This window comes from Ideonella sp. (assembly GCF_036277275.1).
Taxonomy (GTDB): domain Bacteria; phylum Pseudomonadota; class Gammaproteobacteria; order Burkholderiales; family Burkholderiaceae_C; genus Ideonella.
Genome location: NZ_DASUNH010000061.1, coordinates 1 through 42,772, shown reverse-complemented (window position 1 = coordinate 42,772; position 42,772 = coordinate 1). Strand labels below are relative to the sequence as shown.

Sequence of the window (42,772 nt, the reverse complement as noted above, 5' to 3'; positions counted from 1 at the left end):
GAGCAGATCCTGACGGCGCTGCCGCGCGCGATCCAGGTGATGACCGACCCGGCGCTGTGCGGGCCGGTGTGCCTGGCGCTGCCGCAAGACGTGCAGACGATGGCGTTCGATTGCCCGGAGAGCTTCCTCGCGCCGACGACTATCCACATCCGCCGGCCCGGCGCGGACACGCACGAACTGGCGCGCGCCGCCGCACTGCTGCGTGACGCGAAGCGCCCGCTGATCGTCGCCGGTGGCGGTGTGCTGTACGCGCAGGCCGGCTCGGCCTTGCAGCGTTTTGCCGAAGCGCACGGTGTGCCGGTGGTCGAGACGCAGGCCGGCAAGGGCAGCCTGGCCTGGGACCACCCGTTGAATGCCGGCGCGCTGGGTGTCAGCGGTTCGCCGGCCGCCAACGCGCTGGCGCGTGAGGCCGATCTGGTGCTGGCCATCGGCACCCGGCTGCAAGACTTCAGCACGGGCTCGCACGCGCTGTTCAGCCAGGCGCGCCTGCTGGGGCTGAACGTGCAGCCGCTGGACGCCGCGAAGTGGCATGGCACGCCGCTGGTGGCCGACGCGCGCACCGGGCTGGACCGACTGTATTCGTTGGTCAAGGGCTGGCAGGCCGACCCGGCCTGGAGCCAGCGCGCCGTGGCGCTGGCCGACGGTTGGCGCGAGCGCGTCACTGTGCTCACGACTGCCGAGCCGCAGAACACGCTGCCCTATGACGCCGAGGTGATCGGTGCGGTGCGTGACTCCGGCGCCGACTCACCGCGCGGCGACATCGTCGTCTGCGCCGCCGGCACCTTGCCGGCCGAGCTGCACAAGCTGTGGCGCACGGCCGAGCCCGGCAACTACCACGTCGAATACGGCTATTCGTGCATGGGCTATGAGATCGCCGGCGGCCTGGGCGTGAAGATGGCGCGGCCCGACAAGGAGGTCATCGTGATGGTGGGCGACGGTTCCTACCTGATGATGAACTCGGAAATCGCGGCCTCGGTGATGCTGGGCCACAAGCTGATCGTCGTGCTGCTGGACAACCGCGGCTACGGCTGCATCCACCGGCTGCAGCGTGCGACCGGCGGCGAGCGTTTCAACAACCTGCTCGACGACTGCGTGCCCGAAGGCGGCGAGGTGCCGCACATCGACTTCGCCGCTCATGCGCGCTCGCTGGGCGCCGATGCGGTGCACGTGGCGAGCGTCAGCGAACTCAAGACGGCGATGGTCGTCGCCCGTGCCGCAAAGCGCACCCAACTGATCGTCATCGACACCAGCCCCGAGCGCAGCACCGAAGACGGCGGCTGCTGGTGGGAGGTGGCGGTGCCAGAAGTCTCGTCACGCGACGAAGTGAACAACGCCCACGCGGCCTACCTCGCCGCGAAGCAACAACAACGCCCCTGAAGCAACCGACATGGCTAAACCCTGGAACGTCCGCATCGGCATCAACCCGATCTCGTGGAGCAACGACGACCTGCCCGCGCTGGGCGGCGAAACACCGCTGGAGACCGCGTTGCGCGAAGGCGCCGAGATCGGCTACGAAGGCTTCGAGCTCGGCAACAAGTTTCCGAAGGAAGCGCAAGCACTGAAGGCCAAGCTCGCCGAGTTCGGCGTGGCCTGTGTGTCGGGCTGGTACTCCGGCCAGCTCGCTGAAGGCACGTTGAAAGACGAGATCGAACGCTGCGTGCCGCACATGGCCAAGCTGCAGGCGCAGGGCTGCCGCGTCGTCGTCTACGGTGAAGTGGCCGGCTCGATCCAGGGCCAGATCGACACGCCGCTTTCCAAGCGACCGCGCTTCGCGACCGGCGATCAATGGCGCGACTACGGCGAGCGGCTGACGGCGTTCGCCGAGCATCTGCAAGCCACCTACGGCTTGACGCTCGCCTACCACCACCACATGGGCGCCTACGTCGAATCGCCCGAAGACGTGGACCGGTTGATGGCGGCCACCGGCCCGGCGGTCGGCCTGCTGTTTGACACCGGTCACGCCTACTACGGTGGCGCGACCGACCTGGTGCAGCCGCTGAAGAAGCACCTGCATCGCGTGGCGCACGTGCACTGCAAAGACGTGAGGCCTGCCGTCGTCGCTCAAGCCCGCAACGACGGCTGGTCGTTTCTGCGTGGGGTGATCAACGGCACCTTCACCGTGCCCGGCGATGGCGTGATCGACTTCGGCGCGGTGCTGACCACGCTGCATGCAGGCGGCTACGAAGGCTGGCTGGTCGTGGAGGCAGAACAAGACCCGGCGGTGGCCCCGAGCTACGCCTACGCGAAGAAGGGCTACGAGACCCTGAAGCGCATCGTGGACGGGTTGCAGCGATGAGCCCGCTGCTCGTGAAGGCGCGGCGAGAGGGCCGCCGGATCGTCGATGTGACTCCTGAGAGCGCCGGCTGGCAGCATGTGGGTTTTCGTGCCTTGCGCCTGCGCGCCGGCGAGCAGGAGACGCTGTCCACCGCACAGCGCGAGCTGTGTCTGGTGGTGTTGGCCGGTCGCGCCAGCGTGGTGGCCGGTGGCCAGCGCTTCGCCGCGCTGGGCACGCGCGACAGCGTCTTCGACGATGCGGCGCCCGCGGCGCTGTACGTGCCGACGGGCACGCAGGTGCAGATCAGCGCCGACAGCGACACCGAGCTGGCACTGTGCACCGCGCCGGCCGATGATCGCGCGCGCCAGGTGACGCTGCTGGCACCCGAGGGCATGAAGCGCTCGGTGCGCGGGCAGGGCAGCAACACGCGCTACGTCTGCGACATCCTGCCCCACACCGACCCGGTGGCCGCACACCTGCTGGTGGTGGAAGTGCGCACACCGGCCGGCCATTCTTCGAGCTACCCGCCGCACAAGCACGACACCGAAGCACTGCCTGGCGAGACGCAGCTGGAAGAGACTTACTACCACCGCGTGAATCCGCCGCAGGGCTTTGCCTTCCAGCGTGTCTACACCGATGACCGCAGCCTGGACGAAGCGATGGCGGTCGAAGACCACGACGTGGTGCTGGTGCCGCGCGGCTATCACCCTGTCGTCGCGCCCCATGGCTACGACCTGTACTACCTGAACGTGATGGCCGGCCCGCAGCGGCACTGGGTCTTCCGCAACGACCCGGCGCACGAGTGGATGTTGCCGCCGGCTCTGCCCTGATCGGCTTCGCCTTGACCGGCACGCGCCGCTAGCGGCGACGCGATTCACCTTCCCCCATTTCTTCAGTCGTGAGTTCCCTGGAGGGAACGCGCGTGGCCGCGTGCGCCCACGACTTGCTCAACCTCGGCCAACTTGAGGAGACGACGATGACAATCTTGCGCACCACCGCTGCTGCCGCACTGCTGCTGGCCACCGCCCAGGCCCAGGCTTTCGACTGGGGCGGTTACTTCCGCGCCGGCCCCGGTGCCACCTCGGAGAAGGGCGTCTCGCGCGCCTGCTACGGCCTGTCGGGCCCGGGCCTCAAGTACCGCCTGGGCAACGAGTGCGACATCTACGGCGAGTTCACCCTCGGCCATGACGCGAAGGTCGAGGGCATCGACGTGCGCGGCGTGCTGATGACCAACTTCTACAACAACGCCACCGACTCGGGCGATGAAGACCTCGGCATCGAGCAGATGTACGCCGAGATCAAGGGCGTCGACATCTCGCCGACGACAGTCTTCTGGATCGGCAAGGAGCGCGGCCGCCGTGGCGACGTGCACATCGTCGACACCTTTTTCACCGAGATGAAGGGGGTCGGCGCCGGCGCGAAAGAGATTGGTCTCGGTCCCGGCAAGCTGGGCGTGGCGTACTACAAGACCGACGGCGACGAGGTCAACGCCGGCCACCGGCTGAATGCCGAGTTCTACGACTGGGGTGTCAACCCCGACGGCAAGCTCAGCCTCATTGGCACCCTGACCAAGGCCACCGAAGGCGCGAAGGGTGGTGCGCTGTCGGTGCGCCACGTGCAAGACGGTGTCCTCGGCGGCGCGAACAGCCTCTGGCTGCAGTACGCGCAAGGCACGGCGGCGCTGAACAGCAACTTCGGCGACCTGCTGGCCGATCGCCGCACCAAGGCCTGGCGCGTGGTCGAAAGCATCCACTGGCAGCAGGGCAACTTCGGTGGCCAGGCGATCGCGCTGTGGTCGCAGCAGCAGGCGCCCGATGCCGTGACCGGCGACAGCGTCAAGACGACCTCGATGTCGCTCGGCGGGCGGGTGTCCTATGCGGTGACGAAGAACTTCAAGCTGCTCGGCGAGCTGGGCCTGTCGCAGGTGAAGCCTGAAGGCCAGGACACGCAGCGGTTGACCAAGTTCACCTTCGCGCCGACGCTGGCGACCGGCCCGGGCTTCTGGAACCGGCCGGAGCTGCGGCTGTACGTGACACACGCGAAGTGGAGCGGCGTCAACGGCGCGGTCGTCACCGGCGAGAGCGCGTTCGACGGCAAGGAGTCGGGCACCAGCTACGGTGCGCAGGTCGAGATCTGGTTCTGATCGATTCACGGCCGACCGAGCCCCTCGGTCGGCACTGTCCTACGTCAACTTGCGCTGCCGGCTGCCTGTCATCGGCGGCCGCAACTCTTACGCTCGTGTCACTTCAAAACTTTCCGACACGGAGCGCAATCATGGGCAAGTATTTCCTCGCATGGCTGCTGGGCGTACCGGGTATCGTTCTGCTGGTCATCTACCTGTTCTTCAACTGAGGCCCGACCCGGCGCGTGCGAACGACACTCGATCCCCACCTCATCGACCCCTGCGCCAACGAACCTGGCTTGGTGGTGGACCTTCGCGACGCTCGCCGCGCCTTGTTGTTCGACCTGGGCGAGATCGACCGCCTCGCCCCGCGCGTGTTGCTGCGGGCCACGCATGCCTTCGTCACGCACACGCACATGGACCACTTCGCAGGCTTCGACCACTGGTTGAAGTTGGGGCTGGGCCGCACGCCGCGGCTGGTGCTGTGGGGCGGGCCGGGTTTCGTCGACCAGCTCGAACACAAGCTGCGCGCCTACACCTGGAACGTGGTGCATCGCTACGAGGTGCCGATGCGCATTGAGGTGCATTCGCTGGAAGCCGACGGTGCGCGATACCACGCCCACTTCGATAGCCGCGAACTGTTCGTGCGGCGCAACGCCCCGTCCGACCCACCGGGCGACAGTGATCTGCTGCTCGACGAAGCGTTGTTCAGCGTGCGTGGCCGCATCGTCGACCACGAGATGCCGGTGCTCGCCTATGCGATCGACGAGAAGGCCGAGTTGCGCGTGGCGGCCGACCGCGTTCGCGCGATGGGCCTGACGACCGGGCCGTGGCTGCGAGACTTGAAGGACGCATTGCTGGCCGGCGCGCCGGATGACACGGTGATCGACATGGCCTGGCGCGACCGCGATGGCGAGCACCGCCAGCAGCGCAGCGTGGGCGAGCTGCGTTCGCTGGTGCTCGATGCCGTGCCTGGCCGCCGCATCGGCTACGTGACCGACCTGCGCTTCACCGAGGCCAACATCGAGCAGCTCTCGCGCCACCTGATGGACGTGGACCTGCTCTACATCGAATCGAGGTTCCTCGACGAAGAGCACGAGCAGGCGGCGCGCAAGAACCACCTGACCGCGCGGCAGGCCGGCGAGATCGCTCGCCGGCTGCGCGCGCGCCGCCTCGTGCCCTTCCACTTCTCGCCGCGTTACCGCGGGCGAGAGGACGACCTGCGTGCCGAGGCGATGGCCGCGTGGGGCGGTTCACCCCACGCGATGGCGATCACTTCACCGAGATCTTGCCGGTTCCGGCATTGGCCTCGACGGTCGTGCGCACGACATTGGCCGCCAGCAGCGAGTAGCTGTAGGGCACGGTCCAGCCGACGCTGCTGCTGAAGCTGCACTTGCTGGACAGCGACAGCGCTGCGCCATTGAGCAACGAGCCCACGTCGGTGATCGCGCCGCTCTTGCTCGACGAGCCCGGGTTGGTCACCACGTGCGGGCAACTGCTGGCCCCGCTGATGTCGAAGGCGTTGGACTGCGAGACGATGCGCGCCTTGTAGCCGACGCCGATGCTGTAGCCGTGGTCGTAGACGTTGGCCGACTTGGCTCCGACATAGGCGTTGTTGTAGACGTGCACCTTGCCGAAGCGCACGCGCGGCGAGCGTTCGGCCACCGAACGGAACAGGTTCTGCGAGAAGGTCACCGAGAGGCGACCGTCATCGCCGCTCGCGCTGTCCGACGAGCCGATCAGGTTGTTCTTCGAATGCTGGTCGAAGATGTTGCTGGACACGCTGACGTAGTCGGCCGCGTTCTTGATGTCGAGCGCGCCGTCGTGGCATTGCTTGATCTTGCCGTTGACGATCGGCAGCGTGTCGTCGGTCACCGGCGCATCGGTGAACAGGTTGTGGTCGATCCACACGCGCTTGGCGCCGTCGACCGTGATGGCGTCGAAGCGGGAGTTCCAGTTGCCGTCGTCGCCGTCGTCCGGTTCCCACTCCGGGGCGATGTCGCACGGGTTGACGATGCGCAGGTTGCGCACGATCACGTTCTCGACCTTGTAGATCAGCACCGTCGCGTTGACCAACTGTGCATTCGAGCCGACACCGATCAGCGTGGTGTTCGAAGGCAGGCGGATCGCGTTGCGTGCAGCCTGGTCCGAGCCGCTCTTGAACGGGCCGCCGTTGTCCGCCGCGGTCATGTCGATGGTGCCCGAGACCTTGACGATCTTGGGGTTGCTGCCGGTGTCCTTCAACACCTTCAGCAGCTGGTACGGCGAGCTGACGGTGTAGACGGCCGAGTCCGGCGCGGTGCTGCCGCCGGTGGTGCCGATGTGACCAGCCCAGCCCGACTTCGGCGCCACGTCACGACTCGCATCGCCCGGCGGGGGCGGCGGCGGCGGTGGGGGAGGAGGCGGAGGCGGAGGAGGCGGAGGCGGAGGCGGTGGCGGTGGCGGTGGCGGTGGCGGTGTGCCGATCGGTCCGACCGCGCACTTCTTCAGCATGCCCGGATACGGGTCGCTGCCGAACGTGGCGATGTTGCAGGTCGGGCTGCCGGTCAGGGTCTTGATGACCCAGCGGTCCTTGATGCCGAAGGAGACCGGACGGGGCGTACTGCCCACCTTGCAGGTCTCGTGTTCGTCGGCGCACTTCGAGTAGCCCTCGGGCCAGTCTCGAGCCTGCGCGCTGCTGGCCGCGACCAGACTGAAGGCGGCCAGGAGCCATTCACGGCGATGGTCCATTCGATGTCTTCTCCGGGTGGTGGGGCGGGGCGCGGTGGCCACCGCTTCGTTGTTGGACGCCTGGGGAAACCAGCGTCTTCCCGAGGCGGCGCGAGTATCGCGACGATTGACAGCGCTGCCAATCTGATTGGTCATACTTTTTCAAACGCTTACGGCGCGTCATATCTGCCTACGCCTAAAGTCCTTGTCACCGAGCTGGACGAGGAAACACGGCAATGAGAAGACTTTTTCAGGCGCTGGTGATGGCCGTTGCCGCCACCGTGCTGACCGCGCCGGCGGCGCATGCCTTCGACCCCGCGAAAAGCAAGATCACGGTGCAAGGCAGCGGCCAGATCGAGATCTACATCAACGGCCAATACATGGGCCGCTCGGCCGATGCAACACGGCTCTCGGCCTATGCGCGAGCGCTGGTGATCGGCGACAACGCGATCGCGCTGCGGGCCACGAAGGGCGCCAGCAAGAAGCCGTTTGCGGTGGCCGATTTGAATGGCGCGTTCGGTCGCGCCGGCAGTGGCGTGTTGTGGCGCGCCAGGCTGGCCAGCGGCAGCGAGATCAGCGGACCGCCGGGTGCATGGGCGGGACTGGGCTACGACGACAGCAGCTGGCCGGTGGCGGTGGAGCTGGACAGTGCCTTGCCCAAGGGCTTTCCCAAGGGCGGCCCGGCGAACAAGGTGTGGGTGGCCGATGGCGCCCAGGGCACGATGCTGCTGCGCGCGAACCTGTACGTGCCCGCGACCCCGTCGTCGACGCCGCTAGGCTTCGGTGCCGCGGTCACCGGTGGTGCCGGCGGCAGCACCGTCGTCGTCACCACGCCCGACGCCTTGCGCAACGCGCTGTGTGGCTCGTTCAGCGGCAGCACCTGCACCGACACCACGCCGCGAATCGTCAAGGTCAAGGGCACGATCGACTTCACCGGCACCGAAGGTACGCAAACCAAGCTCGGCTGCGATTACAGCGAATGCGGGGCGCCGTGGAAGCGCGAACGCCTGGTGCTGCTCAACGATGCCGACACGCATTGCGACGGCAAGACCAAGTTCAACATCACCTTCGACAAGTCGGGCGCGAGCGCCCTGGCGATCGGCTCGAACAAGACGCTGGTCGGCATCGGCAATGGCGCGACGATCCGCGGCAAAGGCGTCAGCGTCACGCAGGGCGCGTCGAACGTGATCATCCGAAACCTCACGTTCCGCGACCTGAACCCGGGCGTGATCTTCGCCGGCGACGCGATCTCGCTGAACAACGCCGACCGCGTGTGGATCGACCACAACCGCTTCCACCGCATCGGCCGCCAGATGATCGTCACCGGCTACGGCAAGGCCTCGAACGTGACCATCTCGTGGAACGATTTCGACGGCTCGAACGAGTACGGCCACTACTGCGATGGCCGCCACTACTGGAACATGCTGCTGCTGGGCGACGGCGACAAGATCACGCTGAACAACAACTGGTTCCGCCACTTCACCGGTCGCGCGCCCGACGTTGGCAGCGGCACCGGCAGCAGCATGCTGCACATGGCCAACAACGCCTTCACCGACGGCGGCTGGCATGCGCTCGATGCGGGCCAGCCGGCGCGGGTGCTGGTCGAAGGCAACCACTACGACAACGTGGCCGTGCCGGTGCTCGACGGTTCCAACCCGGGCTACATCTGGGCGCCCCTGACGACGGTCAGCGCCTCGGCGCAACAGAACTGCCAGACCTTCCTCGGCCGTGACTGCACCGCCAACATCAGCGTGCCGCTGCCGCAGGACGACAACTTCCGCCACGACCTGACGGTGCTCGACTACTTCAAGAAGTTCGCGCCACCCGGCGGCGGCTTGACGCCCTTTGGTGGCGACCAGGCGAAGCGCAGCGCGCCGCATTTCGCGGGGCCGGGGCACTACTGACCGCAGCGCGTGCCGTGGCCACGCCGACACGCCTGACCCGGCTCACCAGACTCGGTAGGCCCACCGGTTCTTGCCGAGTTCGAACAGCTCGACCGAGCCGGTGATTTCGCCCAGGGCGTTCACGATCGCTTCGCTGGCCGCCGCCAGGGTCGGTTGCCAGGCGGCGCCTTCGTCGCTGGCCTGTTCGCTGCGCAGCACATACACCTGCCGCGAGCGGGCCAGCGTGTCCTGCAGCGCGGCTGGAAAGGTGGCGAAGGTCTTGGTGGCGACGTCGTTGGCGTGCGTGGTGGCCACAGGGACGTCGTCATCGTCCTCGTCGTCGTCATCATCCTCACCGTCGTCGATGTCGCCGAACTCATGGTCGAACCACTGCGCGGCCGACCAGCCCTTGAAGTGCTCCAGCTCGAAGCTCGCGCCTTGGCCTGACTGGGTGAAATCCTGCAGCCAGTCGTCCAACTCGTCTGACCCGTCCGACACCGGCAGTTCCGCCACGGCCTGGGCGACGGCGGCTTCGAGCGCGGCCTGCGAGAGCCGGGCGCTGACGAGCCAGGTTGCCTCCAGTGTTTGCGGTTTCCGAGCCGGCCGCTTCGGGTCCCCGGCGAGCGCCAGCGCCGACCACCCGCGCTCGGCCAGCGCGGCCTGCAGCACCACGCCATCGATGGGCTTCTTGGCAGCACTCGCGAAGGCTGATTCGAAGTAGACGCCGTCGCGGTGCCCGTGGGGCGACTGGCCGGCCAGCACCTCGGGCGGGTGGGGGCCGTCCGCCGCCGCCGAAGCTTGTCGTCTTGCCCGCTGCCGGGCGCGTGAGTCGTTCGATGAGGTCGTCATCTGTGCCTGCTCAGCGGTAGAACGCCTCGACCTTGCCCTTCAGCTTGATCAGCACCGGCTTGCCCTTGCGGTCCACCGTCTTGCCGGCCGCTACCTTGACCCAGCCTTCGCTGATGCAGTATTCCTCGACGTCGTGCCGCTCCTTGTCGTTGAAGCGGATGCCGACGTCGTGCTCGAACACCGCGGTTACGTGGTGCGGGCTCTTGGGATCGACCGACAGGTGGTCGGGCAGCGGCGGGGGCGTCTTGTCGTCTTGGCTCATGGGGTCCTCGAAATGCACTGGTCGCGGTGCAGCCGCGAAGGCGCGCATTGTCGAGGATTCGCGGGCGCGCGGCTGCCCATGCCGGCCCGAATGTAAGCACAGATCGGCAAGGGCCGACACCGCGTGGGGTTCATGCCTTCGCCCTACATTGGGCCATGCTGCCTCTTTCCATTCTCGACCTCGTCCCCGTGACGGTCGGCGCCACGCCGGCCGATGCGCTGCGCCACAGCCTGGTATTGGCGCAGACCGCCGAACGGCTGGGCTACACCCGCTACTGGGTCGCCGAGCACCACAACATGACCGGCATCGCCAGCGCGGCGACCTCGGTCGTCATCGGCTACCTGGCCGGTGGCACCACGACGATGCGCGTCGGTGCCGGCGGCGTGATGCTGCCCAACCATTCGCCGCTGGTGATCGCCGAGCAGTTCGGCACGCTGGAGTCGCTCTACCCCGGCCGCATCGACCTGGGCCTGGGCCGCGCGCCGGGCACCGACCAGCACACCGCGCTGGCACTGCGGCGCGATCCGCACGCCGCGGACACCTTCGTGCAGGACGTGCAGGAGCTGCAGGCGCTGTTCGAGCCGGTTCAAGAGGGGCAGACGATTCGCGCGGTGCCGGGTGCTGGCTTGCGGGTACCGCTGTGGATCCTCGGCTCCAGCCTGTTCGGCGCCCAGTTGGCGGCGGCGCTGGGGCTGCCCTATGCCTTCGCATCGCACTTCGCGCCGGCGGCTCTGCACCAGGCGCTGCAGGTCTACCGCAGTACGTTCAAGCCGTCGGCACGGCAGCCGAAACCGCATGCGATGGTCGGCCTGAACGTGATCGCCGCCGAGACCGATGAGGAGGCCCGGCGGCTGTTCACGTCGCAGCAGCAAGCCTTCACGAACATGGTGCGCAACCGCCGCGGGCTGTTCCCGCCGCCGATCGACGACATCGACAGCTATTGGACCCCGGCCGAGAAGCACCACGCCGCCGGCATGCTGGCGTGTTCGGTCATCGGCTCTGTCGACACCGTACGAAGCGGTTTGCAGCGCTTTGCCGACGAGACCCAGGCCGACGAGCTGATGATCGTCTCGGCGGTGTTCGACCCGGCCTTGCGTCGGCGCTCGATCGCGCTGATCGCCGAAGCCGCTGGCATGCAGGCGGTTGCCGATCGCGCGTTGTCCCCGGGCTGAGGTTCAGGGCGCCAGCAGCCGGCTCGCGCGGATCCGCGCGGCCATCTCAGGTTTCGTCGATCTCGAACGGCGGCACCCGCCGTCCGTCGATGTCGGTGAAGCCGTACTCGCCCGCCAGGTCACCCACACGCAGCACCTGGCCGGTCTTGACCAGCACCTGCGGGTCGGCTGCGAGTGCAGCGACCGCGCGCCCCAGGTAGCGGGGCGATTCGGTGCGCGCCAGCGCGGTTCGCTCATGCCAGTGCGCTTCGTCGGTCTGGTGGCCGGCAAGCACGAACTCGGTCCGCATCCAACCGGGCGATACGGCCACGGATGCGACGCCGTGCGGCCGCAGCTCCTGCGCCATGTCGAAAGCCAGCCGGCACATCGTCGATTTGGCCAGGTCGTAGAACAGGTTGCCGCGCAGGTAGTGGCCTCGGTCCCAGTAGGTCGTGGTGACGATCAGGCCGCGCTTTTGCTCGACGAGCAGCGGCGCCGCATGGCGGCTGGCCAGCAAGTGGTTGCGCACGCCGCGGTCGAACATCGTGTCCCAGTGTGCCAGCGGGTGCTTCCAGAACGGCGCCTCGAACACGCCGTCGAAGCTCTCGTGGCCGCCCCAGGCGTTGTTGACCAGCAGGTCGAGCCGGCCATGGTCACGCTGCACGCGGGCGAAGAGGGCGGCCACGTCGGCGTCGTGCGTGTGGTCGCAGCGTACCGCGATGCCGCGTCCGCCGGCCTGCGTGACCGCGTCGGCCGTGTCGTCGATGTTGCCGGGCAGCGTGTCCAGCTTCGACAGCTCGAGCAGTTGCTGGTAGGCGCGTGTAGCCGGCTCGCGGCGCGTGCTGCGGCCGGTCACGTAGACACAGGCCCCGGCGGCGCCCAGCTCCAGCGCGATGCCGCGGCCGGCACCGCGGCTGGCCCCGGTGACGATGGCGACGCAGTCTTGCAGGGGGCGGTGGTTCGAAGCTGTCGTCATGATTTCTCCTGGTCGTGGGGCGTGCGGTCACGATAGGGCGGTGTCAGCCGCCGGTATTGGAAAAACCCGAAACCTCGCGCGCCGGCGCAGCGGCCTGCGCGCGGGCGAGGAACAGCCGGGGTGACAAGCCGCACAGCGACTGGAACTCGTTGACCAGGTGTGCCTGGTCGTAGAACCCGGCGTCCAGCGCCAACTCGGCCCAGCGTGGCGAGGCCTGTTGCCGCAACGCCCGCAGGCACCCGTGCAGGCGGGCGAGTCGGCCCCAGCTGCGCGGCGACAGGCCGACCTCGGCGTGAAACAGCTGTTGCAGGCGACGCTCCCCCACGCCCACTGCCGCGGCCACGTCGCGCAATGCGCGTTGTCCGCCCGACGTGGCGATCAGCTGCGCCGCATGGGCCGCCGGTGATGCCGCCGGCTTGCGGCCGGCCTGCAGCCTCTGGCGCAACGTGGCCTGCACGATCGCGACGCGGGCCTCGTCGGTGCGGGCATCTTGCAGCCGCGCGATCAACGGCGTGGCCGCAGGGCCCCACAGGTCATCGAGCGCGACCACGGTGTTGGTGATGTCGCCGGCCGGCATGCCCAGCAACGCCGCGATCGCACCGGGCCGCAGCGACACCGACAGGCCCGCCACCTGGCCGCGAAACCGCAGCACCGTCGGCGACGCACTCGCACCGGCGACCCCGGCCAGCCCCGCACGACCCGCTTCGGCCATCGGTGGTTCGTCACCGAGGTGAAAGATCAGGTGCACCGCCCCGTCGGGCAGCACCCGCTCGATGCGTTCCTGCCCGGCGGGAATGTCCTCGCGGTAGCTCGCGATGTGGGCCACGTGCGCGGCCAGCGGTGCGTCGATGGCGAACTCGCGCAAGGTGCCCGCAGGCACGCTGGTTTCGGGCGCGTACAAGGGGTCGCCGTCCAGGCGAAGAAACAGTCGCTCGGCCATGATGGACGGGCCATGGTACGTCGGGTGCGGTGACGGTGGCGTGGCCCGCGATTCAACCCTTGCGCTGGGCGGCGTGGAACCAGGCCGCCACCTGTCCGCGCGAGTTCAGCTGCAGCTTGGCGAGGATGTTCTCCACATGCCGCTTCACCGTGTGCGGGCTGAGCGCGAAGACCTTCGCGATCACCTTGTTGCTGTCGCCCGCCACCAGCCGCTGCAGGATCTCGGTCTCGCGCTCGGTCAGCATCAGTTCGCTGGGCCCCGCGTCCACCGTTGTCGCATGGGCGTTGCGCCTGGCCACCGAGTCGTCAGGCGGTCTGGCGCCAACGCCGTGCAGTGATTGCAGTTGCTGCCGCTCGTCGTGGCTCAGCAGGTCTTGCCAGTCGTGCTGCGCCAGGTCGTTCAGCACGCCGGTGCCCAGCAGCAGCAACGGCATCGGCGCCTGCTCGGCGGTTGCACGCGCCAGCGCCGGGCGCAGCCACTGCGCTGCGGGCTCGGTGTGGCCGTCGCGCACGGCGGCGTGCGCCAGCCGCAGGCGCAGCTCCATGTCCAGGCCCAGCATGCGCAGGTCGCCTTCGTGGGCCAGCAGGGCGTCGCGCCAATGTTGCCGTGCGGCCTGTGCGTGGCCCTGCGCCAGCGCCGCGTGCCCGGCCAACGCGGCGCGGTGCCTGGCAAACGGGCGATTTCCCATCGGCAGCGGCACCTGGACGAGGCGTTGGTGCGCGTCGCGAACGTCGGCCTCCAGGCCGAACGCGCTGGCGATGCGAATCTGGATCGCGAGCCCCAGCGACTCCAGCGTGTGACGTCGCGAACTGGCCAGCCCGGGGCGGGGCCGCGGCAGCGGGTGGCGTGCGGCGGCCAGTGCGGCCGATGCGTCCCCATGCAGTGCGTGCACGAACGCCTGGCCCATCGCGACCTGCCAGCCGATCACCTCGGCCTGGTCGAGCCAGCGTGAATCGTCGGCCGCCGTCTGCAGCAGTACCTGGGCCGTGTCAGGCTGGCCGGCCCAGGCCTCCAACCAGCCCTGGATGACAGTCGCCAGCACACGCAAGGCAGAAAGAGCCTCGCCCGCCGCGACGCTGGCACCTTCGACGTAGCGAGTGAGCGCCACGCGTGACCCGGGCAGGCCGACGAAGCCCATCGTCGGCGAGGCCTTGTACCAGAGCACCGGCTGCGGGTGGCGCTCGATCTCTTGCAGCTCGCGCGCCATCAGCGCACACACATCGTCGAGCGGCCCCAGCTCCAGCGCTTGCCAGGTCAACGCATGCAGCGTGGTGATCAGCACCTCGCCGTCCTGCGGTGCGGCGGCCAGTTCAGCCAGCAACGGCGCGGCGTCCCGCGGCTGGCGCGAGGCCAGCAGGCCGATCGCCTCGTGCGCCAGGGCCCAACGCCGATGGCGCTCGTGGCCGGCGCGCGCAAAGCCGTCGACCGCGCGGCGCATCGCCACGCGCATCGTGTCGAAGTCCCATTGCGACCAGGCGCTCAGGCCGCGGATCATCTGGAACTCGGGCGCGTCACGTTCAGCGACGGGGAACTGCTCGATCAAGCGGTGCACCGGGCCCACGACGCCTGCCGTGATCAATGCCGGCGCGGCCTCGAACAGATCGGCCCTGGCCGCATCCCATGCTCCGGCGCGAACCAGGAAGCCCACGCGTCGCGGCGTGTCCGGCTCGTGCAGCGCCGCGCGTTGCAGCAGGTGCGGCCATTCGTGCGGCAGCTCGCGCTGCAACTGCAGTTCGAGGCAGGCGCGGAACAGGTCGTGCAACACCAGCACCGCGTCGCTGCCCTCACCGCGCACCGAGACGAACAGACCCTGGCGCTCGATCTCGCCGAGCCAGCGCGCGGCTTCGGGGTCGCCCGACACGGCGGTGCATCGCGCGACAGTCAGCTCCGGCAGCACCGAGCAGCGCACGAGAAACAGGCGCTTGGCCTCGGGCATCTCGGCCAGCACTTCGGACGCGACGAAGTCGAACACATGCTGCTCGCTCAGCGAGGCGCCGCTGCGCCGCGCCTGCAGCGCCATGCGCAAGCCCGCGGCCCAGCCCTGGGTGCGCTCCAGCAAGGCTTCGGGCTGCAACGACGGCTCTGCATCGGTGGTGTCACCGACCAGTGCACGCACCTCGCCCAGCTCGAAGCGCAGCTCAGCCTGGCGGAACTCGGCCAGTTCGCCGCGTCCGCGCCAGCGCCCGATGGCCATGGGTGGCTCGAGACGCGACGACAGCACGACGCCCCAGTGCGACGGCAGGCGCTCGATCATGTGGTCGAGGAACGCGAAGATCGCCATGTCGCCCAGCCGGTGCGCGTCGTCGATGACGATCAGCCCGCGCGGCACCGTGGTGGCGGTCAACGCGTTGACGAAGTCGTTGGCGATCGCGCGACGCCGTGCCGCGTCGGCGCCGGTCAGCGCGGCTGCCGTGGCAGCGGGGGACACCCAGCGTTTCCATGGCACCTTGAACGGCTCGAGCGCGGCCACGGTGCAGGCCGAGATGCGCGGCAGGTCGTCGTCTTCGTCGGCGCTGATCCACACGCAGCCGGCCGTACCGGCCTGGCGTGCGGCCTCGATGCAGGAGCCCAGCGCCACCGTCTTGCCGAAGCCCGCGGGTGCCACCAGCAGCGTCAGTCTCGCGTGCAGCAGCGCAGCGGTCAGCGCGGCTTCCAGGCGCGGGCGCGCAACGACGTCCGGCCGCACACTGGGCGGCCGGATCTTGGTGACCGCGAACGGCCGGACTGAAGGAGGCGAAGGCGTTGCGACGAGCGACGCGGGCTCCACGGGCATGGCCGGGGATTGTCCGTGTCGGTGGGCTGCCGCACGTCCCCTGGGTGGGCGACACGCGGGCGGCTGCCCCGCGGTCAAAGCGGCGCTGTCAGGCGCGCCGTTTGCACGCGCGATGCACGCGTGCGCGCGCCTGCAATGGCGCGCCGCTCACGCCTTCTTGGCGGCCGCCTTCATGCGTTCCTCGATGCGGTCCAGCGGCAGCGCGCCGGGGGCGCGGGTGCCGTCTTCGAACACCACCGCCGGGGTGGAGTGGATCTTGTACTTGCGGCTCAGGTCGAGGTTGCGCGCCAACACCGCTGGGTCGCACTTGTCGCTCTGCCTGGCCGGCGTGACGCCGTCGATCATCCAGGCGCGCCAGGCTTTCGCGCTGTCTTTCGAACACACGATGTCGCGCGACTTGGCGTTCGAATCAGGCCCGAGGATCGGGATCAGATAGGTGTAGATCGTCACGTCCTTCAAGGACACGAGGTCGCGCTCGATGCGCTTGCAATAGCCGCAGTTCGGGTCTGAGAAGACCACCAGCTTGCGCTCGCCCGTGCCTTGCTTGAAGACCATCGCATCCTTCAGCGGCAGGGAGGCGACATCGACCACCGACAGCTTGTCGATGCGGGCCTTGGTCAGATCGGTCTGGCTCTTGGTCTCCAGCAGTGCGCCCTCGAACAGGTAGGCGCCGGTCTCGTCCGAGTACAGGATGTCGCTGCCCAGGCGCAGCTCGTAGATGCCCGGTATCGGCGTCTTGTTGACCTCGTCGATCTTCGGCAGCTTGGGCATGTGATCGGCCAGGTTCTTGCGGATGGCCGCTTCGTCGGCCCGGGCCAGTGAGGTGGCCGCAGCCAGCGTGCCGATCAGTGCCAGGCCTGGCAGCGCGCGTGCGATCTGGGCTGCGCGGGTTTTCACGGGGGTCATCTCGATTCCTTCAGAAGGGAAAAGCGGGGGCCGCAGCACACGGCGCTTTGTTTCCTGTCCGCCGCGGCGCCCATCTGAGTCGACGTGCGGCGCGAAAGTTCAGTGGCGTTGACACCTGTTGATGATTCGGCCTAACGGGCGGGACGGACGGTTGGCACATCGCATGGTGCGACGGCGTCGATGTCACGCCATGGGCCATCGCATGGGCCGTTCAGCCCATGCGCTGCCAGGCCGCGACCCGAACAATCGTCACCGCGTCGGCCTCTTGCGCCGAGGCCGCTTCGCGCCCGATCGGCTGTTGCCAGCGGATGCGACGCGATACCAGGCGATACAGCTTGGGCGCGCTCGGCGGCCCACACGGCCACGGGCGCAGCCCACCTTTTTGGAGCACAAGGAGACCCCGTGAAGAAGATGTGTTGGATCGTGCTGACGGCAGCGCTTGCCGTGGCCATGGGCGGCCCGGCGATGGCGACGCCAGCAGAAGACCGCGCCGCCGCTGCGCAAACGAATGCGCTCGACATCCCGACGCCACGCTGCACGCCGCTGGCGGTGGCATCGGTGATCGCCAGCGGTCACGACGGCAACGTACCCGAGAACACGCTCGATGGCCGGCTCGATACCCGCTGGAGCAACCTCGGCAAAGGCTCGTGGATCGACTACGACATCGGCACGGTCGCCAAGGTCGGCGGCGTGTCGGTCGCCTGGCACGAAGGCAACAAGCGCCGCAACGACTTCGTCGTCTCGACCTCGAACGACGGCATCCACTACAAGGTCGTCTACACCGGCCAGAGCAGCGGCACGACGGTCGACGCGGAGACCTACCGCTTCGATCCGCGCAAGGCACGGCGCGTGCGCATCACCGTCAATGGCAACAACCTGAACGATTGGGCCAGCCTCGCCGAGGCGCGTGTCTGTGCCGCGAAGGTGCCCCCGCGTGAGATCGTGTGGCGCGGCAATTTCGAGACCGGCGACATCAAGCAGTGGAGCGGGGCCCAGATGGTCGACCCCGATCGCCTGCTGGTCGTGACCTCGCCGGTCACGCAAGGCCGCTATGCGATGAAGACCACGGTCTTCCAGGGCGACGACCCGATCGATTCGAGCGGAAATCGTAACGAGTTGGTTCAGGTGACCAACGAACCCTCGGGCTCGGAATACTTCTACAAGTGGAGCACGATGTTCGATGCGAGCTTCCCGAGCGAGCGCCACTGGCAGCTGTTCACCCAGTGGCATCACTCGGGCAACAGCGGTTCGCCGCCGGTCGAGTTCTACGTGTACGGCGAAGAGATGCGGCTGAACATCGGCGGCAGCCCCGGCGTGCAGGTGTGGCAGGCACCGCTGGTGCGTAACCAGTGGCGCGATTTCGTCTTCCACGTGAAGTGGTCATCCGATCCGAAGGTCGGCTTCGTCGAGCTCTATCTCGACGGCCAGTTGGTGATGCCGAAGCGTTACATCGCGACACAGTATCCGGGCCAATTGAACTACCTGAAGGTGGGCCTGTACCGCGACGAGGTCATCGAACCCGTGGGCATCCTCTATCACGACAAGTGGACGATGAGCCGTAGCATCGACGGCCTCTTGCCCGTGACCGACTGACGCTGCACACGGCCATGGGCCAGGGAGGAGGCGGGGCTGGTGCGACCGTGCCGCCCACGCCCATTTGCCACTCACTTACCGAGGAGTTGCACAAGATGAATCGATCCATCGCCGCTCGCTTGTTGCTCGCGGCCTTCTTCACTTCACCCACGCTGCTGCACGCGGCGCCGGATTGCCTGGCCTACACGGCCACCGGTGCTCTCGCCAGCGCTGACGACGGCGACGGCAACGTCGCCGGGCTCACCCAGGATGGCAAGCTGGACACCCGCTGGAGCGGCCCCGGCAAGGGCGCCTGGCTGCAGCTCGATCTTGGCCGGCTGCAGAAGATCGCAGCGGCGCAGGTCGCCTGGTACGACGGCAGCGGCCGCACCTACCACTTCGAGGTGTCGACCTCGAAAGATGGCCAGAACTTCGTCAAGGGTTTCGGCGGCGACAGCGTGCGCAACAACTCGTTGCAGACCTACGAACTGTCGAACACCCGCTCGGCGCGCTACCTGCGCCTGACGGTGAACGGCAACACCTCGAACGACTGGGCCTCGGTCACCGAGGCCAAGATCTGCGGGCCGGCCGTCAAGACACCGGCGCCCGACAGTGGCCCATCGTTGCCGCGCAAGCCTTACCTGCAAAGCGTCAGCGCGAGCAGCGCGATCGTCGCGTTCCGCACGAGTTCGAGCTGCACGCCGAGGGTGAAATACGGTGTTGGTCAGGACACCTCGCTGATCGCCAACGCCACCCGCAGCGACCGCTACCACGCGATCAAGTTGCCGAGCTTGAAGGCGGGCACGACCTACAGCTACATCGTTGAAGCCTGTGGCTCGGTCACCGGCGTGCGCCAGTTCCGTACGGCCGCGGGCCCCAACCGCGCGATCCACTTCACCGCGATGGGCGACTACGGCACCGGCGGCTCCGACCAGGCCAAGGTGCTGGCACTGCTGAACAAGTCGACTCGCCATGGCGACTTCATGCTGACGCTGGGCGACAACGCCTACTCGTCAGGCACCGACTCGGAGTTCCAGAACTACGTGTTCGCGCCGATGGCGCCGCTGCTGCGCGAGACACCGTTCTTCCCGTCGCCCGGCAACCACGAGTACGAGTCGAACGATGCACAGCCGTACATCGACAACTTCTACCTGCCTGCCAACAACCCCGAACGGGCGGAGTACTACTACTCGTTCGACTGGGGGCCGGTGCACTTCGTTGCGCTCGACTCGAGCTGCGCGATCGGCTACTCAGGCCCGTGCGACGACAACCGCCAGCTGGCCTGGGCCGAAGACGACCTGGCCGCGACGAACCAGCCGTGGAAGATCGTGTTCTTCCATCACCCGCCCTGGTCCAGCGGCGACCACGGCTCGGAGATCGAGATGCGACGCGACTACGCGCCTTTGTTCGAAGAATACGGTGTCGACCTGGTGCTGACCGGCCATGACCACAACTACGAGCGCAGCAAGCCGATGAAGGGCGATGCGGTCGCCAAGCCCGGCGAGCGGGGCGTGGTCTACGCGGTGGTCGGTACCGGCGGTGCCGGCCTGCGCTCGTTCGATGGCTCCCAGCCGAGCTGGAGCGCGTTCCGCGGCCTGATGTACGGCTACCTGAGCGTGCGGGCCGACCAGAACCTGCTGCAGGCCCAGATGATCGACACCAACGGCATCGCGCGCGACAGCTTCACCATCGAGCCGGCGCTGAAGAAGGCCGCGTCATCGCTGCCGATGGCGGCACGGCGCTTCACGTCATCAGCGCCGGCAGCACCGGCCGCTACGCAGCCGGAGGCCGAGCCGCCGGGCCCGCGTGAGCAGCCGGGGGTGGAGCCCGCCTTCTTGACGGCGCCGAAGCCCGCGCCGGCTGACACACCGGAGGCGGTGGCCGACAAGCCGACGCCGGCGCGCTAGGCGTAGAAGACGTCGAGCGTCGGAAACGCGGCCCGGGCGCGGATGCAGTCCCACAGGTAGACGGCAAAGCCCGGGTCGCCCGTCCACAGCGAATAGCGCAACTGGCCGTATTCGCGCTCGTCGCTCGCGACCTGCTGGATGCCGTGCATCGCGAACGCGCGGGCACGCTCCAGCCACCGTGCGTCGCCCGTGCGCTCGTACAGCTTCAGGAACGCATAGCCGTTGCCGCCGGTGCCGTGGCAAAGGTTCGAGCCCTTCGCCAACGGGCCGGCCACCCAGGTGGCTTCGCCGGCGGCCAGCAGCAGCTCGTCGAGCTGCGGGTCGGGCAGATCGGCCAGGCAGATCACGAAGCCCGGCGAGCCGTGGCAGAACTGCATCAGCTTCTTCTGCGGGCTCGGGCTGCTGCTGATCAACTGGGCCGGCCAGTTGGCCAGGCCATCCTCGCGCTGCGCGGTGGCCGTCATCGTCTGCACGATGGTGTGCTGCCAGGTGGCCCACTCGTCGGCCGGCAGCAGGTGGCGGCCGCGGATCAGCACCGCGGCCGTGGCAGCGTAGCCGTGCACCGCATCGAGATAGGTCGAGTCGCGGCCGTACAGATCCTGGTCCCAGTAGTGGCAGCGGTGTTCTTCAGACCACTTGAGCTGCGAGCGCAGGTGCGCCGCGGTGCGGCGGAAGGCGTCGGCGAAACGCTCGTCGCCGAAGCGTTGATGCAGGAACAGCGCGGCCAGCAGCGTGCCGGGTGAGCCCCACATCAGCTCACGGGCCGGGTGATTGATGTTGCCGTCGATCAACGCGAGCAGCTGCTGCAGGCCCGATTCGGTGGGCGCCTGCTCCTGCGCCATCATCAGCGCCGGCAGGTCGCCCATCAGGTAGGACGCGGCGGCGTCTTCGATCGACACCGACTTCAACCAGGCCCGGTTGCGCTCGATCAACTCACCCAGGCGCGCGTCGAAGCGGACCCGGCCGGAGCAAGCACCCACCGCCTGCAGGTAGTGCACCGCCCAGGCCGTGCCCATCGCGCCGAAGTACAGCGTCGTTGGGGGCACGCTCGGGTCGTCGCCGTCGATGTCCCTCGGGTGGATCGGCCACCAGCCACTGGCCTCGAAGCGGGCGACGGTGTCAGCGACGATGCGCGCGATCTCGGCGCGGGCCTGCGCCTCGCTCCAAGGGGCGGCGTTCAGCGGTTCGTGACGGGTCGGGTCATGCAGCATGGCGGGCGCTCGGCAAGTGACGCGGGGCGGGCATTGTGCGCCAGACTCCCGCGATTTCAAGCGTTAGCGCTGTAGCATGGCCTTGCAAGAAGCATGGTCGATCGGTGCCGAGGTGTGCTCGTGCGCGATCTTCCAGCCTTCGGCTTGGCGCTTGAGCACGAGCGTCAGCCGGTTGTTCAGCGAGCGCAATTCCGTGCCATCGGCCGCCTCAGCCGAGAAGCGCACGAAGGCATGGCCGAAGGCGAGATCGCCCGAGACGCTGCTGTGCACCTCGCTGAACTCGACGACGACACGCTCATCGCCGACCGAGCCGAACCAGCCACTGGCCATGTCCCGCCATGCCGCGAGGCCCTGGTGCTGCCACCGGCCCCACATGTCGAAGACGTGGATGTCGGGATCGTAGAGCGCGCAAAACGCATCGACGTCTTTCGCGAGGACGGCAGCGCGGTAGCCGGCGAGCGCGGCGGTGACGGGGTCGTTGGGGTGCATTGCGCTGGGGCGGGGGATGGAGGAAGAGCCCTCCGAAGGCACGACGATCGCCGGCAGTCGATTTCGACAAGAACATCTGCCGACCTCGGCTTGATCGGCAAATGCGTGGGGAGCGAAGGCTGCGTCAGATGGGCCTCCGACATTCCGCCTCGTGACTCCAGTGACGGCAGCGACCGCGACCGGTGACGCGACGATGCGCGTCTAGGACAACCATCTACATTGGCTGTGGTTCAGCTTTCAGGGTTAACACCAGGCGGGAACTGTCGAAGGTCTGGCCGGTGCATCGTCGTAGCTTGCAGGCCGATTCCACCGTCGCAAACACAAGGAGTACCGCATGACCAAGTACCTCATCTCGTTTCCCAGTGCCGCTATGGTCATCCCACAGGGGGAGTTTCAGGCGGTGGCCGATGCGGCGCACGCGGTGATCGAGGAGGCCAAGGCTGCCGGTGTCTACGTCTTCGGCGGTGGGATCAACGAGGACCTGGCGCCTGTGAAGGTGTCGGCGGACGGCTCGGTGGTCGAAGGGACCTACCCGGAGACGCGGCGGATCGAGGGCGGGTACACGATCCTCGAATTGCCGTCGCGGGAGGCGGCGGTGGCATGGGCCGCGAAGATCGCGGCGGCGTGTCGGTGTGATCAGGAACTGCGCGAGTTCATGTACGACCCGATGTCGTGAAACGAGGCGTCGCCTGGTCGCTGCCGACCCTCAGGAGACATCCTCTGTTCTGATCTCGGTGTCGCAGAACGGCCGTTCGGCAAGCTCGAACGGCGTCAAGAACGCGAGCGGCGGAAGCCCGGGGGCCGTGCCTCCACCTCTTCGGGCGCGCTGTGCAGCAAATGCCTTCAGCACAGGCGCGTCAACTACACCTTCCGGAATGGATGGATCTCCGTCATCGTCCATGGCGACGACGTTTTCACTGATCTGCCAAGCCCGACGGACGTGGGTTCATCACAGATGCCCCCAAGGTCTGACGTTAGTATCTGAAGAAATATAGATTCCATCCAACAGGCGCAAATCGGTATAATGAAGCGTCACCGTGACATGCTTTCTCTGACTGGCGATTGACGTCATCCGGGGCGTAGTAGGTGACTTTCCACATTTTTGGCCGGCACGGTAGGTAGCTAACCGTCCCCCAAAGTGCTCCCGTCGGGCGATTCAAGCCCTGCAATCTTGACTGAACAACATTTCGAACATCGCCATTCCCATGGGCAAGTACGTCGTTTCGCCCGCGACACACCCCACCGACTGTGGCCGCTTTCGCGCCTCCTTTTCGGTTCGTCAGGCTCAGGGCGACGGCAGTAGCCGCCGGGTGTTCCGCTTCGAAACAACCTTTGCCTCTCGCGAAGGTGCTCGGCTGTTCGCCGTCACTCAGGGCTGGTTGCGAGCGTGCATGTCGCATCCGCCTGCGTGCTGACGATCTGGTATCACCAGATCCTGTCTTCCCCTCGTTGCGGACTCCCCATTCGCAAATTACAAATCCGCATCCTGATGGTGCGCCAGTACCTAGAAAGGCTCGTCGATGAGCAACAAGATCTACGTGGGTAACCTGCCCTATTCTGTGACCGATTCCGCCCTGAAAAGCAACTTTGCCGAGTTTGGTAGCGTTTCCTCTGCCAAGGTCATGATGGACCGGGAAACCGGCACTTCCAAGGGATTTGGCTTTGTGGAAATGGCTTCTGCCGAATTTGCCCAGGCCGCCATCTCGGCCCTGCACGGCATGTCCGTCGATGGGCGCTCGATCGTCGTTAGTCTCGCCCGTCCCCGCGAAGCAAGCAGAGATTCGAACGGCTACAGGGCAGGTGAGTACACCGCAACCAAGCGTACGGATATCGGCTACGGGACGGGCGGCTTCGGCGGTGGTCGCTACTGAACCAGCGGCTCCCCTTGAATGACCGGCTCTCCTGAGTCGGTTTTTTTTCGTCCGACCCAGCCCGCTCAAAGACGCAGCTCAGATGGCAGGGCCTGCATGCGCGAAGCTAGCGGTTGAACGCAGTGGCGTGCGTGGCGTTAGCCTCTTCGGTCGATGGTCCACGCTTGACCCGTCGAACTGTGGCTGCCGCATTGCTACCCATGGGAGTGACAGGAAATGGCCGGCTCCCTGAGTTGACGTCGCCGCCCGGAAGCGCCTGTCGTAGCGCACAACGGTTCCCATTGAAGTCGCATCTGTCGACGCTCGTCAAGGTATGCGGGTAGGGAGAGAATCACTGTTTGGACCGCCCCATGGTCGGCTAGACAGCCTGTCACTATCGACAGCTGGTGCCGTCAGACTCCTCATGACCGACGCTCAATACGCGACCTTGCCGCACTGGCCCCGCGCTTATCCGGCCAGCGGCGCCAGCGCCACCTTGAAACTCCTCAACGAGGATTTCATCGTGACCGAACTGCCGCTGCAGCTGCCCTGCGGTGAGGGCGAACACATCTGGCTGGACGTCGAAAAGAACGGTGCCAACACCGCCTTCGTCGCCCAGCAGCTGGCCGAGGTCGCCTGCGTGCAGGAAAGGGACGTGGGCTATGCCGGCCTCAAGGACCGCTACGCCATCACCCGTCAGTGGTTCAGCATCTATCTACCGAAGGGCGAGACGCCCGACCTGACTCTGCTTCAGCACCCGGAATTCAAGGTCCTGAGTCAGAGCCGCCATGTGAAAAAGCTGCGCCCCGGTGATCTGCAGGGCAACCGATTCCGCATCGTGCTGCGTGACGTGACCGGCGACCGCGACGCCATTGAGGCCAACCTAAAGGCCGTTGCGTCACATGGCGCGCCCAACTACTTCGGCGCTCAGCGTTTCGGCCACGACGGCGGCAACGTGACGCAGGGACTGGCCATGCTGGCGCGCGAGATCCGCGTGCGCAACCCGAAGAGGAAGGGCATCTACCTGTCGGCGGTGCGCTCCTTCGTCTTCAACGAAGTGCTGGCGCTGCGAGTTCAGCAGGGACTCTGGGGCAAGACCCTGCCTGGTGACGTGATGGATGCGGCGGGCCGGCCCACCGGACCGCTCTGGGGACGGGGTCGCGTGATCACCACCGATCAAGCGCAGGCCCTGGAAAACGGAGTGGCTGAACGTCACGCCACCTTGTGCGGTGGCATGGAACACGCCGGTCTGGATCAGGAGCGCCGCGCCCTGGTGGCGAGCCCGGTGGAAATGTCATGGGAATGGCCGCAAGCCAATCAACTGGTACTCACGTTCTCTTTGCCCGCCGGGACTTACGCCACTTCCGTTCTGAACGAAATCCTCCGCACTACGGAGCCTGACCGGCACACAGAGAACGAGTCTGCGTCTGTCGAATGACGGTGCCTCCGGTTGGAGGGTACAGACCCTGTTCCTGGCACACCGTTTCCGCGCGCTACGCCTCAATCGCTCATGGTGCCGCCTACCTGTGTGTGCCCGTTGCTGCGGAGGCCTCCTTCGGGGGTACGGATCCGACCGGCCGCTTCAGGGCGGTCAATCTTGGGTTGCGGATGTCGTGCAGGGTCGGCAGCATGAGTTTGCCGGCACCGGCAGCAGCCGTTCGGTCGCCCGACGGTTCGGCACGGCGCCCGCCAAGCGTTGAGCGTCAGCAGTACCTTCGGGCCCGCTCAGTCGCGCGGCGATCGCCAGAGCTGGTCAATGACTGGCAGAGGTGGCCCTGACCGTGATTGCTGCGTCGAGGATCGACCGACAGCACTCGCTGCACAGGGGCAACCCGCCGGCGCGACCGATGAACGCCAACTTTCAGTCGCCGGCGTCAGCCACCCTCCATTTCCGACAAGACCCCAGCCCGAAGCCGACTCCGCCTGGTGAGCGGCAGCTCTGCCGGCGAAAGGGGACGCAACAGTTCGGCCAGCAGGCCTCGAATACGATGAGCCGGTCCTCCATCGGCAAAGGCCCCAACCCATGCGATGCATCGGCATCACGATCATGCTCACCCTTGCAGCCACTACTCACGCGGGCGCCCAGGAGTGCGAGCGAGTCTGCTGCACGAAGGTCCAGACCTTGTCCGCTCAGGACGGCAAGCCATGACCCCGATTCAGCAATGGCATGCCACCCGCAGCCTGCGCCTGCTGCTACAGACGCTGCGCGACATGATGGTCTCGATGGGCCCTCTGCTGCTGCTCGGCGGAGGCCTGCTGGCAGCGGCCTACTGGTGGCTGGATCCGCAGCCGCCGCGCCAGGTGAGGCTGGCCACCGGCCCGGCCGGAAGTGCCTACGCCGGCTTCGGTGAGGGCTACGCGAAGGCGCTGGCGCGCGAGCGCATTCAGGTGGAGCTGATTTCCACCGAAGGCGCGCAGGACGATCTGGCCCATCTGCGCGCGGGCACGGCCGATGTGGGCTTTGTACGTGGCGGCATGGCCGATCCGGCGGCCGATACCGAGGCCGGCATCGTCTCGCTGGGCAGCCTGTTCTACGAGCCGATCTGGATCTTCTATCGTCGCGATCTCGGCATCGCGCGCCGCCAGCCCGGCGGCGAACTGCAGCGCCTGGCTCAGCTGCGCGGCCTGCGAGTCAACGTGGATCAGGACGGCAGCGGTGTACCGCAGATTGTCGAAAAGCTGCTGGCGCTGAACCAGCTGAAGCCGACCGATCTGCGGCTGTCCAATCTGGCGCCCGACGCCGCCGCCGCGGCCCTGCGCCAGGGCCGGTTGGACGCCACGGTGCTGATCTCGGCGCCGCAGGCCGGCCTGATCCGCGCGCTGCTGCGCGACCCGGCCATTGCGCTGATGGCCTTCGAGCAGAACGAGGCCTATTCGCGCCACCTGCCCTTCCTGTCCACCGTGACGCTACCGCGCGGTGTGGTCGACGTGGCCGCCGATTTGCCGACTCACGACGTGCCGCTGCTGGCCACCACCACCGCACTACTGGCGCGCGAGCAGACGCACCCTGCGCTGCGCCAGCTGTTCGCGCAGGCGGCCCTGGGCCAGCACAGCGAGGCCGGCTGGTTCAATGGCACGCGCGACTTCCCCAACACCCGCACCAGCGAGCTGCCGGTCAGCGCCGAGGGCGACCGCGCGATCAACGGCACGCCGCCGGCCTGGGCGCGCTACCTGCCCTTCTGGGCCGGCAATCTGCTGGAACGCATGTGGCTGGTGGTCGGCGGCCTGCTGGTGCTGATGCTGCCGCTGTCGCGCGTCGTACCGCCGCTCTACACCTTCCGCGTGCGCTCGCGCGTGTTCCGCTGGTATGCGCGACTGCGCGAGGTGGAAGCAAAGCTGGAAACCGGCACAGCCGAGCGCGACGCTTTGCTTGACGAGCTGGACGAGCTGGACCGTGTCACACACCGCATTGCGGTGCCGCTGTCCTATGCCGAAGAGCTTTACGCGCTGCGCAACAACATCCATGCGGTGCGCAAGCGCCTGCTGGCGCCGCGGTCCCGGTCAACCGACGGGCCGACCGACTGATCAACGAGCGGCGCGGCGGCGTGCTGCCTGTCCGTTTCGCCATCCGGTCCTATCCCGGGTATGCGCCCAAGTATTTCAGGTGGGAAACGCGTTTCAAGCAGTCGCTGAGCGCCGGATGATCGCGCAGCACTTGCTTTGCGTCGGCGTCACTCCGAACATCCGTTCCCGTTGATGGCTGATTTCCGCTTTGGGTCGGTACTCCCAGTTCGCGCTACAAGGCAGCGGTCGTTGAGACCTTGACCGGGCGCACGCGGTCGTAGGACCGCTGCACCTCGGAAAGCTGTCTTTCACACGTGCATTGGACGCTCGTCCAATGGGCTTAGCACCAGTCAGCGTGAGCAGAGCCGCCGCCGGCCATCGACTCCAACCGCTGCGAAGCGGCAATTCCGCTCCAGATCCCTGTGTTCTTCTCAAAAAAAGTCACGCATCGCTCCGCTCACGCTCTTGGTCCGTCGGAGCAGCAGGCAGCTCCATCAAGCCCGGCCCCGCGGTCGATGGAGAGATGCGATTCACCAGTCAGTGGGGCGATATCCACATCACGAGCGCGTTGACTCGAGCCGAGCAGCGCGCGACGCCGTATCACGAGCTGGTTCACAGCAAGCTCACGCCCAAGCTGTATGCGCTTCGAAGCCTGCGCGTCACCATCTCTGAGGTATCTGGAAGAGGCCCTGTGCGAAACCTACGCGCTGTTGCGCGCCATGGTTTCTCGAAGCAAATGCTTCTCGAATCCGATGGCGATGCCGAACAGGAACATCGTGGCGATGGGGATGGAGATCTGGACAAGCGCCATGCGTCTCAGCCTTCTGCCGGCGCAGCCAAGCCCGCGAAGCCCCGCAGGATCGCCGTGATGCGCCAGCGGTGATCCTGGTCGTGTCGCGCAAGTTGCTGGATGACGTCGAGCACCGACACTTCAGACCCATCGGCCCGAACGCCGACCCTCGCCAGCTGCTCGGGCGACAAGCCCTTCAGCTCGGACAAGAGCCTGGCCCTGCCGCTCTCGAACTCGGCGATCGCCTGGTCGCCGCTTCTCGACTCGTAGCCGCGATCCCGGGGCCACGCATCGACGTCGACAGGCTTCAGAGACGGTCGCTCCTCGGCCAGGATGCGCCGGATCCGCAAGCCGTAGAGGTCGTCGTCGCAATCCCGCGTGTGCCACAAATGTTCCAGCAGGTGCGACTTGTCGTTCGCAGGCTTGCGCAGCAGCACCTCGGGCGGGAGCCCGCCGAGCGCATGGCGCAGGAACCCGGGCATCTCTTGCAGCGAGCCCAGCAGGGCGGAATAGAGCTGTTCTTGCATGGTTCAATTCTTGCCGGAGAACGGTGGTCGGAAAACGTTTGTCGGAGGGCAGCCCAGAGTAGACCGCATGTCACTTTCGCCCGGTGGAACATGTCTAGGCAAGGGATCACCCTGGTCGCCGCCGACGCGCCTGGCCTGCGGCCATGGCTATGATCCGCGCCACTTTGCGGTGCCCGCCGGTGCCGGATCCGAGGAGGGACGCGATGTCCAACACATTCAAGAGCCGCCTGGCGCAGATCCCCGAAGGTGCGGGCGCGCTGTTCTTCGTCCAGATGTTCTCGACGCTGGGCTTCGCGGTGCTGTATTCGACGCTGGTGCTCTACGCCACCAAGCACCTGCAGTTCAGCACCAAGGACGCGGCCGCGATGATGGGCGTGTTCGGCGCCTTCAACTACGGCCTGCACCTGTTCGGCGGTTACCTGGGCGGCCGCCTGATGAGCAACCGCAACCTGTTCGTCGGCGGCATGGTGCTGCAGGTGATTGGCTGCGGCTGGATGTCGACCGGCACGGTGCAATCGCTGTATGGGGGACTGGCCTTGTTCCTGACCGGCAGCGGGCTCAACGTGACCTGCCTGAACATGATGCTGACGCAGCGCTTCGCGCCCGAAGACATGCGCCGCGAAGGCGCGTTCTTCTGGAACTACGCGGGCATGAACGTCGGCTTCACGGTCGGCTTCTCTGCCGCGGGCTACTTCCAGCTGAGCGGCAGCTACAGCGAGCTGTTCATCTTCGCCGCCGTCGGCAACGTGCTGGCGATCGTGCTGGCGCTGGTCAACTGGAAGTCGCTGGCCGACCTGAGCACGCCGCTGCTGCAGGCGACGCCGCAGCAGTTCCGCCTGCGGTTCGCGGCCTGCACCGCGATCCTCGTCGGCCTCGTGCCGCTCGTCTGGTACATGCTTCAGCGGCCGGATTCGACCGGCAGCCTGGTCAAGTGGATCGGCGCGGGCATCGCGCTGGTCTTGCTGTGGCTGACGCTGCGCCACCCGGAGCCGCAAGAGCGCCGCAACATGTGGGCCTACCTGGTCTTGACGATCGGCTCGCTCGTGTTCTGGACGCTCTACCAGATGGCGCCGAACGGGCTGCAGACTTTCGCCGACGCCAACGTCGACATGGTCGTGTGGGGCTTCACGGTGGCACCGCAGTGGATCCAGAACATCAACACCATGGTGATCGTGATCGGCGGCCCGACGATGTCGGCGCTGTTCGTGCGGCTGCGTGCCCGCGGCTGGCAGATCGACGTGCCGCAGCAGTTCGCGCTGTCGCTCGCGTTGATGGGCACGGGCTTCCTGCTGCTGCCGGCCGGCATCTCGATGGCCGACGGCCGCGGCCTGGTCGGCTTTGGCTGGCTGTTCGGGAGCTTCGCGCTGCAGGCGGTCGGCGAGCTGCTGATCTCGCCGGTGGGCTACGCGATGATCGGCAAGCTGGCGCCGCGCCAGCACCAGGGCGTGATGATGGGCGCGTGGATGCTGGTGACCGGAGTGGCCTCGGTGTATGCGGGCGAGTTCTCCGGCATGCTGCCTGAGGCGGCCGGCAGCACGCCCGCGGCGACCAACCCGGCCTATGCCGAGCAGTTCATGCAACTCGGCCTGGGCACCCTGGCCGTCGGCGCGGCGCTGGCCGTGTCGATCCCGTTCCTGCGCCGGCTGATCCGCGGCAAGGACACGCCGGCCGACGACCAGCCGGTGGCGGTGGTCGTGCCGCGCTGACGCCGACGGTTTCGTTGGGCCGCGAGGGAGGCGATCCGGGGCGTCCAGTGCCAGCACTGCAGCTAACGGCCATCCTGAAGGTAGATGATGGCAAGGTCGGTGGAACCACCGATAAAGCAACCAGGCTGTTGCAACGGGAGTCGCCATGCCCCCACCACGTTCGCTTGGATTGCGATGCCCGTCGCTGGCGGCGGCGGTTCTGCTGCTGCAGTCGGGCTGCACGACATGGCAGCCGATGCCACCCGTGCGCCAGGCCGGCGTGTTCGAGCAGCCGCCCGCAACGGGGGCGCCGCCACGTTGCGAGGAATGGCAGTCGGCGACATCCGCTGCCTGCAGCGAACCGGTGGCGAGCATCGGTGACCACTATCCCCCGGTGGCCCTGGCGCTGTATGCCGCCGATCAGCAGCGGCTGCAGTGGGTCGTGCGAGGCAGCAACGGCATCAATGTCGATGCGCGGTACAACGCCGCGCTGTGGCCAGTCGCCGGCTACGCCCTGTACCGCGGTGCCTTCGGCTCGGGTGAAGCGATGCGCCGCGAGCTGCTCCGGCTCGGGCTGGTGGCCGGCGCCGCCTTCGGCGTCCTGTCCAACCGGACACCGGGCATCGAGGCGATGTACTTCGATGCCGCCGGCCGCCTGGCCTGCGAGTCGGTGGCCGCCACCCGCTACCTTTACCTGACGCGCGAGATTTCTGGGCCGCCTCAACCGGCGCGCTGCGGCTGGGAGACCTGCGGCTGGTCGATCGACAACAAGCCGTCGCTGGACGCCGTGACGGGTGAGCTTCGCGCCGTGCTGGCGAGCTACAAGCTGGCCCAGCGCAGCCTGATGTCCGAACTCGAGGCTCGCAAACCCGCCGCCGTCCCGCGGGAGACCGACACACGCAAGGCGCGGCAGCTCGAGCTGAAGGGCGGTGGGGCGGTTCGCAGCGCAGCGGTCGGCAACCCGGTGCAGGACATCGCGGCGGTGCTGAACAGCCGAGCGGCGCGCGCCCAGCGCGTGCTCGACGCCGTCGTCGCGCTGCGCCAGCAGATCGAGCTCGCAGGCCCGCGGTTGAACAGGCGCGCAGACGGCATCGACCTGAAGCTGCGCACGTCCATTCAACAAAATGCGCCCGAGTTGGCCCAGCTGAAAGACCGGATCGAACAACTGGCCACGGCGATGAAAGACCTGCCGGTGCTTGCGGCGCAACTCGCGTCTGGTGGCAAGGCGCAAAGCGCGCCGGCCCCGAGTGCCGACGACAGCCAGCTCGCCGGCCTGCGCTCGCGGCTGTCAGACGCCTCGTGGCGCCGCTGGCAGGACTTCGAGGCCTGGTTCGGCGTGCGCCTGGAGGAAGCCACCTCGAAGGGCGAGCTGTGGGTCGCCGACGACCAGACACGCAAGGCGGCCATCGACGAAGAGCTCAAGGCCGCCTTGTGCAACCTGCCCGGCCCGACGCCACCAGCCGCTGCGGCGTCGGCGCAGCCTGCGGCCTCGGCCGCCGGCGATGGCGCCCGGCCGCAGACACCTGCGACACCGTCAACGCGGGACCTGCCGACGAGGACGTCGCCATGAGCAGGCGGATCCGATACACGGCCGTCCATGCCGCGTTTCGCCGGTGGGCACAGGCGCTGCAACGGCGCGCTGCCGGGCTCGGTGCCAGCTGCCGCGAAGCGCCGGATTGGCTGGATCCGTCGCTGGTCGAATCGATCAGCCTGAGTCTGCCCGACCGCAACGGTGCACCGCCGCTGCTGCAGCTGGGGGTGCGCAACGGCATCCCGACCACGGCTTGGCCGAAGCGTGTCCGACTGGGGGCGGCCGAACTCGTGCCTCGTGTGGTGAGCGTGGCCCGGGCCCGTGCACAAGCCGTGCCCAGCATCTTGCGGCAACGGCTGCCGCAGGCGCGCGGCACCGCGACCTGCCTCGTGCGCGATCGGCTCAACCCCCAGCGCCAGTACCTGCTCACCTGCGCGCATGTCATGGCACCCACACCCAGCTCGGCCGGCACGGACACTGCCCTGATCGGGACATCCGGCCTGCCGATCACCGGCTTCCTGTGTGAATGGCAGCCCGGCCTGGGGCGGGACGCCTACCGCACGCCGATCGATGCCGCCCTGCTGGAGGTCAGCGCCGACGACGCGCGGGCGCTGCAAGCGAATGAAGAAATGCTGGCCGAGCGCCTGTGCGACGACATCGCACGTGGTGATGCGATCACCGTTCGCCGCTGCGACGGCCCGCTGCCGGGCGAGCTGAAGATCTTCTGGTCGGGCTGGATGGACGTGGCGCAGACCGAGGGCACGCAGGACTACTTCCTCGATGACGGCATCGGCTATCGCACCGACCAGCCAACCCTGGCCGGAGACAGCGGAGCGGCGATCTGGAACGATCGCCGCGAGTTGCTGGGCATGCACCTGGGCGAGATTGATGGCCAGCCAGGCGGTGGTGCGAACGCGGTGTTCGGCCGCATCGCGCCGGTGCTGGATTGGTTCAAGGTGGCGCCCTATACCCGCTCCGACCGCGATGCCCTGGGCGCCGCGGTACCGAACCGGCAGGCGAGCGTGCGCATGGACACACCGCCCGCGGCGCCGGGCAGCCTGGCGGGCGACGCCGAGATCGTGGCGCAAACCCTGTGGGGCGAGGCGCGCGGCGAAGGCGAAGCCGGCATGCGGGCCGTGGCTTCAGTGATCCAGAACCGCCTGCGTCGCCACTACCGAAGGAAGACCACCGCGAGCCAGGTCTGCCTGGATCCGTTCCAGTTCAGCTGCTGGAACTCGGGCGACGCCAACCGCCACAAGCTGGACCAGGCCCTGCGTTCACCGGACGACAACTTCAGGCTGGCCCAGCGCATCGCGGCGGAGCTGGTCGGCGGCGGCCTGGCCGACATCGTCGACCGGGCGACCCACTACTTTGCCAGCAGCATCCGAACGCGGCCGAACTGGGCGCGCGGCAAGACACCTTGCAAGCGCATCGGTGGCCACGAGTTCTACAACGATGTCGACTGAAGAGCCTGAGAGGCTTTCGCACATGCCCGCTCTCACGCCAAAAGTCACCCGCTCGTCGTTGCAGACGCTCGCCATGGTCCGAACCATGGCTGAGCTTTGCGCCTCGATCGGACGCCCTTTTACGCGCTGCTCGGGCACGCCCGACAGCCTCCCAGGCTCTGACCCAGGAGCAAGGCCGTGAACAACGCGATCCTCGAAGTCGTCATCGGTCTGGTGCTGGTGTACCTGATCGTGTCTCTGCTGGCGACGAAGGTGCAGGAGCTGTGGTTCGGCACGATGTGGAAGGGCCGGGTCAAGAACCTGCACCTGGCTGTCTTCGAGGCCGTCGGCCGCGATGCGACGATGCGCGACAAGGTTTTCGCCAACCCGCTGGTCTTCAGCCTGTTCGAGGGCGACCAGGCCACCCAGGGGGCCTGGTGGCAGCGACCCACCGGGCCGTCCGCGATCGCGCCGGACGTGTTCGCCCGCGCCTTGCTGATCGAGGTCAACGAGCTCAACCCCGGGCGGCACCCGTCGGAACAGTTCACGACGCCGGCGGGCTTCCTCGCCGAGCGTGGCCATGGCAGTCAGCCCGTCTGGAAGAGCCTGCGCGCGTTGTTGCCCGGCAACGAGGCCAGTTGGCAAGGTTTCGAGGCCGCCATAGCGCGATGGTTCTGCGACATCACCGACCGCTCGTCGGGGTGGTACCAGCGCAAGATGCAGGGCGTGGGTTTTGCATTGGCGGTGTTGCTGGCCGGGCTGCTCAACATCGACACCTTCTACATTGCTGAAGCGCTGTCGACCGATCCCGAGCAGCGACGCGCCCTGGTCACCCTGGCCGAAGACGTCGACCGCCTGGTCCGCAGCGGCGCCGGCTCGTCGACTGCGTCTGCCGCGGCCGCGCCGCAGGCGAAGTCGGCAGCCGCATTGAGTGACAGGCCGTCGCTGCGGGTCTCAACCCGGCTCGACGATGCCATGGTCCAGCTGGACCTGGTCTACCGCCACGACGACGCGATCGCCAAGTCGGCGCCTGACTTGTTTCCCGTCGAGAAGCATTGCGCGATCGTCAACGAAGCAGCGCTCGCGAACCGAAAGCTGAGCAACACCTTTGACTGGCTCTATGTGCTGCCGGCGGTGAAGGCGAGCATCGATGACACCCGCGTGCCGCCGCCGCCGGGCGCCGCCCAACCGCTGCCGGCCCGGCAGACGCTGGAGCAGGCCTTCCGGTGCCTGAACCAGATTTCGGCCTGGGCCCAGGCGGCCCCTGCCGGCAAGGACGAACGCTCGCGCAAGGCCATGCGTGAAGCCATCGGGGCGCTGACAGATGCGAAGACCGGAGTGCTCGCGATGCTGCAGGATCTTCGCGCAGGGCGATCGGTGCGGGCCACGTTCCTGCGCGACCCGGCGGCCTTTGCCGATTGCGCCGCGCAGAGCGTGGGCTCACGGGCGGTGTTCGACGACTGCGTGCAGCGGGCCGGCGCCGAAATGCTGCAGTTGCCGGTACTGTTCACCGAGCGCAACTTGCGCATGCAGTTCTACCGGGTCGGCCCGTCGGGTGACAAGGAAGACTTCCAGGGCCCCGCGGAGCATCGTTTCGCCGGCGATCCCCTCCTGGGCCTGCCGGCGATGTACCTGGAGCCCTTGCCATTGACAGAACGCTGGACCTGGGTGGCCGGCGTGCTGGCATCGGCATTCTTCATCTCGCTGGGCTCACCGTTCTGGTTCGGGCTGCTCGAGAAGGTGATGCGACTGCGCTCGATGGGCAAGACCCGCGAGGATGAAGAGAGCAACGTGGCCGCGCGTGGCCTCGCCGCGGGCCCGGCGGCCCCTGACGCGAAGCAAGCACCGGCGGCGGAGCCCTTCTCGTTCGCCGTCAACGAATTCGAGCGCAACAGCCTGCAGCCGCGCGACATCGTCCTGCTGCAGCAGCACCTGGGGATGGCCTCCCACACCGGCAATCTCGACGAAGCCACGCGCGCGGCGATCGAAGATTTCACGCGCAAGCAAGGCCTGCCGCCGACCAATCAACTGGACTCGTCGTTGTTCTTCCGCATCACCGGCCGGCCTTCGAGCGCGACGCCCATCGTTGCCGGCCAAGGCCGCCTGCAGCGCGGACAGGAGCATCCGGCCGTGCCCGAGCTGGCGGACACACTGCAGAAGATGATGGGCTTGCAGAATCCGCCCGTGCAACGGGTGCCTGCGACGGAGCGCCGCTTCTCGGATGACCTTCGCGCGCTGGCGCTGCTGTATCGCTACAAGACCGACACGGCAGCCGATCCCCAGCGCCAGGTGTTCGACGATGCGTTGAAGCGCCCCGAGGTGCTCGACCGTGTCGACGAAACGCTGCTGGCCGCGATTCGCGCCAGCGCGACCTCCGGTTTGACGCTGCCCGTCGACCCGGCGCCCTGGATGGACTGGGCGATTGGTGAACTGGGGCAGGTCGAGCGCAACGAGAAGACGGTGGCGGCCAGCAACCCGCGCATCTGCGAGTACCTCGCGGCCGCGGGGCTGCCGAACGATGGCGATGCCACGCCGTGGTGCGGGGCCTTCGTGGCGTGGGTCGTGAACCAGCACAACAGCCATGCCAGTGCAAACGCGGCATTGCCGGCACCACCGCCGACCCCCGCTGGCGCAGTCCATTGGAAAGGATGGGCCACATCGCGGACGGTCGACGCCAGTGGCCACATCGAAGCCCGCCGCGGCGACGTGGTGCTGATGCGTTCGGCCGATACCGACGGGACGATCCGTCACCATGTCGGTTTCTGCCTGCTCGCCGAGCCTGATCGGATCTGGCTGCTCGCCGGCAACCAGGCCAAGGGAACGCGTGTCTGCCTTCGCGCGATTCCGCGGCAGCATGTCGAGGCGGTCAACGGGCCCTAACGCCGAGAAAAAGCGGCACTCGCCCGACACCGGTGCGGCCCCGCATTGCTGAGCCGCCCGCGGGCCGCTATCCTCGCCCGCCGGAGGGGATCCGCTTTGCCATCGTTTCTCGACAGCGCCGACGCACGGCAGCTCCAACAGACGATCGATTGGCACCTGGCCAACATCACGAACGACACCGAGTTGACGCAGCGCCTGGAGGGCATTGCGACGAACCGGGCGTTCGGCGGCATGTGCTGGTACTGGGGGCCGAAGCTGTACGCGCGCAACCGCGTGGCGTTCCGCTCGTTCGTACTGAACCATTTCAGTGACTTCGCGACGGTGCCGGAGGGCCAATTCACGCGCGTCGAGCCAATCCCCTGGGCCGGCAAGCAGGCGACGGCGCTGGACGCGTGGTTCGACGAGGTCGACCGCGCGGACGATGTGCCGCTGTTTCGCAAGCTGTATGCGTGGAAGCGCCGCGACCGCCGCGGCTGGGGTGTCGACGCCGACCAGTGGTGCGCCGACGTGGCCCGGCGTTTTGCCGCCGCCGAGACGCCGTCGCGCCGGGCCCGCGTGCTCGAGAAGTTCGACCTCGGCAGTTGGACCCATCTCGACGAAGCCAGCGCGCGCAAGCTCTACGACACCGATCGCACGCTCGCGACGCCGTTCATTCTCAAGCACCTGCCGCACCGGCCGTGGCGCGACAACGCCGACAAGCGCTGGAACGGCCTGATGCGCCATGCGGAGTCGCTGGGCGACCGGGGCTTCGCGATGTCGCTCTACCGCCGCCAGGTCCCGCTGGATCGCTGGCGCGAGGAGACGTTGGCCTTGGCGCGGGGGCCGATGCCGCAGGCCGAACTGCTCGCCGCCCTCGAAGAGCGCCACCCGGAGGGCTTGTGGTCTGACCTGGGGCCGGCCTACGTGGCCTTGCTCGAAGCTCGTGGCACCGAGGTGCTGCCGTATGTGCAGAAGCACCTGAACCAGGTGGGCGCGTGGTCGATGCTGGGCGACAGCGCGTTGTCGCTGGCCAAGCTGGCCAAGGCGCGCGGCTGGGTCGACTTCCGCATCGCGGTGCTGGTGAAGTGCGCGCGCGGCAAGGCCTACAACGATGCGCTCGAAGAGACGCTGGATGATCGCTCGCTCGATGAAGCCGAGCGTTTGCGTCGCCTGGCGCTGTTCTCCGGCGTCTCGCGCGAGTGGAATTTTCTCGGCTGGGGCTTCGCCTCGGTGCAGCAGCTGGAACCGCCGCTGGCGCTGAAGCTGTACGAGCGGTATCCGCAGCTGGCGCGCACGCAGTTCAAGGCGCACCTGACGCCGGCGTGGGCCGAGACCTACACCGAGGTGTTCGAGCGCGCCTGGGCGACGGGTGACGAAGAGCTGGCCGACCACCTGGCCAGCCGCTACCTGACGCGCGGCATGTGGGGCAAGCCCGATGCCAAACAGGTGGGGCCCGCCGAACGCGTGGCCGATCTGCTGGTGGCCTTGAAGCTGGAGCCGGCGGCGTTCGCGCGCCGCGCGGCCGCGATCCTGACGAAGGTGCCGGCCTATGCGGTGCGCGACTACGCGAACCTGATCCGCAACAACCGGCTCGCGCGGCTGTTGTTCGAACGTTCGATGGATGACTACCTGGACGACGGCGCTGCGGTGCGTGATCTGGTCGAAGGCTCGGAGATTCACGTACAGCGCCTGGCCTACCGGGTGCTCGGCCGGCGTGACGAGCGCGCCTACAAGCTCGCGAAAGCCAACCTCGACATCCTGATCGGCACGCTGCTGCGTCCGCTGCACCGCGAGACGCGGGCACAGGCTTTTGGCGCGCTGAAGAACGCGGCGCATGACGAAGAGGGCGCACGACGCGTGTTGACGAAAGCCCGCGAAGCGTTCGCGTTGCCCGACGAGGGTTATCCGAAAGAGGGGCTGCTCGGCCTCGTTGCGTACATCCTGGCCAAGCATCCGCAGCTGGCCGAGCCCAGCGAAGCGCGGGTGGTGTACCGGAGGGCGGCATGAGTTTCCAGTCGGTCACCTATGCGTCGCCGAGTGCGTTCGTCTCGACGCGCGATCGCGCCGATCTGTCGATGGCGGCCAACCTGCTGCGGCCGGTGGCCTTCCACGGCCGCGTCATCGAGCATGGCTTCCCGCTGCGCGTGGCGCTGCGTGTGCTGGGCGAAGCGATCTGGAGCGAAGACAACTGGGCCAGTGATGGCGAGTACCTCGGTCGTGTGCTCGATCCGGTGATCACGGTCCATCCCGATCGCGTCTGGTTCGAGGCGTTCACGCAAGACCTGGGCGCCTACGCCTCGCTGCGTGTCGACCGCGAGGTGTTCGAGACCGAAGGCGAAGTGCGCTGCGGCACCACCAACATCGACTTCACCGCGTGGCTGTGGGGCGCGTTGGGCGAGATGCGCACCTCGCGCGCCACGCACTTCCGCGTCGGTGCCGAAGGCTTCGAGGTTCGCACCGAATCAGCCGGCGGCCGTTTCGAGCAGAAGGTCGAGCTGCCCGATCGCTGGGTGCGCGGCTTCCTGCAGGTGCAGGCCGCGATGGCGATGCCCGGCACGCGCTTGCGGCTGCGGGCGGTGGATCTGCTGTCGGGCATCCGTTTCCTGAAGCACAACAAGGCGAAGGTCAGCCCGCGGGCATTGCGCTACGAGTTCGAGCCGGGGCAAGACGCCGCGCTGCTGATCGAGCCGTGGGACCACCGCGTGCCGCTGGTCGGCGCGACGCACGGCTATCCGGAGAAGCGGGCCATCCGCACCTGGGGCCGGCGCAAGCTGAACCTGATCGAAGGGCTGCTGCCGTTCGCCGAGCATGTGGACGTCTACCTGAAGGGGCGTGCGCTGCCGAGCTTCTATGCGGTGCGCCTGCCGGGCATGACTTTCGTGCTCGGGTTGACGGGTGTGGGTGCCGGCAGCGGTTTCGGTGGCGACAGCGGGCTCGATCTGCTGAGTGACAGCCAGCGCAGCAGTGCCGAAACTCAGGAGCGCGTGCTGGCGGCACTGGCGCCGGTCTATCACGCCACCGCCGAAACGCTGGCGGCGAGCAGCGGCCTGTCGCTCGTCGACACGGCTAACGCGCTCGCGGCGCTGAACCGTGCAGGCCGCGTGATGTTCGATGTCGAGTCGCGCGACTGGCGGCACCGCGAGTTGTTTTCGCCGCCGATCGATACCGACAAGTTGTTCCCGCCCGATCCACGGGTCGAGGCAGCGACAGCGCTGTTGAGCCAGCCGGATGGTGTTCGCGTCGACAGCGTGAATGCCGAAGAGCAAGAGAAGCTGCGCGTGTTCCGCCACCCTCGCACTGGCGAGAAGGTCGAGCGCAAGGTGGTCTATCGCCAGTGGCGCATCAGCGGCCAGTCTGGCGACCAGACGCCGGAGCTCGTCGTCAACGACGAAGACCGCATCATCTTCGGCAGCTGCGGCTGCGCGTGGTTCCGCGAGCACCTGATGAACAAGGGTCCGTGCGAACACATGGTGGCGCTGTTCCGTGCCAGCGAAGGGAAACGCCGTGGCGCTTGACACCATGCAACGCGTTGGCGATAGTTCGCCCCGCCCAGAGGGGATGCAGCTAGCGACGATGCTGCGGCGTTTCGCCGCGGTAGTTCACTACCCCCATCACTTCGCCACGGTCCCCACGTACGAAACGTGGGGAGGCCGTGAGTCCAGAGCCTTGCAGGTAACGCTCCCCCTGGGCCCCTTTCCCCGCTTCCTCTTCTCGCCGGCAACCCGCCGCGTCATGCCATGCGGTTGCTGATCGCCCTCGCGCTGCTGTATCTCGCGTGGAAGTTGTTCCGCATCGTCCAGCGCCGTCTCGACCGCTATCGCCCACCGCCGCGCGACATCTCGCGCCTGGCCCGCGACGACGATGACGACGCGAGCGCGGAGCTGACCGAGCGCATCGATCTGTCGGGGGCGCCGCTCAAGGAACACCACCTGCGCCGCGGCTGGCGCGACAAGCGGCTGCTGCCCAAGCGCAAGCGCGGCTGGGATGAGCCGAAGCCGCCCAAGGTGATGTCGATGGACGAGGCCACGCGCCTGTTCTCCGGCACGCTGCGCACGCGCAATCGGCACATCCGCGACCTGGCCATCGATGCCGAACAGCTGGAGCGCCACGGCTTGCCCGTCTGGCGCAGCGAAGCAGACGTGGCCGCGGCGCTGGGCATCAGCGAGAAGAAGCTGCGTCACTACGCGATCCACCGCCAGCGCGAGCGCGTCAGCCACTACGTGAGCTTCGCGATCCCGAAGCGCAGGGGTGGCGAGCGCGTGATCATGGCGCCGAAGACCGAGCTGAAGGCGCTGCAGCGCAAGCTCAACACGCTGCTGGTCGCGAAGCTGCCGGTGTCGGACTGCGCCCACGGCTTCAGGCCCGGCCGCTCGATCGCGACCAATGCGGCGCCGCATGCCGGCAAGCCGGTGGTGCTGAAGCTCGACATCCAGGATTTCTTCCCTAGCCTGCATGTGGGCCGCGTGCGCGGGCTGCTGATCTCGTTCGGCTATGCATATCCGGTGGCTGCGGGCCTGGCGGCGCTGATGACCGAGAGTGAGCGCCAACCCGTGGTGGTGGACAACGAGCGTTTCCATGTACCGATCGGCTCACGCCATGCGGTGCAGGGGGCGCCGACCAGCCCGGGCCTGGCGAACGCGCTCGCACTGCGCCTGGATCGAAGACTGGACGGCTTGGCGAAGGCGCACGGCTTCGTCTACACCCGCTATGCCGACGACCTGGCGTTCTCGGGCGACGATGTCGAGAAGGCGCGTCAACTGATCAAGCGCGCCGAGTCGATCGTGCGCGACGAGGGCTTCCGGCTGAACCGCGACAAGACGCGGGTGATGACGCAGGCCAGCGGCCAGCGCGTCGCCGGCGTCACGGTCAACACGGCGCCGGGCTGGTCGCGCAAGCAGCGCCGGCAGCTGCGGGCCGAGCTGCACCGGGCGCGGACCAGCGGCGCGACCGATCCGTCGTTGTGGCAGCGGCTGCGCGGCAAGCTGGCCTTCGTGCGGATGCTGAACCCGGCACAGGCCGAGCGGATGGAGAAGCCCGGCAACGCCGAGTCGCCCCCGACATCACCCTGACTGACGTGCCACCGTGCAAGTGCTAAGGTCCATCGGCCTGATCCCGAAGTGGTGGGCAGGGCGAGGGGGTGAAGCGATGGCGATCTGGAAGCAGGTGCTCGGCTACGGCGTGCTGCTCGCCGCCGGCACGCTGGCCCTGCAGTGGCTGGAGTACCAGCACCTGGTCCGCATGCATTCCGGCGAGTTCTACGTGTTCCTGGTGGCGCTCGCTTTCCTCGCGCTGGGCGTGGTGATCGGCGTGCGGGTGTTTGGCCGGCGCGAGCCGCCGCCGCCGTTCGACGGCAACCCGAGGGCGCTGGAATCCCTTGGCATCAGCCCGCGCGAATTGACCGTGCTGCATGAGTTGGCGGCGGGCCGCTCGAACAAGGAGATCGCGGCGCAACTGAACATCTCGCCCAACACCGTGAAGACGCACGTCTCGCGGTTGTTCGAGAAGCTGGGCGCCGAGCGCCGCACCGATGCGATCAACAAGGCGCGCGAGCTGGGCCTGGTGCCGTGACGACCTGAATCGTTCGGAACCGTTCGGGATTACCCGATGGCGAGCGGCGGATCACCCTTGAATCACCCCTGAATCACCCTTTCGTCCGATTGATTCGGCGTGCTCCAACGCCGCCAATGGAGCCTTCTTCATCCCCATTTCCTGAAAGGCCCCCGATGTTTCGTTCGATCCTCGTCCATGGCTTGATCGCCGGCCTGATGGCCGGCATTCCGATGTCCGTCATGGTCATGGCGATGAGCGGCCAGACCATGATGGATTGGGGCATGGTGCTGGGCTACCTGACGATGCTGATCGCGCTCAGCGCGGTCTTCGTCGCGATCAAGCGCCGGCGCGACCAGGATCTGGGTGGCGTGATCCGCTTCTGGCCGGCTTTCGGGTTGGGGGTGGGCATCAGCGTCGTGGCCGGTGTCATCTACGTCGTGGCGTGGGAACTGGCCCAGACCCTCACGCAGATGGACTTCGCGAGCGACTACGCCAAGGCCATGATCGAGCAGCAACGCGCCAAGGGCGTGAGCCCCGAGGCGCTGGCCAAGCTGACGGCCCAGATGGAGGCCTTCAAGGTTCAGTACGCGGACCCGCTGTTCCGGCTGCCGATGACCTTCGCCGAGATCTTCCCGGTCGGGCTGCTGGTGTCGCTGGTGTCGGCCGGGCTGTTGCGCAATCCGCGCTTTCTGCCGGCGCGAGGTTGATCAGTTTGCGCGCGGGCCGAAGCGCTCGGCCGAACGGGCGCGCGCCTTGGCCGCCTCGACCTCGCGGTTGCGCGGCTCGGCCGTCGTGACCAGCGAGCGGATCAGCGCCCGTGCCGACGCGGCCACCTCTTCGACCGCGCGATCGAACGCTGCCTCGTTGGCCTTCGACGGCACGTTGAACCCGCTCAGCTTGCGCACGAACTGCAGCGAGGCGTCGCGGATCTCCAGCTCGGTGGCCGGCGGGTCGAAGTTGAACAGGGTCTTGATGTTGCGGCACATGGCGGGGCGGGGCTGAGACG

General features: G+C 67.6%; 34 protein-coding genes. 23 read left to right on the top strand and 11 right to left on the bottom strand.

The features are described from left to right. From VFY73_RS11390 to VFY73_RS11370, 5 genes are all read left to right on the top strand, one after another. Positions 1-1,377, top strand: a 1,377-nt coding sequence (locus VFY73_RS11390) for a thiamine pyrophosphate-dependent enzyme (protein WP_329718725.1), incomplete at its 5' end; no start/stop codon positions are given. 10 nt (positions 1,378-1,387) lie between these two features. Next, the gene (iolE, locus tag VFY73_RS11385) at positions 1,388-2,296 is read left to right on the top strand and encodes a myo-inosose-2 dehydratase (RefSeq protein WP_329718723.1); all 909 of its coding nucleotides are present in this window, start codon (positions 1,388-1,390) and stop codon (positions 2,294-2,296) included. Further along, entirely contained in the window at positions 2,293-3,105 is an 813-nt protein-coding gene (gene iolB, locus VFY73_RS11380) for a 5-deoxy-glucuronate isomerase (RefSeq protein ID WP_329718721.1), read from the top strand. Before iolE ends, iolB begins: the two co-directional genes overlap by 4 nt. A 146-nt stretch (positions 3,106-3,251) precedes the next feature. Beyond that, positions 3,252-4,418 carry a carbohydrate porin gene (locus VFY73_RS11375; protein WP_329718719.1) on the top strand — a complete coding sequence of 389 codons (1,167 nt, stop codon included), beginning with the start codon at positions 3,252-3,254 and terminating at the stop codon, positions 4,416-4,418. 224 nt (positions 4,419-4,642) lie between these two features. Then, a complete protein-coding gene (locus tag VFY73_RS11370) occupies positions 4,643-5,782 on the top strand; it encodes a ribonuclease Z (protein ID WP_329718717.1) in 1,140 nt (379 codons plus the stop codon). On the opposite strand, the gene VFY73_RS11365 is transcribed toward VFY73_RS11370, so the two are convergent. After that, positions 5,670-7,127: a hypothetical protein gene (locus VFY73_RS11365; RefSeq protein WP_329718715.1), complete on the bottom strand. Its 1,458-nt coding sequence runs from the start codon at positions 7,125-7,127 to the stop codon at positions 5,670-5,672. The two genes, VFY73_RS11370 and VFY73_RS11365, sit on opposite strands and share 113 nt — an antisense overlap. A 215-nt stretch (positions 7,128-7,342) precedes the next feature. Here VFY73_RS11365 and VFY73_RS11360 point away from each other — a divergent pair, with 215 nt between their 5' ends. Further along, the gene (locus VFY73_RS11360; RefSeq protein WP_329718713.1) at positions 7,343-9,010 is read left to right on the top strand and encodes a polysaccharide lyase family 1 protein; all 1,668 of its coding nucleotides are present in this window, start codon (positions 7,343-7,345) and stop codon (positions 9,008-9,010) included. A gap of 42 nt (positions 9,011-9,052) precedes the next feature. Here VFY73_RS11360 and VFY73_RS11355 read toward each other — a convergent pair whose 3' ends face one another. Further along, the gene (locus VFY73_RS11355; protein WP_329718711.1) at positions 9,053-9,838 is read right to left on the bottom strand and encodes a hypothetical protein; all 786 of its coding nucleotides are present in this window, start codon (positions 9,836-9,838) and stop codon (positions 9,053-9,055) included. A gap of 10 nt (positions 9,839-9,848) precedes the next feature. After that, positions 9,849-10,100 carry a DUF3297 family protein gene (locus VFY73_RS11350; protein WP_329718709.1) on the bottom strand — a complete coding sequence of 84 codons (252 nt, stop codon included), beginning with the start codon at positions 10,098-10,100 and terminating at the stop codon, positions 9,849-9,851. 155 nt (positions 10,101-10,255) lie between these two features. On the opposite strand from VFY73_RS11350, the gene VFY73_RS11345 reads away from it, so the two are divergent. Next, entirely contained in the window at positions 10,256-11,272 is a 1,017-nt protein-coding gene (locus VFY73_RS11345; RefSeq protein ID WP_329718707.1) for an LLM class flavin-dependent oxidoreductase, read from the top strand. Between the two features lie 46 nt (positions 11,273-11,318). Here VFY73_RS11345 and VFY73_RS11340 read toward each other — a convergent pair whose 3' ends face one another. The 4 genes from VFY73_RS11340 to VFY73_RS11325 form a co-directional block, all read right to left on the bottom strand. Further along, on the bottom strand, positions 11,319-12,227 hold the full coding sequence (locus tag VFY73_RS11340; protein ID WP_329718705.1) for an SDR family oxidoreductase: 909 nt from the start codon (positions 12,225-12,227) through the stop codon (positions 11,319-11,321). 43 nt (positions 12,228-12,270) lie between these two features. Continuing rightward, positions 12,271-13,167: a helix-turn-helix domain-containing protein gene (locus tag VFY73_RS11335; protein WP_329718703.1), complete on the bottom strand. Its 897-nt coding sequence runs from the start codon at positions 13,165-13,167 to the stop codon at positions 12,271-12,273. Between the two features lie 52 nt (positions 13,168-13,219). After that, positions 13,220-15,940: a helix-turn-helix transcriptional regulator gene (locus VFY73_RS11330; protein WP_329718701.1), complete on the bottom strand. Its 2,721-nt coding sequence runs from the start codon at positions 15,938-15,940 to the stop codon at positions 13,220-13,222. A gap of 147 nt (positions 15,941-16,087) precedes the next feature. Continuing rightward, positions 16,088-16,846 carry a DsbC family protein gene (locus VFY73_RS11325; RefSeq protein ID WP_329718699.1) on the bottom strand — a complete coding sequence of 253 codons (759 nt, stop codon included), beginning with the start codon at positions 16,844-16,846 and terminating at the stop codon, positions 16,088-16,090. A 411-nt stretch (positions 16,847-17,257) separates the two neighbouring features. On the opposite strand from VFY73_RS11325, the gene VFY73_RS11320 reads away from it, so the two are divergent. Both VFY73_RS11320 and VFY73_RS11315 read left to right on the top strand, forming a co-directional pair. After that, entirely contained in the window at positions 17,258-18,439 is a 1,182-nt protein-coding gene (locus tag VFY73_RS11320; protein ID WP_329718729.1) for a heparin lyase I family protein, read from the top strand. A 95-nt stretch (positions 18,440-18,534) separates the two neighbouring features. Next, positions 18,535-20,325, top strand: a complete 1,791-nt coding sequence (locus VFY73_RS11315) for a metallophosphoesterase (RefSeq protein ID WP_329718697.1) — start codon at positions 18,535-18,537, stop codon at positions 20,323-20,325. Here VFY73_RS11315 and VFY73_RS11310 read toward each other — a convergent pair. Then, complete coding sequence (locus VFY73_RS11310) at positions 20,322-21,536, bottom strand: LanC-like protein (protein WP_329718695.1); 1,215 nt, start codon at positions 21,534-21,536, stop codon at positions 20,322-20,324. The two genes, VFY73_RS11315 and VFY73_RS11310, sit on opposite strands and share 4 nt — an antisense overlap. A 63-nt stretch (positions 21,537-21,599) precedes the next feature. Then, positions 21,600-22,025 carry a YybH family protein gene (locus VFY73_RS11305; protein WP_329718694.1) on the bottom strand — a complete coding sequence of 142 codons (426 nt, stop codon included), beginning with the start codon at positions 22,023-22,025 and terminating at the stop codon, positions 21,600-21,602. Between the two features lie 334 nt (positions 22,026-22,359). On the opposite strand from VFY73_RS11305, the gene VFY73_RS11300 reads away from it, so the two are divergent. The 5 genes from VFY73_RS11300 (at position 22,360) to VFY73_RS11280 (ending at position 27,400) form a co-directional block, all read left to right on the top strand. Beyond that, positions 22,360-22,701, top strand: coding sequence for a YciI family protein (locus VFY73_RS11300; protein ID WP_329718692.1), 342 nt, complete (start codon positions 22,360-22,362; stop codon positions 22,699-22,701). 529 nt (positions 22,702-23,230) lie between these two features. Continuing rightward, on the top strand, positions 23,231-23,440 hold the full coding sequence (locus VFY73_RS11295) for a hypothetical protein (protein ID WP_329718691.1): 210 nt from the start codon (positions 23,231-23,233) through the stop codon (positions 23,438-23,440). A gap of 105 nt (positions 23,441-23,545) precedes the next feature. Further along, positions 23,546-23,896, top strand: a complete 351-nt coding sequence (locus VFY73_RS11290; protein WP_329718689.1) for an RNA-binding protein — start codon at positions 23,546-23,548, stop codon at positions 23,894-23,896. Between the two features lie 403 nt (positions 23,897-24,299). Further along, entirely contained in the window at positions 24,300-25,313 is a 1,014-nt protein-coding gene (gene truD / locus VFY73_RS11285; RefSeq protein ID WP_329718687.1) for a tRNA pseudouridine(13) synthase TruD, read from the top strand. A gap of 707 nt (positions 25,314-26,020) precedes the next feature. Beyond that, a complete protein-coding gene (locus VFY73_RS11280) occupies positions 26,021-27,400 on the top strand; it encodes a TAXI family TRAP transporter solute-binding subunit (protein ID WP_329718685.1) in 1,380 nt (459 codons plus the stop codon). Positions 27,401-28,195: 795 nt separating this feature from the next. Here the strand turns inward: VFY73_RS11280 and VFY73_RS11275 are convergent. Then, on the bottom strand, positions 28,196-28,696 hold the full coding sequence (locus VFY73_RS11275; RefSeq protein WP_329718683.1) for a DinB family protein: 501 nt from the start codon (positions 28,694-28,696) through the stop codon (positions 28,196-28,198). 203 nt (positions 28,697-28,899) lie between these two features. Between VFY73_RS11275 and VFY73_RS11270 the strand changes: the two genes are divergently transcribed. From VFY73_RS11270 to VFY73_RS11230, 9 genes are all read left to right on the top strand, one after another. Further along, complete coding sequence (locus tag VFY73_RS11270) at positions 28,900-30,402, top strand: oligopeptide:H+ symporter (RefSeq protein WP_329718680.1); 1,503 nt, start codon at positions 28,900-28,902, stop codon at positions 30,400-30,402. 145 nt (positions 30,403-30,547) lie between these two features. Next, the gene (locus VFY73_RS11265; RefSeq protein ID WP_329718678.1) at positions 30,548-31,951 is read left to right on the top strand and encodes a hypothetical protein; all 1,404 of its coding nucleotides are present in this window, start codon (positions 30,548-30,550) and stop codon (positions 31,949-31,951) included. Continuing rightward, the gene (locus tag VFY73_RS11260) at positions 31,948-33,378 is read left to right on the top strand and encodes a cell wall hydrolase (RefSeq protein WP_329718676.1); all 1,431 of its coding nucleotides are present in this window, start codon (positions 31,948-31,950) and stop codon (positions 33,376-33,378) included. Before VFY73_RS11265 ends, VFY73_RS11260 begins: the two co-directional genes overlap by 4 nt. Before the next feature lie 177 nt (positions 33,379-33,555). Then, positions 33,556-36,237 carry a hypothetical protein gene (locus tag VFY73_RS11255; RefSeq protein WP_329718674.1) on the top strand — a complete coding sequence of 894 codons (2,682 nt, stop codon included), beginning with the start codon at positions 33,556-33,558 and terminating at the stop codon, positions 36,235-36,237. Between the two features lie 96 nt (positions 36,238-36,333). After that, the gene (locus VFY73_RS11250; RefSeq protein ID WP_329718672.1) at positions 36,334-38,223 is read left to right on the top strand and encodes a hypothetical protein; all 1,890 of its coding nucleotides are present in this window, start codon (positions 36,334-36,336) and stop codon (positions 38,221-38,223) included. Beyond that, positions 38,220-39,731: an SWIM zinc finger family protein gene (locus VFY73_RS11245; protein ID WP_329718670.1), complete on the top strand. Its 1,512-nt coding sequence runs from the start codon at positions 38,220-38,222 to the stop codon at positions 39,729-39,731. The genes VFY73_RS11250 and VFY73_RS11245 overlap by 4 nt, the downstream gene beginning before the upstream one ends. A gap of 222 nt (positions 39,732-39,953) precedes the next feature. Then, on the top strand, positions 39,954-41,285 hold the full coding sequence (locus tag VFY73_RS11240; RefSeq protein WP_329718668.1) for a reverse transcriptase family protein: 1,332 nt from the start codon (positions 39,954-39,956) through the stop codon (positions 41,283-41,285). Between the two features lie 13 nt (positions 41,286-41,298). Continuing rightward, the gene (locus tag VFY73_RS11235; RefSeq protein ID WP_329718666.1) at positions 41,299-41,784 is read left to right on the top strand and encodes a response regulator transcription factor; all 486 of its coding nucleotides are present in this window, start codon (positions 41,299-41,301) and stop codon (positions 41,782-41,784) included. A 155-nt stretch (positions 41,785-41,939) separates the two neighbouring features. Beyond that, the gene (locus tag VFY73_RS11230) at positions 41,940-42,473 is read left to right on the top strand and encodes a DUF4199 domain-containing protein (RefSeq protein ID WP_329718664.1); all 534 of its coding nucleotides are present in this window, start codon (positions 41,940-41,942) and stop codon (positions 42,471-42,473) included. Here the strand turns inward: VFY73_RS11230 and VFY73_RS11225 are convergent, their stop codons facing one another. After that, positions 42,474-42,752, bottom strand: coding sequence for a DUF2277 domain-containing protein (locus tag VFY73_RS11225; protein WP_329718727.1), 279 nt, complete (start codon positions 42,750-42,752; stop codon positions 42,474-42,476). Between the last annotated feature and the right edge of the window lie 20 nt (positions 42,753-42,772).

What these genes read in the sequence shown, in the direction of transcription:
- iolB (WP_329718721.1), top strand. Translation starts at nt 2,293, where the DNA reads ATGAGCCCGCTGCTCGTGAAGGCGCGGCGAGAGGGCCGCCGGATCGTC.
- VFY73_RS11265 (WP_329718678.1), top strand. Translation starts at nt 30,548, where the DNA reads ATGCCCCCACCACGTTCGCTTGGATTGCGATGCCCGTCGCTGGCGGCG.
- VFY73_RS11360 (WP_329718713.1), top strand. Translation starts at nt 7,343, where the DNA reads ATGAGAAGACTTTTTCAGGCGCTGGTGATGGCCGTTGCCGCCACCGTG.
- VFY73_RS11310 (WP_329718695.1), bottom strand. Translation starts at nt 21,536, where the DNA reads ATGCTGCATGACCCGACCCGTCACGAACCGCTGAACGCCGCCCCTTGG.
- iolE (WP_329718723.1), top strand. Translation starts at nt 1,388, where the DNA reads ATGGCTAAACCCTGGAACGTCCGCATCGGCATCAACCCGATCTCGTGG.
- VFY73_RS11295 (WP_329718691.1), top strand. Translation starts at nt 23,231, where the DNA reads ATGGGCAAGTACGTCGTTTCGCCCGCGACACACCCCACCGACTGTGGC.
- VFY73_RS11305 (WP_329718694.1), bottom strand. Translation starts at nt 22,025, where the DNA reads ATGCACCCCAACGACCCCGTCACCGCCGCGCTCGCCGGCTACCGCGCT.
- VFY73_RS11350 (WP_329718709.1), bottom strand. Translation starts at nt 10,100, where the DNA reads ATGAGCCAAGACGACAAGACGCCCCCGCCGCTGCCCGACCACCTGTCG.
- VFY73_RS11230 (WP_329718664.1), top strand. Translation starts at nt 41,940, where the DNA reads ATGTTTCGTTCGATCCTCGTCCATGGCTTGATCGCCGGCCTGATGGCC.
- VFY73_RS11375 (WP_329718719.1), top strand. Translation starts at nt 3,252, where the DNA reads ATGACAATCTTGCGCACCACCGCTGCTGCCGCACTGCTGCTGGCCACC.
- VFY73_RS11330 (WP_329718701.1), bottom strand. Translation starts at nt 15,940, where the DNA reads ATGCCCGTGGAGCCCGCGTCGCTCGTCGCAACGCCTTCGCCTCCTTCA.
- VFY73_RS11315 (WP_329718697.1), top strand. Translation starts at nt 18,535, where the DNA reads ATGAATCGATCCATCGCCGCTCGCTTGTTGCTCGCGGCCTTCTTCACT.
- VFY73_RS11355 (WP_329718711.1), bottom strand. Translation starts at nt 9,838, where the DNA reads ATGACGACCTCATCGAACGACTCACGCGCCCGGCAGCGGGCAAGACGA.
- VFY73_RS11275 (WP_329718683.1), bottom strand. Translation starts at nt 28,696, where the DNA reads ATGCAAGAACAGCTCTATTCCGCCCTGCTGGGCTCGCTGCAAGAGATG.
- VFY73_RS11320 (WP_329718729.1), top strand. Translation starts at nt 17,258, where the DNA reads ATGTGTTGGATCGTGCTGACGGCAGCGCTTGCCGTGGCCATGGGCGGC.
- VFY73_RS11270 (WP_329718680.1), top strand. Translation starts at nt 28,900, where the DNA reads ATGTCCAACACATTCAAGAGCCGCCTGGCGCAGATCCCCGAAGGTGCG.
- VFY73_RS11325 (WP_329718699.1), bottom strand. Translation starts at nt 16,846, where the DNA reads ATGACCCCCGTGAAAACCCGCGCAGCCCAGATCGCACGCGCGCTGCCA.
- VFY73_RS11290 (WP_329718689.1), top strand. Translation starts at nt 23,546, where the DNA reads ATGAGCAACAAGATCTACGTGGGTAACCTGCCCTATTCTGTGACCGAT.
- VFY73_RS11240 (WP_329718668.1), top strand. Translation starts at nt 39,954, where the DNA reads ATGCGGTTGCTGATCGCCCTCGCGCTGCTGTATCTCGCGTGGAAGTTG.
- truD (WP_329718687.1), top strand. Translation starts at nt 24,300, where the DNA reads ATGACCGACGCTCAATACGCGACCTTGCCGCACTGGCCCCGCGCTTAT.
- VFY73_RS11345 (WP_329718707.1), top strand. Translation starts at nt 10,256, where the DNA reads ATGCTGCCTCTTTCCATTCTCGACCTCGTCCCCGTGACGGTCGGCGCC.
- VFY73_RS11335 (WP_329718703.1), bottom strand. Translation starts at nt 13,167, where the DNA reads ATGGCCGAGCGACTGTTTCTTCGCCTGGACGGCGACCCCTTGTACGCG.
- VFY73_RS11365 (WP_329718715.1), bottom strand. Translation starts at nt 7,127, where the DNA reads ATGGACCATCGCCGTGAATGGCTCCTGGCCGCCTTCAGTCTGGTCGCG.
- VFY73_RS11245 (WP_329718670.1), top strand. Translation starts at nt 38,220, where the DNA reads ATGAGTTTCCAGTCGGTCACCTATGCGTCGCCGAGTGCGTTCGTCTCG.
- VFY73_RS11300 (WP_329718692.1), top strand. Translation starts at nt 22,360, where the DNA reads ATGACCAAGTACCTCATCTCGTTTCCCAGTGCCGCTATGGTCATCCCA.
- VFY73_RS11225 (WP_329718727.1), bottom strand. Translation starts at nt 42,752, where the DNA reads ATGTGCCGCAACATCAAGACCCTGTTCAACTTCGACCCGCCGGCCACC.
- VFY73_RS11280 (WP_329718685.1), top strand. Translation starts at nt 26,021, where the DNA reads ATGACCCCGATTCAGCAATGGCATGCCACCCGCAGCCTGCGCCTGCTG.
- VFY73_RS11260 (WP_329718676.1), top strand. Translation starts at nt 31,948, where the DNA reads ATGAGCAGGCGGATCCGATACACGGCCGTCCATGCCGCGTTTCGCCGG.
- VFY73_RS11340 (WP_329718705.1), bottom strand. Translation starts at nt 12,227, where the DNA reads ATGACGACAGCTTCGAACCACCGCCCCCTGCAAGACTGCGTCGCCATC.